This window comes from Actinoplanes sp. NPDC049598 (genome assembly GCF_040675435.1).
Lineage (GTDB): Bacteria > Actinomycetota > Actinomycetes > Mycobacteriales > Micromonosporaceae > Actinoplanes.
The window spans coordinates 1-57,450 of record NZ_JBFAOX010000011.1 but is presented as its reverse complement, the minus strand read 5'-3'; the positions used below and the strand labels follow the sequence as shown (position 1 = coordinate 57,450).

Below are 57,450 nucleotides of genomic sequence, written 5' to 3'. Positions count from 1 at the left end.
CACCGCGTAGGCGGCGGTGCTGTGCCGGGCCCATTCGCTCAGCGGGTCGTGTGAGTGGTCCTCGATGACGATGACGCCGGGGTGGGCCTCGATCCAGGGTCGCCACGGGGCGCCGGTCTCGCGGCCGAAGAGGTTCTGCGCCACGACGAGGTCGCCGTCGCGGGCCTGCAAGGTGTCCAGGCGCGGGCCCTGATCGTCGGGAAGGTGGCGGTACCACGCGATCGGGATGTCCTCGATCAGGGCGGCGGCGACCCCGGTGCAGAAGTACGAGGGGAAGTGCATCCGGCCGCGCGGGCGCAGGAGCCGGACGACGGCGTGCAGGGCGCCGCACGCCGTCGCGAAGAGCTGGTGGCGGTCGGGAAGCCACGTGTCGTGCTCGGCGCTCAGCCAACGGGGATCCCAGGGGAACTCCGAGCCGATCTCATGCGGCACGGTCGGCCTCGGCCGCGCGGGCGATGTTCAGCTCGTCGACGTGGACGGGCGGCTCGCCGCGGTTGAGCGACGTGAAGGTACGCCACAGGATGCGCACGTCGAGCCAGGGGGAGCGGTGGTCCACGTACCAGCGGTCGAGGACGAAGCGCTGCGGCCAGTCGATGTCGTCGCGGCCGTTGATCTGGGCCCAGCCGGTGATGCCGGGCTTGACCTCGAGCCGGCGCGCGTCCAGGGCCGAGTAGTTCGCCGCCTGGGGCAGCACGTCGGGGCGGGGGCCGACGAGCAGCATGTCGCCCCGGACCACGTTCCACAGCTGGGGCAGCTCGTCGAGGCTGGTGCGGCGCAGGAACCGGCCGCAGCGGGTGATCCGGGGGTCGTCCTCGAGCAACCCGAACGGATCGGCCATGCCGAGGCCGGAGCTCAGCGCCACCGAGTCGTGCACCATCGAGCGGAACTTCAGCATCCGGAACGGCACGCCGCCGCGGCCGGTCCGGTCCTGCACGAACAGCACGCCCGGGCCGTCGGCCAGGCGGATCCAGGCCGAGATGAGCAGGAGGACCGGCGCGAGGAGGAGAAGGGCCAGCGCGGCCACCGCGCGGTTGAGCAGATCCCACATCACAGCGCCTCCACGGTCGGTCCGGTCAGGCAATGGCGGGTGTCCAGGACGTACGCGGCGTGCCGGGCCACCAGATTGAGGTCGAACTCGGAGTGGTCGGCCAGCAGCACGACCGCGTCGGCGGCGGCGATCTGCTCCTCGGTGGCCGTGACCCGCCGGACCCGCCGGTCGATCGTGGCGTCCTCGACCACGTGCGGGTCGGCCGCGTGCACGTCGGCGCCCATCGACAGCAGCAGCGCGGCCACCCGGCGGGCCGGTGACTCGCGGGCGTCGCCGCTGTCGCGCTTGTAGGCCAGGCCCAGCAGCAGGATCCGGGAGCCGTTGACCGGCTTGCGCCGTTCGTTGAGGGCCGCGACGAGACGGCGTACGACGTAGTCGGGCATGTGGTTGTTGATGTCGTTGGCCAGCTCGACGAAGCGGAAGCTCTGGCCGAGCGTGCGCTGCACCCGCCACGACAGGTAGGACGGGTCGATCGGCAGGCAGTGGCCGCCGACACCGGGGCCGGGGGTGAAGCGCATGAAGCCGAACGGCTTGGAGGACGCGGCGTCGATCGCCTCCCACACGTCGATGCCGAGCTCGTGCGCGAAGACCGCCAGCTCGTTGACGAGCGCGATGTTGACGTGCCGGAAGGTGTTCTCGAGGAGCTTGGCCAGCTCGGCCGCCTTGCAGTCGGAGACCGGCACGGTGTGCTCGACGATGGTGCCGTAGAAGGCCTGGATCCGTTGCAAGGACGCCGGATTGATGCCCGAGACGACCTTCGGGGTGACCGCGAGATGCCATTCCCGGTTGCCGGGGTCGATCCGCTCGGGGCTGTAGCCGAGATAGAAGTCCGTGCCGGCGATCAGGCCGGAGCCTTCTTCCAGGATCGGCGCGACCAGGTCCGAGGTGGTGCCGGGATAGGTGGTCGACTCCAGCGCGACCGTGGCGCCCGGCCGCAGGTACCGGGCCAGGGTGCGGGCCGATTCCTCGATGTATCCCAGGTCCGGCGTGCCCTCGCGCAGGGGTGTCGGCACGGCGATGACGGCGACGTCGAAACCCGCGCAGGTCCGCGGATCGTGGGTGGGACGCAGCATCCCCGAGTCGACCAGCGTCCGCAGCTCTTCCGAGGACACGTCGTCGACGTAGGACTCGCCGGCGGCCAGCCGCTTGACGCGTTCCTCGTCGACGTCGTAGCCGACGACCGTGTGCCCGGCCCGCGCCGCGTGCACGGCGAGCGGGAGACCGACGTACCCCTGACCGGCTACTACGACCTTCATGTGGTGCGCTCCTTGACGAAGGCGGGGCTGTCGGCGAGCCAGCGCAGGACGGCGACCAGATCCGGTCGCGGGGCGGCCGCGTCGAGCAGGGACAGCACCGAGCCGTCGAGCGGCGGCACCGGCACCTGGGAGATGAGCGGGTGGTGCGGGCGGTCGTCCGTCTCGCCCGGCCCGAACAGGCTCTCCTCGAGCTTCTCGCCCGGGCGCAGTCCGGTGTAGACGATGGCGATGTGCTGCTCGGCCGCGTCGGCCAGCCGCTTGGCCACGTCGGCGATGCGTACCGGTTCACCCATGTCGAGCACCAGCACCTCGCCGTTGCTCTCGAGCGCGCCGGCCTGCACCACGAGGCGTACAGCCTCCTGGACGGTCATGAAGTAACGGGTGACATCGGGGTCGGTGACCGTGATCGGGCCGCCCGCCTCGATCTGGGCCGCGAAGGCGGTCAGCACCGAGCCGCGGCTGCCGAGCACGTTGCCGAAGCGCACGGACGAGAAGCCGGCGGCCGCGGTGAGCCGCTCGGTGATGCGTTTGGAGTAGCCGAGCACGCTGACCGGCCCGGCCGCCTTGTCGGTGGAGATGTTGACGAGCCGCTCCACGCCGTGGCGCAGCGCGGTCTGCAGCAGCTGGTAGGTGCCGATGATGTTGGTCTTGAGGGCCTCGGCCGGGTGCATCTCCAGCAGCGGCAGGTGTTTGAGGGCGGCCGCGTGAAAGACGACCTGGGGTCGGTGCTCGGCGAAGACCTCGTCGAGCCGGGGCTGGTCGCGGATGTCGGCCACCACCAGGTTGCGGTCGTCGAGCAGGCCCCGGCCGTCCAGCGACAGCTGCACGGCGTGCAGGCCGGACTCGTCGCGGTCGAGCATCACCAGCCGTTCCGGGCCGAAGCGGGCGAGCTGGCGGCACAGCTCGGAGCCGATCGACCCGCCGGCCCCGGTGACCAGCACCCGGCGCCCCGCGAGGTAGCCGGCCACGGCGGCCAGGTCGATGCCGATCTCGCGGCGGCCGAGCAGATCGGCGTGGCCGACCGGGCGGATGTCCTCGACGCCGACCGGGCGCCCGAACAGCTCCACCACCGGCGGCACGACCTTGAGGTCGACATTGAGCGGGCCGGCCGCCTCGGTGAGCTCGCGGATCAGCTCGGCCCCGGCGCTCGGGATGGCGATGAGCAGCGAGTGGGCGCCGTAGCGGCGTACCACCTCGGCCAGCGCGCGGCGGGGGCCGGCCACCGGCACGCCCATGATCTGCAGGGTGCGCTTGGCCGGGTCGTCGTCGAGCAGGGCGACCGGCACGTACGGACTGGACGGGCTGCGCAGCATCGCCCGCACGGCCTGGGCGCCGCCCTCACCGGCGCCCATCACCACGACCCGGATGCCGTGCTCGGGCGAGGGGCGCAACCTCTGGTCCCGCAGCAGCCGTACGGAATACCGCACACCGGCCGCCAGCACGAGCGCGATCAGGCCGCCCCCGATGATGGCCGAGCGCGGCACGAGCCGGCCCAGCAGCGTGTCCAGCACGAACAGAACCGGCGTGGTGACCGCGAGGGTCTTGGCCAGCGCCGCGATCTCCTCGAAGCAGCCGTACTGCCACCGGCCCGTGTAGAGGCCCCACCAGGCGCCGGTGATCGTCTGCACGACCGCCGCGACCATGGCCAGCACGATCAGGCCGGTCGCGTCGACCTCGGCGAAGTCGCCGTCGTGGCGCAGCAGGGTGGCGATCAGCAGGGCGGCCGCCAGGGCGAGGGCGTCGGTGCCGGCCCGGGCGGCGCGGCCGGGCAGCACCCCGGCCGCCCATCGGGTCTCGGACACCTCGTGTTCGGCACTGGCCACCACCATGGATTCCTCCCCGGGAAATCCGCGCCGGAAGCGCCTTTGCATCAGCGCTTCCAAAGGCTCGCAGCAGGTGCCGAAGGAATACAGTAGCAATTGTCATGAGCGACGCGAACATCTCTCATGTTAGGCATGACATGACCCTGAGCTGCTGTTATGTCGCTCGTAGAACATGAGAAGCCCTCTTGTTCGGCATGACATTTGCAACTGTCATTGTCCGGAACGGTCTGCGACGGTCCATTGACATCAATGGTCGCGGAATGGGGTCGTCATGCGGATCCTGCACGTGATCGGGGCTCGGCCCGGCAGCGGCGCCGAGCATCAGCTGCGGCTGCTTCTGGGGCGGCTGCCGTACGAGGGTGAGGTGGTCACGCTCGGCCCGGTTCCACCCGCGGTGCGGGCGGCCGGGGTCACCGTGCGCGAGTTTCCGTCGACCCGTGACCGGGACCTCGGCGCGATCCGCCGCCTGCGCCGGCTGATCCGTGGCGGGCACTTCGACGTCGTCCACACGCACCTGTTCCGCGCGTGCGTGCAGGGCCGGGTGGCGGCCCGCCTGGCCCGGCTGCCACATGTGATCGCCACCGAGTACCACGCCGACGAGGGCGAGCAGACCGCCGCCGGGGTGCGCGCGCTCTACCGGGCCGGCGAGCGGCACGGCGGCGGCACGATCGCGGCCGCGCCCGCGGTGGCCGACCGGCTCCGGCGGTGGGGCGTGCCGCTCGACCGGGTCACCTCGATCCCCAAGGCGCTCGACGCGGCCGAGTTCGCCTACGACCCGCGGCTGCGCTCGGCCGCCCGCTCCCGGCTGCGGATCCCGCCCGGCACACCGGTCATCGGCGCGGTGGGCCGGCTCGAACCGCGCCGCGGCTTCGACACCCTGATCCAGGCCGTGACCGAGGTCCCGGAGGCGATACTGCTGCTGGTCGGCGACGGGCCGGCCCGCGACGCGCTCGAACGGCTGGCCGCCATCGAGGGGGTGAGCGGCCGGGTGCTGTTCGCCGGGCCGGTCGAGCACGCGCGGGAGATGCTGTGCGCGATGGACATCTTCGCCTCGCCCGGCCGCGAGACGTTCGGGCTGGCCGTGCTCGAGGCGATCGCGGCCGGGCTGCCCGCCCTCTACGCGGCCTGCGCGCCGCTGGAGGAGCTGGCCGCCGCCCGCACGCCGGTGGACGACGCGCGGCGGCTCACCCCGCACGACCCGGAGTCGCTGCCGCGGGCGCTGCGGGCCGAGGTGCTCTGTCACTTCGAGCGGTACGGGGCCCGGCTGCCGGCCCGGACATTGCCCGGCCGCTACGGCGCCGACCGGATGGCCGACGAGGTGGGCGCCCTCTACGAACGGGTGATGGCCGGCTGAGGCCGGACGATCTCGGTGCGCCGGGCGAGATTCCGTACCACCGGAAAGCGCAGCAAGCGCTCGAGAGCCACGAAGCCCAGCCACGCGCCCAGCGTGTTGGAGATCAGGTCGTTGACGTCGAACCAGCGGGTGCCGTGCAGGGTGATCAGCAGCACCAGCTGGGTGAGCTCGATGGTGAGGCTGATCAGGAAGCCGGTCCGCACCACGCGGAGCTCCCGGGTGACCCCGAGGACCGTGCGCAGGAACCAGGCCAGCGGCAGCATCATCGCGGTGTTCAGCAGGAAGTCACCCGGGCGCATCTCGAGGATGGGCACCAGGACGATCCGGTACCAGTCGGGCGATCCCGGACCCCAGCCGATGTGGAGCGGCAGCATGGTGGCGCCGAGGACGGCCACCGCGTACCAGCCGGCCAGCCACGCGTTGACCAGCTGGGCCTTGTCCCGCAGGCGGTTGGCGGCGACGGCCATCAGCGCGACCCCGAGGACGAGCATCACCGGGATCGCGGGGATCACCAATCGCTGCACCGTTCCCACAGTACGTGGCGGTTCAGCGGAGCCAGCCGTCCTTACGGGCGATACGAATGGCGTCGAGGCGGTTGCGGGCGCCGGTCTTGGCGATGATGGCCGACAGGTAGTTACGGACCGTCCCGCCCGAGAGATAGAGGCGGCCCGCTATCTCCTTGACCGAGTCACCCTCGGCGGCCAGCCCAAGCACCTCGAGCTCGCGCGTGGTCAGGCCGCGCTCGGTGTTCAGCGAGGCCGCCTGCAGCATCGGCGACACCACCCGTTCGCCCAGCGCGAGACGGCGTACGGAATCGGCGAGAAGATGGGCACTCGCCGTTTTCAGCAGGAAGTTGAGACAGCCGGTGCGATGCCGGGGCGGCAGCATGCCGCGCTTGGCCGGGTCGCAGAGCAGCAGCAGGGCGCAGGCCGGCGCGGCCGAGTGCATCTCGGTGGCCACCGGCAGCACCTGGCTGACCATCCGGTCGGTGTCGATCACGATGACCCGCGGCCACGACTCCGCGGCCAGCCGGGGCAGGGCGTTGCCGAACGGCATCGTGCCCACGAACTGCATGTCGGGATGGGTCTCGAGCAGGGCTCGGACCGGAACGCCGAAATATCCCTCTTCCCTGGCCACCGCGACCCGGATCACCAGCATCACCTTCCCGATGGACGCTCTGTTGTCCATTCGGAGACACTGGGCCGGTGGATTGATCGTGACGTGGCTCCATGGCCACTGCCCGTGGTCCCGACGCCTTCTCACGGTAACTTGCCTGTCACGCAGGGGGTACCGGCATAGCCGATCAACCGATGCCAATGCACCGGATCTCCTGAGTGGACGATCCGCGTTTGTGGCGGTCGTCACGTTGCTTCAAGTGCGGGTCCGGGCGGCCGATCGGGAGGCTTACCCCTGGTCACCTCGAGCAGCAGGACGGGCCGTTGACTCGTACGCTTATCCCCCGAAGTGTGGCAGCCGGCCTTCTCGCCGTCCTGCTGGCTGGTTGTAGCAGCCTCACTGACCTCACCAGTAGCAGCAAGCCGCTGCTGGGCGGCGTCTCCTCGCCATCCCCATCGCCGTCGTCGAGTGCGTCGCCGTCCGTCTCCCCCTCGGCTGCCCCCACGCGGGCCAGCGGACCCCTGGACACCGGTTCGGTGACGCACCGGATCGACCAGGGCGGCTTCTCGGTGCAGCTCACCTACTGGACCTCCGACAACGCCAAGCTCTACACGGCGGCGTCGGCCAAGACCATCAACGTCGCCGCCCACATCGAGGACGCCGACAGCACCCACCGCGTCACCGTCACCACGTTCCAGGTGACCCAGGACGACAGCGCGAAACGGGCCGTGGTCACCACCGACAGCGGCAAGTTCGACGTCACCCCGCCGTACCCCTACAACACGGTGGTGACCCTCCCGGCAGCCACGGCGGGAGCAGCGAAGCTCACGCTGACGATCCGGCTCGACCTCCTCGTGGAGACCGCCCCGGAATCGAACAGCTACTACCGCTCGACCGCTCTCGACACCCTGACCCTGCCGCTGCTCACGAACGGTGCCGCCCGATGACCGAGTCCAGTCCCGGCCTGCGCCGGGCCACCGACCGCCAGATCCTGCTGCCGCGCAGCGCCAAGGCCGGCCCGCTCGCCCTGCCGCCGGCCCAGCCCCAGCTGGCCGACCTGGAGAACGTGGAGGTGGTCTCCGGCGAGATCGCCGCCTTCGCCTCCAGCGCCACCCCGCGCAACGCCACGATCAGCTGCATCATCCCCTGCTACAACGAGCAGGACACGATCGCCGACGTGCTCAAGAGCCTGCTCGGCCAGACCCGGCTGCCCGACGTCATCCACGTCATCATCAACAACACCGACGACGACACCCCGGAGATCGCGCGGGCCTTCGAGGGCCGGCACACCCGCACGGTCAAGGGCGAAGAGTTCGTCACGGTGGTCCACGTGCACGACATGGGCGCCAACCCCGACAAGAAGGTCGGCGCCCTCAACTACGGCTACTTCCTGTCCCGCGGCTTCGACTACATCCTCGGCGTCGACGGCGACACCACCCTGGCCCGCGACGCGGTCGAACGGCTCGAGCTGGAGATGACCGACGACCCGCGCATCGGCGGGCTCAGCGCCATCTACAGCATCGACAAGAACCGCTACAAGGGCCTGATGGCGCGCTTCCTGATCGCCGGCCAGCGGGCCCAGTTCGCCGCCTTCAACATGGACAACCTGCTCCGCGGCCGCAACATGGCCGTGCTCGGCGGCCAGTGCAGCCTGTTCAGCATCCGCGCCCTGGAAACGGTGATGGTCCGCCACCACCAGCAGGCCCCCTGGGTGCGCGACAGCGAGGTCGAGGACAGCAAGCTCTCCCTGCAGATCAAGGACGCCGGCTACAGCACGAAGATCAGCGCCACCGCCCGCGCCTTCGTCGGCCCGATGACCAATCTGCGCGCCCTGCACGGCCAGCAGGTCAAATGGAACTTCGGCGCCATCGACCTGTTCTGGCCCGGCACCCGCGGCGACAACCAGGGCCAGCCGCTGCACCCGAACCTGCGGCTGAGGTGGTACGAGAACATCTCGATGGCGTTCAACATCGCCTCCCGCCTCGGCTTCCTCCTGCTGCTGGTGGCCGCGCTCTCCATCCACGCCTTCGTCTTCAACCCGATCTGGCTGATCCCCCCGGCCGTGGCGGCGCTGCTCAACCTGCGCCTGGCGCTGTCGATGAAGGACAAGAGCGCCTCGGACATCCTGTACGCGGCTCTGGCGTTGCCCGCCGAGCTCTACATGTGGATCCGGATGGGCCACTTCGTGTCGGCCTGGACCCAGTTCCTGGCCAAGACGGACAAGGACAACTGGGCCGCCCAGGCCAACGCGGAGAAGGGCAAGGGCTCCGCCTACGTCATGCCCCTGGTCGTCCTGGCCGCCATCCTGGGCGGCGCCACCTACGCGTGGAGCCAGCAGAGCGTCGCGGTCCAGTCCGCGATCCTCTCGCTGGGCTGGCCCATCCTCTACATCGCCACCATCGCCCAGACCGTCTTCATGATGCGCAAGCTCTTCCGCCGCCACCGCAGCTTCGCCGTCTGACCTTCCCCTGAAACGCACCCCGGCCCGGCCAATCGCCAACGATCGGCCGGGCCGCGCTCGTGAATAAGGGGATCTATTCGATTACACCGGATCGTTCGGCCGTAACTCTTACGGCCCAGGTTCGTTTACGAACCGCTCATTGCTACGAAGGGGAAATAGCGTCACTCTGGCGAGTGAATCCGGCTGTCGGGCGCCGGCCCGCGTTCGGGCATTCGCATGTTGATGGGACGGCGGCGACGCCTGGTGTTCTGAGTGATCAAGATTGCCGTCAAACCCGCAATGACCAGCATGCCCACGACTGTGACGGCTACCGTCCAGGCCACAATCGAAGCGGGGTGAGCGGCCCCGCCCAGCGCCATTGGTACCAATAGTGCGCAAAGCGTTCTTACTGACCTTTGTACCGGATCGAGGAGTTTGGCCACATCGGTAGCCGCCCTCCCACCGTTAGGTTGATTGTCTTGGTCAGCGCTGCGAGTAGTGTTCCCAAGCATGCGGCGACCTCCTTTTCTGGGTTGCTGAAGAGACGGCAGGCCTTGCGAGGTGGGTCATCGCAGTGAGAGCGATGCGTGAAAGCGCGTTGGTCTCGAGGCGGGGGCGGCGCGGTGCAACGTGCCGTCCCCGTCCTAAACGAAGCGCTGCAGCGAAGAATGCTGAGTGTCCGTTGTCTAAGGCGCCACCTTCTCATCGGTGGAAGTCGACTGGACGTACTTAGAGTCCAGCAACTCCAATAACGACGAGATTTGAGAGGCGTTGTGGCCGCCCAATCAAGATTTTTCGCGAGGACATCGCGATAGGTGGTCAGTCTTACATGGCACTTCTGTCTGATGTTTCAGGGGAATTCAGGCGTGGGGCGCTGCTCCAGCCATCGCTTCGCGCCGCCTCGACATGGATGCTGGCAGCTCCGCAGGATTTGCAAGAAGTTTCAGGCGGCCGGAGTGTCGGCGGGGACGGGGCGGCGGGACGGGGCGATCGCCGTCGAGTCGCGGGCGACCAGCTCGGGACGGAACAGGTATTCCGAATGCGGAGCCCCATGGCCGTTGATCTCGTCCATCAGGGAGCGGACGGCGGCGACGGCCATGGCCGGGACGGGCTGGCGGAGGGTGGTCAGGGGTGGGTCGGTGAAGGCGATGAGGGGGGAGTCGTCGAAGCCGATGACCGAGACGTCGTGGGGGACTGAGAGGCCGCGGCGGCGGGCGGCGCGGATGGCGCCCAGGGCCATCAGATCCGAGCCGCAGACCAGGCCGGTGACGCCCATGGCCAGGAGGCGGTCGGCGGCCACCTCGCCGCCCTCGACGCCGAACAGGGTCAGGGAGACGAAATCGTCGGCCGACGCGTCGGGGACCTTCAGCTCGCGCTGCAGGGCCTGGCGGTAGCCGGCCAGCTTGCGCTGGGTGGAGATGAAGCGGTGCGGGCCGGAGATCATGCCGATCCGGCGGTGGCCGAGCGCGACCAGGTGGGTGACGGCCAGGTCGCCGGCGAGCCGGTCGTCGCAGGAGACGAACGGGGCCTCGATGCCCTCGGCGTAGCCGTTGACCAGCACGATGGGTAGCGGGCGGTCGAGCAGCCGCTGGTAGCGGGCGTGGTCGGCGGTGGTGTCGGCGGACAGGCCGGAGACGAAGACGATGCCCGATACCTGCCGGTCGAGCAGCATCTCCACGTACTCGTCCTCGGTGACGCCGCCGGGGGACTGGGTGCAGAGCACCGGCGTGTAGCCCTGCTGGGCCAGGGTCGACTCGATCACCTGGGCGAAGGCCGGGAAGATCGGGTTGTCGAGCTCGGGCACGACCAGGCCGACCAGGCCGGCGCTGCGTTTGCGCAGCCGCTCGGGCCGCTCGTAGCCCAGGACGTCGAGGGCGGTGAGCACCGCCTGCCGGGTCTCGTGGGAGACCCCGGGGCGATCGTTGATGACACGCGAGACCGTCGCCTCACTGACCTGGGCCTGACGGGCGATGTCGGCCATCCGTGCACGCATGGCGACAACTCTAGTGCCGCCGTGTTGCCGGCGAGTTCCTGCAAGCTCTTCCATTCACTGCAAGCTCTTGCTAACTTCTCCGCAACGCCAGTGACACAGGCCGATGTGCCGCCCGACCGGGCTGAGCTGTGCCTATTCGTAGCTAACGATGAATCTGCCTGCAAGCGCTTGCGATTTCGGCTTGCAGTTGACGCAAGATCCTTCAAAGGGGAGACCACCATGCGCCTTCGTGCAGTGGGTGTAGCCGCCGCGATGACCTGCGCCTTCCTGGTCACAGGGTGCGGCGGGTCGGACAAGACGGACGTGAAAGGCGAGCCGGCGGCCGCATCAGAGCTGGTCATCTGGGCCGACGACAAACGCTCGGACGCCCTCAAGCCGTTCGCCGACAAGTTCGGCGCCGAGAACGGCGTGACGGTCAAGGTCCAGGCCATCTCCAAGGACCAGCAGACCACCTTCGTCACCGCCTCCCAGCAGGGCAGCGGCCCGGACGTGATGGTCGGCGCGCACGACTGGATCGGCAATCTCGTGCAGAACGGTGCCATCGACCCCGTACAGCTCAGCGCCGATCAGACCGGCGGCCTCGCCGCCAACGCGCTCAAGGCGGTCACCTTCAACGGCCAGACGTACGGAGTTCCGTACGCCCTGGAGAATCTCGCCCTCATCCGCAACACCGACCTGGCCCCGAAGGCCCCGTCCACCATCGAGGAGGCCAGGAAGCTCTGCGTGCAGGTCGGCCAGAACGGCGACGCCTACCACCTGTACCCGCTGTACTCGAGCGCCGGCGGCTATCTGTTCGGCACCACGGCCGACGGCGACTACGACCCCAAGGACCTGGGCGTCGGCAAGCCGGAGTCGGTGGCGGCGTTCAAGAAGATCGCCACGCTCGGTGAGAAGGGCAGCGGGGCGCTGAAGCGCTCGATCACCCTCGAGAACTCGATCGCCACCTTCACCTCGAAGAAGTGCGCCTACCTGATCTCCGGCCCGTGGGCCATCACCGACGTCAAGAAGGCCGGCATCAAGTACGACATCAGCCCCGTCCCCGGCTTCGCGGGCGGCAAGCCGGCCCAGCCGTTCCTCGGCGTGCAGACGTTCTACGTCGCCTCGAAGGGCAAGAACAAGGCGCTCGCCCAGGAGTTCGTCACCAACTACGTGACCACCCCCGAGCTGGCCGTCGCGCTCTACCAGGCCGAGCCCCGGCCGCCGGCCCTGACCGCCGCGTTCGACCAGGTCAAGGGGGCCGACCCGGACCTGCAGAAGTTCATCGACGCGGGGAAGAACGGCATCCCGCTGCCGGCGATCCCGGAGATGGCCGCCATCTGGGACCCGTTCGGCAAGGCCGAGGCGGCGGTGGTCGGTGGCGCCGACCCGGCCAAGACGATCGAGAGCGCCGGCAAGACGATCCAGGCAGCGATCAAGTAGATGGTCATGCAGCTCGACGGGCCTGCCACCGAACGGCAGGTCCGCCCCGCCGCCGAGGCTGAGCGGACGTTCCCGCTCATCAAGATCATTCTGCTCGGCCTGACCACGGCGATCGCGATCTGGGCCGCCTTCCCGCTGATCGGCCACAAGGCCTGGACCGGCCTGGCGATCCTGGCGGCGACGACGGCCGGCCTGCTCTACCTCTACCTGACCCCGCGCCACATCCCCGCCAAATACCTGGCCCCCGGCACGATCCTGCTGATCGCGTTCCAGATCTTCCCGGTCCTCTACACCGCGAGCACCGCCTTCACCAACTTCGGCGACGGCCACCGCGGTTCCAAGACCGAGGCCGTCGTGGCCATTCAGACCGCGTCGGTCACCCAGGTGCCTGGTTCCAGGCAGTACGCGCTGACGGTCGCGACAAAAGCCGACGCGGCCACCGGGCCTCTGGTCTTCCTCATCACCGACCCGGCCACTCGCCAGGTCAGAGCGGGTGACGCCAACGGGCTCACCGGCATCGAGGCGACGGTCACCAGCGCGGGCCGGGTCACCGCGGCCGAGGGTTACACGATCCTCACCGCGGGCCAGGCCGGTCTTCGCAGCCAGGAGATCACCGCCCTCGCCGTGCCCACCGACGGTGGCGCCATCCGCTCGTCCGGACTGTCCCGGGCGTACGAGGGCAAGGCCGGCCGCGCCTACGACGAGTCGTGCGACTGCATCCGGGACACCACCACCGGCCGGACATGGCAAGCGGACGAGAGCATCGGCGCGTTCGTGGCGGCCGACGGCGAGCGCCTGGCCCAGGGCTGGAAGGTCACGGTCGGACTCGGCAACTTCTCCCGCGTGCTCACCGATCCGGCCGTCTCCGGGCCGTTTCTCCGTACGCTCGCCTGGAACTTCGCCTTTGCCCTGGGATCGACCGGCGGGACCTTCGTGCTCGGGCTGCTCTGCGCGATTGCGCTGCACTCGAAGCGGGTCCGGGGCCGCACGCTCTACCGGGTGCTGCTGATCCTGCCGTACGCCATGCCGTCGTTCGCGATGCTGCTGGTCTGGCGGGACATGTTCAACACCGACTTCGGCCTGATCAACAACCTGTTCGGTACGGACGTGGACTGGTTCGGCGGGTCGGCCTCGGCCCGGTTCGCGGTGATCCTCGTGCAGTTGTGGCTGGGCTATCCGTACATGTTCCTCGTGGCCACCGGCGCCCTGCAGGCGATTCCGGGCGAGCTGACCGAGGCGTCGCGGATCGACGGGGCGGGGGCCTGGGCGGCGTTCCGGAGGATCACGCTGCCGCTGCTGATGGTGGCGCTGACCCCGCTGCTGATCTCGTCGTTCGCGTTCAACTTCAACAACTTCAACGCGATCTACCTGACCACCGAGGGGGCGCCGTTCCCGGCCGACAACCCGGCCAACGGCGCCACCGACCTGCTGATCACCTACACGTACCGGCTGGCGTTCGGCGGCGCGGGCGCACAGTATGGCTTTGCGGCCGCCATATCGATTTTCATCTTCCTCATCGTCGCGGTCGTGTCGGCGATCAGCTTCCGGCGCACCCGCCGCCAGGAGGAGGTCTACTCATGAAGTGGGTCAAGCAGGTCGGGTGGCGGCACGTAGTCGCGATTCTGATGCTGATCTTCGCGATGGTGCCGATCGTCTTCGTCGTCTCGGCCGCGTTCAATCCGCTCGGCACGCTGTCGTCGTCGCAGTTGATCCCGGCCGGAGCCTCTTTCGGGAACTTCTCCCGGCTGCTCGGCGACACCGCGTTCGGCAGCTGGTTCCTCAACTCGGTGGTCATCGCGGCGACGGCCTCGGCCGCCTCGGTGCTCCTGAGCGCCCTGGCCGCGTACGCCTTCAGCCGCCGCCGTTTCCGCGGCCGCCGGGTCGGTCTGCTGTCGCTGCTGCTGATCCAGATGTTCCCGCAGTTCCTGGCCATCGTCGCCATCTTCCTGATGTTCTCCACGGTCACCGGCCTGTGGCCGGCGATCGGCTTCAACACCTGGTGGGGTCTGATCCTGCTCTACCTGGGCGGGGCGCTGGGCGTGAACACGTGGCTGATGAAGGGTTTCTTCGACACCGTGCCGCGCGAGCTCGACGAGTCGGCCACCATCGACGGGGCCAGCCACCCTCGGGTGTTCTTCAAGATCCTGCTGCCGCTGGTGGCGCCGATCCTGGCGGTGACCGGGCTGCTGGCCTTCATCGGCACGATCAATGAGTTCCTCATCGCCAACGTCTTCCTGACCGACACCGGGGCCAAGACCCTCTCCATCGGCCTGTGGGGACTGGTCGCCGGCGAGCGGGACGCCAACTTCGGCATGTTCTGCGCCGGAACTTTGCTCACCGCGATCCCGACGGTGCTCGTTTTCCAGCTGTTGCAGCGCTACATCACCGACGGCCTGACCGCGGGCGCGGTGAAGGGGTGAGCGGGGAGCGCGCGGCGTTCCGGCGGCGGTGCGGCGGCGGGCGCGCGGCATTCGGCCGGCGGGGCGGCGGCCGGCGCGGTGACGGGGTGAGCCGGGAGTGCGCGGTATGAGGCCGCACCACGACGGCAGTGAGCTCTATGTGAGCGACCCGGCGCCGGAGCTCGGTGACACGGTGAGCGTGTTCGTGCGGGTGCCGCGGGGCACGGGCGTGTCCCGGGTGCACATGAGGTGGGTCCGCGACGGTGAGCCGGTCTTCACGTCGGCGGTCGTCGACCGGCGCGACCCGGCCGGGGACACGTGGTGGCGGGCCGACCTGCCCGTGCACAACCCGGTCACCTACTACCGTTTCCTGCTCGGCACCACGCGCGGCATGCGATGGCTGACCGGGATGGGCCTGACCACGCACGACGTGCCCGACGCGACCGACTTCCGGCTGGTCGCCTACCCGGCGCCACCGTCCTGGGCGGCCGACGCCGTGGTGTACCAGATCTTCCCGGACCGTTTCGCCCGGTCACCCGCGGCCGACCACCGCGAGCTGCCCGACTGGGCCGTCCGCGCCGCCTGGAACGATCCAAGCGCCCGCAGGGCGTCCGGAGCCGGCTGGAACGATCCAAGCCCTACCAGCGCGTCTCAATCCGGCTGGAACGATCCAGGGAGGGGGAGCGGGAGCGGGGGCGGGAGCGGGAGCGGGAGCGGGAGCGGCTCGGTAGGGGTGCGGCCGGAGGCGCTACGGACGGTCTACGGCGGCGATCTGGACGGGATCGCCCGGCGACTTGAGCACGTCGCCGGGCTGGGAGCGAACACGATCTATCTGACGCCGTTCTTTCCCGCGCATTCCAACCACCGGTACGACGCGACCGCGTTCGACCGGGTCGATCCGCTGCTCGGCGGGGACCGGGCGCTCGAGCGGCTGTCGGCCGCGGCCCACGAGCGTGGGCTGCGGCTGCTCGGCGACCTGACCACCAACCACACGGGGGCCGGCCACGACTGGTTCCCGGCCGAGCGCGACCTCTACTACTTCCACGACGACGGCACGTACGAGTCCTGGCTGGGCGTGGCCGATCTGCCCAAGCTCAACTGGGGCAGCGCCGAGCTGAGGCGCCGGTTCCGCGGGATCGTCCAGCAGTGGCTTTCCGAGCCGTACGCGCTGGACGGCTGGCGGATCGACGTCGCCAACATGACCGCCCGGCACGGCGCGGACGACTGGACGCACGAGGTCGCCGCGTTGTTGCGGCAGGCGGTTCTCGACGTCCGCCCGGACGGGCTGCTGATCGCCGAGCACGCGCACGACGCCGGCGGTGACCTGGACCGTGACGGCTGGCACGGCACGATGAACTACTCGGGCTTCACCCGGCCCGTGTGGAGCTGGCTGCGCGCCGACGACCTGACGTTCGACGACTTCCTCGGCGTGCCCGAGCAGACGCCCCGGGCCGACGCGGCCTCGGTCGCCGCGACCATGTCGGCCTTCGCGGCCCAGATGTCCTGGCGGTCGTGGACGACCTCGTGGCAGCTGCTCGGCTCGCACGACACGGCCCGCATCCGTACGGTCGTCGGCTCCCGGGCCCGGCAGCACGTCGCCGCCGGTTTGTTGTTCACGCTGCCCGGCACGCCGATGGTCTTTGCGGGCGACGAGATCGGGCTGACCGGCGCCGACAACGAGCAGGCGCGCGGCCCGATGCCGTGGGACCGGCCGGACCGCTGGGACACCGCGACGCTCGCCTGCTACCGCGACCTGATCGCGTTGCGCCGGTCGTCGCCGGCGCTGCGCCGGGGCGGCCTGCGCTGGGCGCACGCTGACGGGGACAGCCTGATGTTCCTGCGCGAGAGCGCCGCCCAGAGCGTGCTCGTGCTGGCCCGCCGGGCGCCCGGGCCGCCGCTGCGGCTGACCGGTCTGCCGGCCGGCGCCACCTCCGAGAACCTTTACGGCGGCGCGGAGCCGCTGTACACCGAATCCGATGGTTCCACCGCTATCGATGGCTATGGCCCGACTGTCCAGGTCTGGTCCATCCGCAACTGAAGGGGACACAGTGGTCGCAAAGCGTCGGGGGCTGCTCGCCGCCGTACTCACGCTTCTGGCTCCGTTTCTGACAGCCACACCGGCGACAGCCGCTCCGGCCGACTCCTTGATCGCCCAGTGGGGCACCGACACGGTGAACCCGGGCGAGCAGTACTACTTCGTGCTGCCCGACCGTTTCGCCAACGGCTCCACCGCCAACGACAAGGGCGGGCTGACCGGCGACCGGCTCACCACCGGCCTCGACGTGACCGACAAGGGCTTCTACCACGGCGGCGACCTGGCCGGCGTGATCAGCAAACTCGACTACATCCAGGGGCTCGGCACCACCGCGATCTGGCTGGCCCCGGTCTTCAAGAACCGGCCCGTGCAGGGCAGCGGCGCCGACATCTCGGCCGGCTACCACGGTTACTGGATCACCGACTTCACCCAGGTCGACCCGCACTTCGGGACCAACGAGGAGCTGCGGAAGCTGGTCCGCCTGGCCCACCAGCGCGGCCTCAAGGTCTACCTGGACATCATCACCAACCACACGGCGGACGTGATCAAGTACGCCGAGGGAAACCCTCCAACCGCCCCGCCCGCCGCCCCAGATACGACTGAAGACAATCCCACTTACATAGACAAGGCCACTTCGCCGTACGAGGACTCGCAGGGCCGCCTCTTCGAGGACCGCAACTACGCCGACAGCCGGAACGGCTTCCCGCGCGTCTCGGCCGAGTCGTTCCCGTACACGCCGGTCATCGCCGCGAAAGATCGCAACGCCAAGGTCCCGGCCTGGCTGAACGACCCGACGATGTATCACAACCGCGGCAACTCGACGTTCGCCGGCGAGAACAGCGAGTACGGCGACTTCTACGGCCTGGACGACCTGTGGACCGAGCGGCCCGACGTGGTCCGCGGCCTCACCGACATCTACGCCTACTGGATCGGCTACGCGGGCATCGACGGCTACCGCCTCGACACGGTCAAGCACGTCAACCTGGATTTCTGGCCTCAGTTCAGCGCCGGAATCAAGAAGGCGGCGGGCAAGAAGGACTTCTTCATGTTCGGCGAGGTCTACAGCGCCGACCAGGAGATCGAGTCGGCCTATGTCCGCCAGGGCGGTCTGCCGGCCACGCTGGACTTCTCGTTCCAGGCCGCGGCCCAGGGCTTCGTCACCGGCCACGGCTCGGCCGAGGCGCTGTCCGACCTGTACGCCAAGGACGACCTCTACACCGCTCGCGACACCTCGGCCGCGGCCCTGCCGACGTTCCTCGGCAATCACGACATGGGCCGGATCGGCTCGTTCATCGCCGCGGCCGGCGGGGACGACGCCGGACAGTTGCGGCGTGACCAGCTCGCGCACGAGCTGATGTTCCTGACCCGGGGCCAGCCGGTGGTCTACTCGGGTGACGAGCAGGGCTTCACCGGCCCGGGCGGCGACAAGGACGCGCGGCAGGACCTGTTCGCCTCGAAGACCGCCGACTACCTGGACGACGACTTGATCGGCACCGATCGCACGCACGCGGTCGACAACTACAACACGGCCCACCCGCTCTACCGGACCATCGCTACGCTGGGGGCCCTGCGCAAGGCGCATCCCGCCCTCCGCGACGGCATTCAGGTCACCCGCTACGCGGCGGACGGCCCGGGCGTCTTCGCGGCGTCCCGAATCGATCAAACGCGACGCAATGAATACGTCATTGCCTCGAACAGTCAGACGGTTCCGCAGACGGTCACCTTCGACACGTGGTCGGCCGGCAAAACGTTCCGCGGTATCTACGGCACGAACGCGGTCACGAAGGCCGCGTCCGACGGCAAGCTCACGATCACCGTGCCGGCGCTGTCATCGGTGGCGCTGCGCGCGGACACCCCGATCGCGGTGCCGGCGGCCGCGCCGACCGTGAAGATCAGCGCGCCGGCGGCCGGCGCCCTGGTGCCGACCCGGACGGAGCTCACGGCCGAGACGACTGGCGACCCGCTGGCCACCGTCACATTCGCCGCGCAGGTGGGGGACGGGCCGTGGAAGCTGGTCGGTACGGCGACGCGGGCGCCCTACACCGTGCAGCACGACCTCACCGGGCTGGCCGGGGGCACGCCGGTGAAGTACAAGGCGGTGGTGCGCGACGGCAAGGGGCGGCTCGCCTCGGCGGCGAGCAGCATCAAGGTGGGCACGCCGGTCGTGGCGACCAGCCCGGACTACGCGATCGTGCACTACCAGCGGCCGGCCGGGGGCTATGACGACCAGGGGCTGTACGTGTTCGGGGACGTCGACCCGTCGATGACGACGACGTGGCCGGCCGGGCAACCGTTCGCGGGCGAGGACTCGTACGGCCACTTCGCCTTCGTGAAGTTGACTCCCAACGCCAAGAGCGTCGGTTTCATCGTGGTCGGCCAGGACGGGGTGAAGGACGTCGACGGGGACCGGTTCCTCGATCCGTCGGCGACGCCCGAGGTGTGGCTGAAGCAGGGCGACGCGACGATCTATCCGACGCGGCAGGCGGCGACCGGGCAGCCCGATCCGGTCCAGGACCCGAACACGGCGATCATCCACTACCGCCGGGCCGACGGGAACTACGACGGCTGGGGGCTGCACGTCTGGGACGGCGCGGCGAATCCGACCGACTGGGCGGCGCCGCTGCAGCCGGCCGGGACGGACGCGTTCGGGGTGTACTACCGCGTGCCGCTGGCGGCGGGAGGGACCGCGCTCAACTACCTCATCCACAACGGCGACACCAAGGACCTGCCGGACGATCAGCGGCTGACCTTCGCCGACGGTGGCCGCGAGATCTGGCTGCTCGGTGGCGTCTCGCCGCGGCTGCTGCCGGTTGTGAAGAAGGCGGGGGCCGGGGGAGTGATCGACCTGACCAAGTCGTCGGCGGTGTGGATCGACCGCTCGACGATCGCCTGGCGGCCGGGCGGCGACACCGACGGCAAGGTGTACGACCTGGTGTACGCGGCCGACGGCGTCGACCTGGCGTCATCGCCGTCCGTGCGGCTCTCGGCGCGGCGCGACGGGCTCACCGAGGCGCAGCGGACGAAGTTCCCGCACCTGTGGCAGTACGACGCGTTCCGGCTCCCGGCCGGGGTCGACGCCAAGGCGATCCTGCGGGGCCAGGTCGTGATCACCGAGCGGGACGCGGCCGGCAAGCTGCTCGCGGCGACGGGCGTGCAGACGGCCGGGGTGCTCGACGACGTCTATGCCGCCGCCACCACGGCGTCTCTCGGGCCGGTGGGCACCACGCTCTCGGTGTGGGCGCCGACCGCGCAGCAGGTCGCACTTCAGCTGTACGACACGGCGAACGCCGCGCCCAAAGCCGTGGCGATGACGCGCGACGACCGTACGGGCGTGTGGTCGGTTCGCGGTCCGGCGTCCTGGAAGGGCAAGTACTACAAGTACGCGGTGACGGCCTGGCAGCCCGCCGCTCAGAAAGTGGTAACGGCCGCGGTCACCGATCCGTACAGCCTGGGTCTCTCGACCGACTCCAAGCTCAGCCGGATCGTGGACCTTTCCCAGGACGCGCCGCCGGGCTGGTCCTCGCTGCGCAAGCCGGCCGCTGTGCCCTCGGCCAAGATCCAGATCGCCGAGCTGTCGGTGCGGGACTTCTCGATGGCCGATGCAACGGTGCCCCCGGCAGCGCGGGGGACATATCGGGCGTTCACCGATCCGTCGACCGCTGGCATGAAGCAGCTCTCATCGCTCGCGGCCAGTGGCGTCACGCACCTGCATCTGCTGCCGGTCTTCGATTTCGCGACCATTCCGGAGAACCGGGCCGACCAGAAGCAGCCGGCCTGCGATCTGGCCGCGCTGCCGCCGGACTCGCCGCAACAACAGGAATGCGTTGCGGCCGTGGCGGCGACCGACGGCTACAACTGGGGTTACGACCCGCTGCACTACACCGTGCCCGAGGGCGGCTATGCGGTCGACCCGGCGCAGCGGACGCGCGAGTTCAGGGAAATGGTCGGCGGCATCAACAAAGCCGGGCTGCGCGTGGTGATGGACGTCGTCTACAACCACACCTCGGCCGCCGGCACCGACCCGCATTCGGTGCTCGACCAGATCGTGCCCGGCTATTACCAGCGGCTGCTCGCCGACGGGACGGTGGCCAACTCGACCTGTTGCGCCAACACCGCGCCGGAGAACGCGATGATGGGCAAGCTCGTCGTCGATTCCGTCGTCACGTGGGCCAAGGCCTACAAGGTGGATGGTTTCCGGTTCGACCTGATGGGCCATCACCCGAAAGCGAACATCCTGGCCGTGCGGGCCGCCCTCGACAAGCTGACGCCCGCCAAGGACGGCGTCGACGGCAAGAAGATCTACGTGTACGGCGAGGGCTGGGACTTCGGCGAGGTCGCCGGGGACGCGCGCTTCGAGCAGGCGACCCAGGCCAACATGGCGGGTACGGGGATCGGGACGTTCAACGACCGGCTCCGTGACGCCGTCCGCGGTGGCGGGCCGTTCGACGCAAATCCGCGCGTGCAGGGTTTCGGCTCGGGGCTGTTGTCGGCGCCGAACGGGGACGCGGTCAATGCCGACGCGGCCACCCGCCTGCCGCATTATCAGGACCTGATCAAGGTGGGATTGAGCGGCAACCTCGCGTCGTACCGGTTCACCTCGTCGGCCGGGAAGACCGTCACCGGTGCACAGATCGACTACAACGGGTCGCCCGCGGGCTATACGGCGGCGCCGGGCGAGGCGATCACCTATGTCGACGCCCACGACAACGAGATTCTGTACGACGCGCTCGCCTACAAACTGCCGCAGAACACGTCGGCGCTCGACCGGGCCCGGCTGCAATCAGTGGCGCTTTCCACCACCGCTCTCGGGCAGGGTGTCGGCTTCTTCGCGCTCGGCAGCGAACGGCTGCGGTCGAAGTCGCTGGACCGGAACTCGTTCAACTCGGGCGACTGGTTCAACCAGATCATCTGGGATTGCTCGCAGGGCAACGGTTTCGGCCGCGGTCTGCCGCCGGCGGCCGACAACGAAGACAAGTGGCCGTACGCGAAGCCGCTGCTGGCCGACAAGGCGCTCGTGCCCGGGTGTGACGCCGTCAACCTGGCCGACGCGCGCTACAAGGAACTGCTGAAGATCAGGGGCTCGTCGCCCGTCTTCGGCCTGCCGACCGCCGCCGAGGTGCAGAAGCGACTGTCGTTCCCGCTTTCCGGCGCGGCCGAGACCCCGGGGGTCATCACGATGACTCTGGACGGACGGGGTCTCGACCGCCGATGGAAGTCGGTGACCGTCGTCTTCAACGGCACCTCGGCGGCTGCCACCCAGACCGTCCCGGCCCTGGCCGGTCAGGCGGTCTCGCTGCACCCCGTGCACCGCGGGTCGGCCGATCCACTGGTCCGTACCGCCGCCTTCACGAAGTCGACCGGGACCTTCACCGTCCCGGCGCGGACGACTGCGGTGTTCGTACAGAACTGAGGAACTGATCGGCCGGCGCCGGTACGCCCAGGTAGTAGCCCTGGGCGTACCGGCACTGCATCGCGGTGAGCAGCTCCAGCTGCTCGGCGGTCTCCACCCCCTCGGCCACCACGCGCAGGCCGAGGGTGTGCCCGAGCTGCAGGATCGCGCTGACCAGCTCCTGCTGGCGGGCGTTGCCGACCAGGCCGGTGATGAAGGAGCGGTCCATCTTGAGCACGTCGACCGGGATGTCACGCAGGTAGCCCAGCGACGAGTAGCCCGTGCCGAAGTCGTCGATCGCGATGCGCACGCCCAGCTCGCGCAACTCCTCGAGCCGGCCCACGGTGGCCGCGACGTTGCGCATCAGCACGGTCTCGGTCAGCTCCAGGATCAGGTTTCCCGGTGGCAGGCCGGTGCTGCTCAGGGCGTACGCCACCCGGTCGGTCAGATCCGCCACCTCGAGGTCGGCCGCCGACAGGTTGACGCTGACCCAGGCCGGCGCCGCGTCCGGGTCGTCGTCCTGCCATCGTTTGACCACGCGGCAGGCCTCGCCCAGCATCCACCGGTCGATCTCGGTGACCATGCCGGTCTCCTCGGCCATCGGGATGAACGATCCCGGCGGCTGCAGCCCGCGCTCGGGGTCGTTCCAGCGCACCAGCGCCTCCACGCCGCTGAGTCGGCGCCCGGGCAGCTCCACGACCGGCTGCAGATCGACCCGCAGCTCCCCGCGATGGACAGCGTCCCGCAGGCGCGCCTCGCTGTCGATGCGGTCGAGCAACTGCTCGTGCATGCGTGTCTCGAAGACCCGGTAGCAGGCCTTGCCCTCGGCCTTGGCCGCGTACATGGCCACGTCGGCGTTGCGCAGCACCTCGTCGGCGCCGCGGTAGCGGGCCGCGCCCGGGACGACGCCCACGCTCACACTGACGGTCGCCTCGCGGCCGTGCAGCAGCAGCGGGTTGCCCAGGGTCTCGATGCACGCCGTCGCGAGGCGCTCGGCCGTCCGCTGATCGGTGTTCTCCAGCAGGACGGCGAACTCGTCGCCGCCGAGCCGGGCCACGGTGTCGGCCGGGCGCAGAACGGCGGTCAGGCGCTCCGTCGCCGTCCGCAGAAGCAGGTCGCCCGCGTTGTGGCCGAGGCTGTCGTTGACCCGCTTGAAGCCGTCGAGGTCGAGATAGAGGACGGCGAGCTCGCCGTCGCGCGTCATCGCGTGCTCCAGCCGGTCCTGGAACAGCTTGCGGTTGGGCAGGCCGGTCAGCGCGTCGTGCAGGGCCTGGTGGCGCAGGTCGCGCTCGAGGCTGCGCTGCCGGCTGACGTCACGCAGCACGATCACCGAGCCGCCACCCTTGTTGATCGAGCTGATCGTGTAGGCGACCCGGACCGACGTGCCGTCCGGGCGCTGCAGGGTGGTCTCGCCGTCGGTGATCGGCAACAGCGCGTACGCGTCCTGATGCAACAGCCCCTCGACGCCGAGCCCGGTGATCCGGCCGGCCGCCTCGTTGGCGAAGGTGATCCGGTTGTACGAGTCCAGGCCGCAGATGCCCTCGCCCGCGTTGGCCAGGATGCTGTCGGTGTACTCCTTGGCCAGGATCTCGCGGGCCGAGCGTTCCAGGCGTACGGCCAGGTCGTTGAAGGCGCCGCCGAGCCGGGCGATCTCGTCCCGCCCGGTGTCGGCCACCCGCTGCACGTAATCGCCGTCCCGGATGCGCTCGACGGCCCGGGTCAGCCGCCCGATCCGGCGGGTGATCGACTCCCCGGTGAGCAGGCCGAGCACGAGGATCAGCCCGATCACGACCGCGCCCGCCATCATGATCAGCTGCTCGGTGTAGGCGGTGGCGGCGGTCATCTGCTCGTAGAGCGGCGTGTACTCCAGCACGACCGCGCCCAGGATGACGTCCTCGTCGCTGATGATCGGCACCACGACCTGCCGGATGCCGTCGGCCTCGGCGAACACCCGGGCCCGGTGGTCGGCGATGGTCCGCGCGATCTCGTCGCCCGGGTCGCCGGTGTAGGCCCGGCCCACGTTGGCCGGCTCGGCGTCGGCCAGGATCCTCCGGTCCCGGTCGACGACGGCGATGTCCCGGTCCTGGAGCTGGTGCAGCCGCGCGACGTAGGCGGCCAGCATCGCCGGCTGGTCGTAGAGCGGCGCCATCTCGGCCGTCAGCCCGAAGGAGATGTCCATGGCCACGCCCCGGGCCACCTGCTCGGCCTCGGCCACGGCGGCCTTACGGGTCGACTCGGCGCCCGCGTGCAGCACGAAGCCCACCATGGCGGCAACCAGCGCGGCCACCGCAAGGAAGCACCCTTGCAGCTTCTGCCGAACGTTCATCGCCCTTCTGTTCGGCGATGATCGTCCCGAAGTGAGCGGTTTCCCGCGCCCGGTGATTACCCGGCCGGAGCCCGGGTAACGGGGGCGGCATGAAGGAGCTCCAGTGGCTCGCCGTGGTCCGGCACGGCCAGAGCACCGGCAACGTCACCGCGCAGGCGGCCGAGGAGGGCGGCGCAGAGGTCATCGAGATCCCGGAACGCGACGCCGACGTGCCCCTGTCCGACCTCGGCCGCGAGCAGGCGCAGGCGGTCGGCGAGCATCTGAGCGCCGATCCGCCGGACGTCGCGGTCGTGTCCCCGTACCTCCGGACCCGGCAGACCGCCGAGCTGGCCCTGGGCGACCGGGGTGTGCCGTTGATCGTGGACGAGCGGCTGCGCGACCGCGAGCTGGGTGTGCTCGACCTGCTGACCGGGCGGGGCGTGCAGGCGCGGTTGCCGGACGAGGCGAAGCGGCGCAGCCGGCTGGGCAAGTTCTACTACCGGCCACCGGGCGGCGAGTCGTGGGCCGACGTGCTGCTGCGGCTGCGGTCGCTGCTGCGTGAGCTGCGGGAGGACTACCCGGACGGCCGGGTCGTGCTCTTCGCCCACGAGGCGACCGTGCTGCTGGTCCGCTATCTGGCCGAGCGGCTCGACGAGCCCGAGCTGATGGCGATCGCGCACCGCACGGCGATCGCGAACTGCTCGATCAGCAGCTGGCGGCGTGACGGCGACCTGTTCGTGCCCGAGGCGTTCAACGCCGTCGACCACCTGCACCGCCAGGGGACGACGCCGACCAAGCAGGAGGACGTGAATGCCTCAGCAAGTGATCACCCCTAAGCTGCTGCGCGAGTGGGCCCTGCCCGACCCGCAGGGCGGCAAGGAGTCCCGCGGCACCGTGCTGGTCGTCGGCGGCTCCAAGTTCACCCCCGGCGCGGTGCTGCTGGCCGGGGTGGCCGCGCTGCGCGCCGGGGCCGGCCGGCTGCAGCTGGCGGTGGCCGAGGAGACGACCATCGCCCTGAGCATCGCGGTGCCCGAGGCCAAGGTGGTCGGCCTGCCCGGCACCGACCTGGCCCCGGACGCGGACGTGATCGCGCTCGGTCCCGGTCTCGACGACATCGACGAGACGACGAAGCTGATGCGCGAGGTGCTGGGGGCGGCCGGTCCGGAGGCCGGGGTGGTGCTCGACGCGTACGCCCTCGGCGCCCTCAGCAAGGACGCCGGGCTGTTGCCCGCGCCCGAACGGGCGGTCCTGACGCCGAACATGGTCGAGGCCGAGCATCTGCTGGGCCGTTCGCCGGGCGACGACCCGGCAGCCGCGGCGGTCGAGCTCGCCTCGACCTACGGCGCCGTCGTCTCGCTCTACGGCCACATCGCGGCCCCGGACGGCCGGACCTGGGTGGAGGAGAGCGGCGACGTCGGCCTCGGCACCTCGGGCAGCGGCGACGCCCGGGCCGGGATCGTGGCCGGCCTGCTGGCCCGGGGCGCGGAGCCGGCTCAGGCGGCGTGCTGGGCCGCGTACGTCCACTCGGTGAGCGGGCAGCGGCTGGGCCCGCGCTACGGCCGGACCGGCTTCCTGGCCCGCGAGCTCGTCGACGAGGTGGCCGCGACGATTGGGACGGTCTGAGGCGGGTACGCCTGTTCCCAACCGAATGGGAGGAACCCCCATGACCACCGCACGCGACATCATGACCCCCGACGTGACCTGTGTGGGTGAGAAGGAGACGCTGGCCGACGCGGCCAAGAAGATGGCCGACCTGGGTGTCGGCTCGCTGCCCATCTGCGGCGAGGACAACCGCCTCAAGGGCGTGGTGACCGACCGCGACATCGTCGTGAAGGCCGTGGCCAAGGGCCGCAACCCGGCCGAGGTCACGGCCGGTGAGCTCGGCGAGGGCAAGCCGGTCACGATCGGCGCCGACGACGACGCGGCCGACATCCTGCGCACGATGGCCCAGCACAAGGTCCGCCGGCTGCCCGTCATCGACGGCCACCAGCTGATCGGCATCGTGGCCGTGGCCGATGTGGCCCGCGCCCTGCCCGACCGTCCGGTCGGCGACCTGATCGACGCCATCAGCGAGTAGCCCCGCTTCTCCCGAAGCGCCCCGTCATCCGGCGGGGCGCTTCTTTGTGCGCACTGATGTGCCCAGCACTTTGGTGTAGTGGGTTGCCATAGTGTGTGAGGCACAGTATTGTTTTCGACATGACAACGGACGCGACGCTAGCCACTCACCTGCAGGAGCTGCGCAGGGGAACGGTCGTCGTCGCCAGCCTCATGGTTCTTCGCGCGCCGGGGTACGGCTACTCGCTGCTCGAGACGCTGAGTGAGGCCGGCTTCGACGTCGAGGCCAACACGCTCTACCCGCTGCTGCGCCGGCTCGAGTCCCAGGGCCTGCTGGTCAGCGAGTGGAACACCGACGAGGCCCGGCCCCGCAAGTTCTACCGGACCACCGAACTCGGCGACACCGTCGCCAACACCCTGCGCGGCGAGTGGAAGCGACTCGACGGCGCCATCACCGACCTCTCCTTCACCCACCCCGGGAGCGACAAATGACCAGCCTCGTCGACCGCTACGTCTACACCGCCCTGCGCCGCATCCCCGAGCAGCAGCGCTCCGACATCGACCGCGAGCTGCGCGCCTCCATCGACGACGCGGTCGACGCCCGCGTCGAGTCCGGCGAGCCCCTCGACACCGCCGTCGAGAACGCGCTGCTCGAGCTGGGCGACCCCGACAAGCTCGCCGACAGTTACGCCGACAGACCCAACTTCCTGATAGGCCCGGAGCTGTACGGGGTGTGGCGCCGCTTCATGCTGATGCTGTTCACCACGGTCCTGCCGATCGTGGTCGTGGCCACCAGCATCGGCGGCTTCTTCGCCGACGACGTCAACATCGGCGCCATCATCGGCAACGCGATCGGCACGGCCCTGACCGTCGGCGTCCACCTGGCGTTCTGGACCACCGCCACCTTCGCCGTCATCGAACGCACCGGCCTCGGCCGCGACGAGCTCCGCGGCGGCCCCTGGACCCCGAAGGACCTGCCGAAGTACGAGCCCCGCGCGGTCTCGCTGGGCCAGGTGGTGACGTACGTGGTGTGGCCGGTCATCCTGATCGCCGCCATCATCCTGCAGCGCTTCACCTTCACCGACGTCCCGGTCCTCGACCCCGGCGGCTGGTCCTTCTGGTGGCCGCTGGTCATCGCCCTGATCGCCCTGAAAGCTCTGTGGGCGGTCTGGCTCTACCGCACCGGCTGGACCCGGCCGGTCCTGATCGTCAACGCGCTCATCGCCGTCGCCGTCGGCGCCGTCACCACCTACCTGCTGGCCTCCGACAACTTCTTCAACCCCGCCTTCGACTGGATCACCGACAACAACACCGACCTCCTCGACTGGATCACCCCCGCCGTCATCGTCGCCACGATCGCCGGCACCCTCTGGGACATCCTGGAGACGACGATCCGGGGCGAGCGGGCCCGCCGAGGCCTCCCCACGAAGGTCCCCGGCTCCGGCAACACCTACAAGTTCGGCTGACCTCTTCCTCAACACGACGCGCCCCACGGCTTCCCGCCGCGGGGCGCCGTCGCGTCTACCGGACGCCCGCCGCGGGGCGCCGTCGCGTCTACCGGACGCCCGCCCGGTCGCGCCGCCGGCCCAGCACCGCCGCCCGCGGAGCCGGCCGCCAATGCGGCGGCACCGACCAGGCCGCCAACCGCTCCACCTCCGCCGGGCGCACGAGGCGGAGTGGCGGCTTCCGCGGGTAGCATACGGGTGCGTGGACAAGCTTGATCGGATCGCCCGGGATGTGCTGGGGATCAGTTTGCGGCCGGCGCAGCGGCGGGCGCTCGAGGCGCTGACCGGGCGCGGGGACACGCTGGCCGTGTTGCCGACCGGCAGTGGGAAGAGTGCGATCTACCAGGTGGGCGGGCTCGCCCTGGGTGGGCTGACGGTGGTGGTGTCGCCGCTCATCGCGCTGCAGCGGGATCAGCTCAGGTCGATGACAGAGCGGGAGGCCGTACGGGCCGTGATGCTCAACTCCTCGCAGCATCACGCCGATCGGGGCCACGCGCTCAGCGAGCTGGCCGGTGGGCGGGTCGACTTCGTGATGCTGGGGCCGGAGCAGCTGGCCAACGCGGAGACGATGGCGGCGATCTCGGGCAGCCCGCGGCCGGTCACGCTGGTCGCGGTGGACGAGGCGCACCTGGTCAGCGAGTGGGGGCACGACTTCCGGCCGGAGTACCTGCGGCTGGCCGACGTGGTCGAGGCGGCCGGGAAGCCGCCGGTGCTGGCGCTCACGGCCACCGCGGCCCCGCCGGTGCAGGCCGACATCACGCGCCAGCTGCGGATGCGCGACCCGCAGGTGATCGTCGCCGACTTCGACCGGCCGAACATCTCGCTGGCCGTGCGGCGGGCCCGGCACGATCTGCCGGAGGCCCAGGCGATCGACGACCGTACGGTCGAAGTGGTCCTCGCCCATGAAGGACCGGCGCTGGTCTACGCGCTCAGCCACGCCCGCTGCGAGAGCCTGGCCGAACGGTTGCGCCTCGACGCGTACAAGGCCGAGCCCTATCACGCCGGCCTGCCGGCGGCCCGCCGCAGCGAGATCCAGGACGCGTTCTTCGCCGGCCGCCTCGACGTGGTGGTGGCGACCAGCGCTTTCGGCATGGGCATCGACAAACCGGATGTACGCACGGTGGTCCACGCCGGCGTTCCCGGCAGCCTCGACGAGTACTACCAGGAGATCGGGCGGGCCGGCCGGGACGGCCGGCCGGCGAGCGCGGTGCTGGTGTACGACCCCCGGACCATCCGGATCCCACGCCTGCTGGCCGCCCGCTCCCGCATGGGCGGCGCCACAGTGCATGCGGTGATCGACGCGATCGAGTCGGCCACCCGCCGGGTCACCGTCAAGGAGCTGGCCGAGACGGCGCAGGTCGGCCACGCCGCCGCCGAACGCGTGGTCGACGAACTCCTGGAGCTGGGCCTGCTCCACCCCGACGGCAACGACGCCGTCCTCGCGGCCCCGATGGGCGACGCTCTCAAACAGGTCACCGCCGCCGGCAACCGCCGCCAGGCCATCCTGCGCTCCCGCATCGAAGCGGCCCGCGGCTACGCCGAGACGACCCACTGCCGCCGCGCCGAGCTGCTCGGCTACTTCGGCGAGCACTACGACCCACCCTGCCACGCCTGCGACAACGACACCCACACCGCCCGCGCCGCCGCCGACACGTCCGCCGTCCGCGCCGCCGCCGACACGTCCGCCGCCGACACGTCCGCCGCCCGCGCCGCCGCCGACACGTCCGCCGCCCGCGCCGCCGCCGCCGTCGACACCCACACCGACCGCGCCGCCGTCAGCGGGCGCGCCGGCTATGGCGCGGTCGGCGGGCGCGCCGGCCGGGGCGCCGTCGGCGAGCAAACCGCGCCGGCGGAGCAGGCCGGGGGACAGCGCGTCCGGCACCGCCTGTGGGGACCCGGCACCCTGCTGAACCGGGACGATCACGAACTGGTCATCGCGTTCGACTCCGTCGGCTACCGGCACCTGACCGCCGCCGCCCTGACCAACGGCCTCCTGACCGCGGAGTAGCCCAAGCCCACACCCGGCGCGGGGAGGGCGCGGTTACCAGCGAGGAGACATCTCAGGCCGTGGAGGGCCAGGTTTGGCGCGGATGAGCCGCGGGAAATTTCGGGCTGTCGACGGGCCGGCTTTGCGCGGGTGAGGCCACTGCGACATATCGGGCTGTGGATGGGCTGGCTCAGCGCGGCTAAGGTCGCCGGAACATTTCGGACTGAGGATGGGACCGGCTTGGGCTGGTGAGGTCGGCGGAACATTTCGGGCTGAGGACGGCCCCGGCTTGGCGCCGGCAGAGCCATCAGGACATTTCGGCTGCGGGTGGGCTGACCTTGCGCGAGTGAAGTCGCCAGGACATTCCGGCTGCGGATGCGCTGGACTTGCGCGGGCGAAGTCGCCGGGACATTTCGGGCGGTGGCGGGAGCGGTTCGCGCGCGTGCGAAGCCATCGGGACATTTTGTGCTGTGGATGGGCCGGTTCGCGCGGGGTTAGCTACCAGGACACTTCGAGCTGTGGATGGAGTGACCTTGCGCGGGTGAGGCCGCCGGAAATATCGGGCTGTGGAAGGGCGGGGCCGGGCCTCATCGAAGCCGGGGATCCCGGCTTCGATGGGGCACTTGCGGCGAGCGGAGATGTCCGGCTGGGCGCCTGTGGCGGTGGTCGCGGGTTGACGGGACATTTCGGGCTGGGCCGCTTGTGGGCGAGCGGAGATGTCCGGCTGGGGGTACTTGCGGCGGTGGTTGCGGGCTGGCGGGACATTTCGGGCTGTGGAGGGTGACTGGGCGATCCGGTTCCGGAAGGTGGATTCCCGAAGGACGGCCGGGGCGGGAAAGGTGCGGCCGTCGGGCGCGGCGCGGGGAGGCGGCGCGCCCGACGGCGGGCAGTGAAGCGGGGAGGGGTGGCGTCAGACCATGGCCGGGGTGCCGGGGGTGGAGGCGACCTCGTCCCGGCCCGCTCGGATCAGGGTGAAGGCGATGACGGCGGCCAGGGCGATCAGGCCGGCGCTCCACCAGAAGGCGACCGTGTAGCTGTGGACGGTCGCGGTGGCGGTGAGGGACGCGGCGTTGGTGGCTGAGGCCTGGTGGTCGGCGATGTAGGCGGCCACGGCCGAGGTGAAGATGGTGTTCAGCAGGGCGGTGCCCAGCGAGCCGCCGATCTGCTGGGTGGTGTTGATCAGGGCGCTGGCCACGCCGGCGTCGTGGTCGGCCACGCCGACCAGGGCGGTGTTGGACATCGGGCCGAAGGTGATGCCCAGGCCCAGGCTGAGGACCAGCTCGGCCGGGAAGACGTGGGTCCAGAAGCTCGTGTCGACGCCGATCTGGGTCAGCAGGACCATGCCGATCGTGGCCAGGATCAGGCCGGCCACCATCAGCACGCGCGGGCCGAGCCGGGTCTGCACCTGGGCCGAGATGCCAGCGCCGACGATGATGCCGACGGTGAACGGCAGGAACGCCACACCGGACATGAGGGCCGAGTAGCCGAGCGTGATCTGCAGGTAGAACGTCAGGAACAGGAACATGCCGAACAGGCCGGCGCCGATCAGCAGGGCCGTCAGGAACGATCCGCCGCGGTTGCGGTCGAGGATCACGCGCATCGGCAGCAGCGGGTGCGACGAGCGGAGCTCGATGAGGACGAACGCGACGAGCAGCACCACGGCGGCGACGAGGAAGCCGATCGTGGTCGCCGAGTCCCAGCCGTCCTCGGCCGCCTTGGTGAAGCCGTAGACCAGGGCGACCAGGCCGGCGGTGGAGGTGAGGGCGCCGGGCAGGTCGTAGCGGGTGTTGCCCTCGGCTCGGCTCTCGCCGACGAAGCGGACCGCGGCCACGGCGGCGATGATGGCGATCGGGGTGCTGACGAGCAGCGTCCAGCGCCAGGAGGCGTACTCCGTCAGCAGACCACCCAGGAGCAAGCCGACCGCTCCGCCGCCACCCGCGATGGCCCCGTAGACGCCGAAGGCGCGAGCCCGCTCCTTCGGCTCGGTGAAGGTGACTGTGAGCAGCGACAGCGCTGCCGGGGCCATCAGCGCGCCGAACGCACCCTGCAGGGCGCGGGCCGAGAACAGCATGAAGGCGTTGGTGGCGAGGCCGCCGAGCGCGGAGGCGGCGGCGAAGCCGAGCAGACCGATGATGAAGGCCCGCTTGCGGCCGGTGAAGTCGGCGATGCGGCCGCCCAGCAGGAGCAGGCCGCCGAAGGCCAGGGTGTACGCGGTGATCATCCACTGCCGGTCGGCGTCGCTGATGTCCAGCGCCTTCTGGGCCGTCGGGAGGGCGATGTTCACGATCGTGGCGTCGAGCACGATGAGCAGCTGCGAGACCGCGATGACGGCCAGCGCCAGCCATCGGGATCGTGATTTAGGCGATATATCCGGCGAGCGGTGAGTGTCGGAGGTCGTGATGGACATGAGAGTCCCCTTTCAGGGCACGCGGAGATCCGCCCAGGCGGTGAGTGCGAGGGCGCTGAGAGGTGAAGTCGATGCGGCGACAGCGGGCCGAGGGCTCAAAGGCCGAGGGTCAGCAGCGCGGCTCCCGGGTGAGCAGGGGCAGGACGATGTCGTCGACGAGGTGGTCGATGAAGGCCTGGTCGAGCGGCTCGCCGAGGGCGAACCCGCGCATGAAGACCATGGCCGGCACGATCTCCTCGATCAGCCGGGGGTCGTAGCCGGGGCGCAGCTCGCCTCGGGTGACGGCCCGCTCGCAGATGGCTTCCGCGAGCGGCAGTTTGGACTCCTGCATCTGGCGCAGCTGCGTCGCGAGCTCGGGCTCGGTGTGCAGGGCCATGAACAGGCCGGCCAGGACGGGTCCCTGATCGCTGCTGATCATGGTGGCCATGTCGCAGAACCAGGCCTCGAGGTCGCCGCGCAGCGTCCCGGTGTCGGGAAGCGGCTTGTCGACGGCCTTGCAGACCCGTACGGCGTCGCTCACCAGCTCGGCCTTGGTCGGCCAGTGCCGGTAGAGGGTGGCCTTGCTGGCCTGGGCCCGGGCGGCCACCGCGTCCACCCGAAGCCCTTGGTAGCCCGTCTCACCGAGCAACTCGTAGGTGGCACGCAGGATCGCCTGCTCCCGCTCCTGGTCGAGTTTGCGGGACCGCGCAGCCTGTTCAGCCATGCCGACCCCCTCTGCGAAACGAAACTGTTTCGTACACTACGCCTCCCGCTCACCGATCGCGATCTCCAGTAGCGATTGTGACGCAGCCGACCCGCTCGTACCGATCGAAGGTGGTCTCCACAACGCCCTCACCGTGCGTGAGACCGGGGATGGCCTGCTCCAGCGCCCGTACCCGCGCGGCCGGCACGAACCCCTCGATCAGCGAGGCGGTCGACCTCTCAGGGATCGCGCCGTACCGCCCCAGCGCCGCCAGCACCGCACTCAGCGTGGCCGGCGGCACGTCGAGCCGGAAGCGGGAGATCGGCTCGCACACCACGGTGCCGGCCTGCGCGAGGGCCTCGCCCAGCACGATCGGGACCAGCTTGCGGAAGTCGGCCGCCCGCGTCGCCGGTGACACGAAGCCGGTGCGGGTGGCCGTCACGTGCACGTCGGTCACCCGCCACCCGGAGGGACCGCGCGCCAGCGCGTCCGCCACGTAGGAGGCGAGCGACTCGCGGAACAGCTCGACCGCCTTGAACACGTGGATCGGCACCTGCTCGACCGGCACGTCCAGGTCGAACGTCACCCCCGTCCCCGGCTCGACCCGCAGGTCCAGCGTCGCGAGCGTCGGGTTACCGTCCTTCCCGAGCGTCCGCCCCGCGCGGCCCACCCCCGCCGGCCGCTCTATGTGGATGGTCCGGGTCACGTCAAAGGCCACTGCGATGCCGTACGCCTCCGTGAGGGTCGCGCCGATGACCTCCTTCTGCACCTCGCCGTACAGAGACACGGAGAGCTCACGCCCGTCCTGCCGCAGGTTGATCAGCGGATCCTGCCCCGCCAGCTCGGTCAGCGCCGCATGCAGTCGCCGCCCGTCCGCCGGATCGAGCGGCGTCACCACGGACTCCAGCGTCGGCGGCGCGAACAGCTGCCCACCCGCCGGCCCGACCCCGACCGCATCCCCGATCCGCGCCTCGCGCAGCCCGTGCAGCTTCCCGATCTGCCCGGCCACCAGCGCCTTCCGCCGAACCCCCGAGCCGCCCTCGATCGCCTCGATCCCCGTGATGACAGCGTGCTTCCCGGCCGCCGGTGTGGTTCTGTCCGGCTGCGTGGTGGGCGCGCTACCGCCCGCTCGCACGGTGGGGTCGGGTGAGCGCGGCTCAAAGGTGTCGGAAGGCGAGGTGCCGGCGGGGGCGGGGGCGCCGACGGGGATGTGGTCGCGGAGGTGGAGGGTGCCGGAGAAGAGGCGGACGTAGGCGAGGCGGCGGCCGGTGGGGTCGCGGTCGACCTTGAAGATGGTGCCGCTCAGCGGGCCGTCGGGGGTGCCGGGGGTGGTGGGCAGGAGACTCGGCAGGGCGGCCATCAGCTCCGGGATGCCGGCGCCGGTCACGGCCGAGCCGAAGAAGACCGGGTGCAGCAGGCCGGCTCGGGTTCGGGTCGTGAGCACGTCGGTCAGGCGGGAGGCCGGGATCGCCTCCTCGTCGCGTACCCACTCGGCCAGCAAGCCGGCGTCGCCGGACAGATCCACCAGACGGGCCGTGTCGGCGAGCGGGCGGACCGAGGCGCCCGGCGTGCCCGCGCCGATCACCGTGCCCACCGGGACGATCGCCGGCGTCAGCCGGTCGGCCAGCTCGCGCAGCAGCGACGCCTCGCGGGCCCCGGACCGGTCGATCTTGTTGACGAAGATCAGGGTGGGGACGCGGAGGCGGCGCAGGGTGCGCATCAGCACGCGGGTCTGGGCCTGCACGCCCTCGACGGCCGAGACGACGAGCACGGCGCCGTCGAGGATGCGCAGGGCCCGTTCCACCTCGGCGATGAAGTCCGGGTGGCCGGGCGTGTCGATCAGGTTGACCGTGACGTCACCGACCGGGAACGACGCCACCGCGGTCTTGATGGTGATGCCGCGGCGGCGTTCCAGCTCGAGCGAGTCGGTCTGGGTGTCGCCGGCGTCGACCCGGCCGACATGGTCGATGACCCCGCCCGCGTGCAGCAGGCGTTCGGTCAGGCTGGTCTTACCGGCGTCGACATGGGCGACGACGCCGAGGTTGAGAAAGGGCACGGGAGTCCTTCGAGGAGGCGACGGTTTCCATCGGGTGGGACGGGAAACCGCGCATTGCTCCTCCTAAGAAAGACCTGAACAAGCACGCTAGCGTGCGGCCGCGGCGGGCGCCTCCGAATTAACCGGACGGGGGAGCAGGGCGGCCAGCGCGACCATCACGATCGCGACCAGGACCATACCGATGAAGATCCGGTGCACGGCCTCGGTGAGCTTGGCCGGGTCGACCACGTCGCCCGAGCCGATCACCGCGTTGGCCAGGGCCCCGAAGACCGCCGCGCCGAGGGCGCTGCCCAGCGACCGCAGGAAGATGTTGTTGGCCGTGACCATGCCGCGCTCGGACCAGCCGACCGACGACTGGGCCGCGATCAGCGTCGGGGCCGCGGTCAGGCCCATGCCGAGACCGATGATCAGGCAGTAGGCGCCGACCGCCCAGATGGACGAGGTCTCGTCCAGCAGCAGCAACAGCGCCGACCCGACGAGCACCAGCGACGTGCCGATCAGCGCGCAGATCCGGAACCCGAAGCGCAGATACACCTTTCCGGCCTGACTGGCCGAGATGGGCCAGCCGAGGGTGAGGGCGGCCAGCGCGAACCCGGCCACCAGGGGCCCGGTGCCGAGCACGTCCTGGGCATAGGTCGGGACGTACGACGACAGGCCGAGCAGGATCGCCCCGACGCCCACCGCCAGTTGACCGCTGGTCACCAGCAACCGGCGGCGGAAGACCCACAGCGGCAGGACGGGCGAGGGCGCCGTCCGCTCGGCGAAGCCGAAGGCGATCAGCAGGACCAGCCCGATCCCGAGCACCGCGAAGCTGGTCGTGGAGTCCCACGCCCAGGCCTGCCCGCCCTCCAGGACGCCGAGGACGAGCAGGGTGAGACCCACCGTGAGCAGGCCCGCCCCGCGGTAGTCGATCACCGGGTGGCCGCGCTCGACCTTCTCGTGGAAGCGCCGGAAGATCATCGCGCCGGCGGCCAGGCAGAGCGGGATGTTGACCCAGAAGATCCAGCGCCAGTCGGCCCACTCGCTGAACACGCCGCCCAGGGTCGGGCCGACCACCGAGGCGACGCCCCACACGCTGGCCACGTACCCCTGGACCTTGGCCCTTTCCTCCACCGAGTAGAGGTCGCCCACGATCGTGATGGTGGTCGGCGCGATCGCCCCGGCCCCGAGGCCCTGCACCACCCGGAAGATGATCAGCGGCAGCATGCCCCAGGCCAGCGCGCACAACACCGAGCCGAGCAGGAACAGGCTGATCCCCCAGAGGATCACCGGCTTGCGGCCGAACAGATCGTTGAGCTTGCCGTAGATGGGCACCGAGACGGCCTGGGCCAGCAGGTAGACCGTGAACAGCCAGGGGAACTCGGTGAAGCCGCCGATGTCGTCGACGATCGAGGGCACCGCGGTGGCCAGGATCGTCGAGTCGATCGCGATCAGCGCGGTGGAGAGCATGACGGCGGCGAGAACGGGCCCGCGTTCGGACCGCAGCCCAACGTTGTTTGACACCCTGATCGTCTACCCCCTGACGTGGCCCGGCGCACACTCGGGTGGGGGAGAAGAGTGGAGTATCACCGCATTATCAGCCCGGGCCTGCCTAGCGTGGTCACTTGTGGCGCTTGTGGTGGTGGCCGAAGACAATCTTGATCATCAGCGGGTGATCGCGCAGGTCATCCGCCGGTTGGGTCACGAGGTGGTGGTGGCCGACGACGGCCGGGCCGGCCTGCGGGCGGTGGCCGAGCACCGGCCGGCCCTGCTGGTGGCCGACGTCGACATGCCGGAGATGGACGGGCTCGAGCTGTGCCGCGCGCTGCGCCGTGATCCGGAGCTGGCGTCGACGCCGGTCGTGCTGATCACCGCGTACCTCCTGCCGGGTGATCAGCGCCTGGAGGGGGTGGGCGCGCTCGAGGTGATCGGCAAGCCGTTCGGCGTGCCCCAACTGACGGAGAAACTCGGTTCGGTTCTCAGCAGCCTGGGCAAAGCGGAGGACGTGACGGTCCGGGCGCTGCTCGACACGCTCGACGCGGGCGTGGCGATCTGTGACGCGCAGGGGCGGATCACCCACAGCAACACGGCGCTGCCCGAAGCGTACGGCCAGGCCTTGGAACGTGCCCTGGGCGGGGAACGGCTCCGGGACGTCGAGGTGATCGTTCAAGACCGGTGGTACGCGGTGAACGCCGCCCCGATCGTCGCGGCCGACGGCACGATCACCGGCGCCGTGGCCGCGTTCCACGACCGGACGTACGAGCACCGCTCCCGGCAGTACCAGCAGTGCGAGACCGAGGTCCTGCGCGTGCTGGCCGACCACACCCACGCGGCCGACGCCACCGACCGGATCCTGCACGCGATCGGCTCCACCCTCGGCTGGCCGTACGTGCGACTGTGGCTGGTCGACGAGGTCACCGACGTGCTGCGCCCGGCCGGTAACTACACCGCGGCCCGGGAGCGGCCGCTGCCCACGCCGGCCAGCATGTCCCGCGGCTCCGGGCTGGCCGGGTCGTGCTGGGCCAAGGCCGACTCGATCTGGGTGCCGGACATCCACGCCGACGACTCGCCGGTCCTGCCCTACATCGCCGCCGAGAGCGCGTTCCGGACCGGCGGCGCCGTCCCGGTCCGCAGCGGCGACCGGGTGATCGGCGTGCTCACCTTCTTCACGTACGCCCTGCAGGAGCCCGACCCGGCGCTGACCGTGCTGCTGACCGGCGTGACCGGGCTGATCGGGGCCTTCCTGGAGCAGCGCCGGGCCGAGGTGCTGGCCCTGCACCTGGCCGCGGCCACCGACGAGTACATCGCCCTGGTCGGGCACGAGCTGCGCACCCCGCTGACCTCGATCGGCGCCTACGTCGACCTGATCGCCGAGTCGCCCGACGAGACCCCGATGGGCGAGGTCCGCGAGATGCTCGACGTGGTCCAGCGCAACAACGTACGCCTGCGCGACCTGGTCGAGAAGCTGCTCGACCTGGCCGCCCTGGAATCCGGCCACGCCCAGCTCACCATCGGCCCGGTCGACCTGGTCGAGGTGGTGACCGACGCGATCGTGGCCATCTCGCCGAGCGCGGCCGAGCGGCGGATCGCCTTCGAGAGCACGCTGCCGGCCGAGCTGACCCTGCCCGGCGACCGCGTCCGCCTGCGCCAGGTGGTCGACGCCCTGCTCGGCAACGCGGTCAAGTTCAGCGGCACCGACTCCACGGTCCGGGTCGTCCTGACCGACGAACACGGCGACGCAGCCGTGCTGACCGTGGCCGACGAGGGCGTCGGGGTCGCCCCGAGCGAACAGGCCCGGCTGTTCCGCCGCCTCTACCGCGGTGGCAACGCCCGGCACACCGGCATCCCCGGCGCCGGGCTGGGCCTGGCCCTGTGCCGGGTCGTCGTCGAACGCCACCACGGCTCGATCACCCTGGCCTCCCAGGAGGCGGCCGGCACCAAGGTCACCGTGCGCCTTCCGAGCCACCCGGCGTAGAAGCGGCCGCGCGGAAGAACTTGCCCGCTCCCATTTACCAACATCACTGCCGCCCCTTACGGTGGCGGCGTGAGCGATGTGGCGATCAAGCTGAGCGGGCTGCGGAAGTCGTTCGGCGCGGTGGAGGCGGTGGCCGGCATCGACCTGGAGATCGCCGACGGCGAGTTCTTCTCGATGTTGGGGCCGTCCGGGTCGGGGAAGACGACCGTGCTGCGGATGATCGCCGGCTTCGAACTGCCGAGCGCGGGCACGGTCGAGCTCAGCGGCCGTGATGTCACCCGGCTGGCGCCGTTCGAGCGGGACGTCAACACCGTCTTCCAGGACTACGCGCTGTTCCCGCACCTGAGCGTGATCGAGAACGTCGAGTACGGCCTGAAGATGCGCAAAGTGCCCCGGAAACAGCGCCGGGAGCGGGCCGAGCAGGCGCTGGCCTCGGTACGGCTCGAGGGGTTCGGGCGGCGCCGGCCGAGCGAGATGTCGGGCGGGCAGCGGCAACGGGTGGCGCTGGCCCGGGCGCTGGTCAACCGGCCCAAGGTGCTGCTGCTGGACGAGCCGCTGGGCGCGCTCGACCGCAAGCTGCGCGAGCAGATGCAGGTGGAGCTCAAGCAGATCCAGCGCGACGTCGGGATCACCTTCGTCTTCGTCACCCACGACCAGGACGAGGCGCTCACCATGAGCGACCGGGTCGCCGTGTTCGACGACGGGCGGATCGCTCAGGTCGGCCCGCCCGAGGAGGTCTACGAGCGGCCCGGAACGCCGTTTGTGGCGGGCTTCGTCGGAACGTCCAATCTGCTCACCGGCGAGGCGGCGCGCGCCGTCTTCGGCCGGGCCGGTGCTTACGCCGTACGGCCGGAGAAGTTGACCTTGGAAGTCGACGGCGAAGCCGGCGCGGCCGGAACCGTGGCCGAGGTGATCTACGCCGGGCCGGTGACCAGGTTCGTCGTGGATCTGGAGGCGGGCGCGCGGATGACCGTGGTGGAGCAGAACCGGCGCACCCGGACGGCCGCGCGGGACGACATGCGGGGGAAGAGGGTTCGGCTGACCTGGCACGAAGAGCATGTCATCTCTGTGGAGGAGCACGCTGATGAGGCATAAAGGTTCATTCCTGGCTGTGGGCGTGATGGCGCTGGCGCTCGCCGGTTGTGGTAGCTCGGACGACGGCGGCTCGGGCGATGGGCCGGGCGGGCTGAGCGTTCCCAAGGTCGACAAGCTGGCCGCGGTCGGCGCCGGTGAGGGCGCGGTCAACGTGATCGCCTGGGCCGGCTACGTCGAGGACGGCTCGACCGACCCCAAGGTCGACTGGGTGACCGGCTTCGAGAAGGAGACCGGCTGCCAGGTCAACACCAAGGTCGCGGGGACCTCGGACGAGATGGTCGCGCTGATGAAGACCGGCGAGTACGACGTCGTGTCGGCCTCCGGGGACGCCTCGCTGCGCCTGATCTACGGCGGCGACGTGGCCCCGGTCAACACCGACCTGATCGCTAATTACAAGGACGTCTTCGAGGGCCTCAAGAACAAGCAGTGGAACTCGGTCGACGGGCAGCCCTACGGCGTCCCGCACGGCCGCGGCGCCAACCTGCTCATGTACCGCACCGACACGGTCAAGCCGGCCCCGACCTCGTGGAGCGCCGTCTTCGACGCCAACTCCCCGTACAAGGGCAAGATCACGGCGTACGACTCGCCGATCTACATCGCCGACGCCGCCCTTTACCTGATGAAGACCAAACCGGACCTGGGGATCAAGAATCCGTACGCGCTCGACGATACCCAGTTCAAGGCGGCCACCGACCTGCTCACCGAGCAGAACAAGCTGATCGGCGAGTACTGGTCGGATTACACCAAGGAAGTACAGGCGTTCAAGAGCGGCGACTCCGTGCTCGGCACGACCTGGCAGGTCATCGCCAACCTGGCCACGGCCGACAAGGCCCCGGTCGAGGCGATCCTGCCCAGCGAGGGCGCCACCGGCTGGTCCGACACCTGGATGATCTCGGCCAAGGCCAAGCACCCGAACTGCGGCTACCTGTGGATGAACCACATCATCTCGCCCAAGGCCAACGCCGGGGTGGCCGAGTGGTTCGGCGAGGCGCCGGCCAACAAGCTGTCCTGCGCGCAGACCGCCGACAAGAACCACTGCGCGACCTTCCACGCCGAGGACGAGGCGTACTTCGGGAAGGTCTGGTACTGGACCACGCCGCTCGCACAGTGCGTCGACGGCCGTACGGACGTGACCTGCAAGGACTACGCGGCCTGGACCCAGGCCTGGACGACGATCAAGGGATAGCGTGGCCTTTCTGCATCGGCACCCGCGCCTGCGCCTGGCCGGGCTGCTCTCGGCGCCCCTGTTGTGGCTGGTCGTCGCGTACCTCGGCGCGCTCGCCGTGCTGCTGGTGTCGGCGTTCTGGACCGTCAACGGGTTCACCGGCGAGGTGGTCCGGGAGTTCACCCTCACGAACTTCCGGACCATCGTCACCGAGGAGGTCTACCGCAACGTCACGCTGCGCAGCCTCGGGGTGGCCGCCTCGGTGACCGTGATCTGCGTGGTGCTGGGGCTGCCGATGGCCTTCTACATGGCCAAGGTGGCCCGGCCCCGCTCGCGGCGCTGGCTGGTGATCGCGATCCTGACCCCGCTGTGGGCCTCGTATCTCGTCAAGGCCTATGCCTGGCGGGTGCTGCTGGCCAACGGCGGCCCGGTGGACTGGCTCTTCGGCGGGAACGGGCCGGGGTACGGGCTGTTCGCCACGATCATCGTGCTGTCGTACCTGTGGCTGCCGTACATGATCCTGCCGCTGTATGCCGGACTCGAGCGACTGCCGTCATCCCTGCTGGAGGCCTCGGGTGACCTGGGGGCGCGTCCGTTTCGGACATTTCGGGCCGTGGTCGTGCCGTTGCTGATTCCGTCGGTGATCGCCGGCTCGATCTTCACGTTCTCGCTGTCGCTGGGCGACTACATCACCGTCCAGATCGTCGGCGGCAAGACCCAGCTTCTGGGCAACCTGGTCTACGCCAACATCGGCGCCGCCAACAACCTGCCCTTCGCCGCCGCGATCGCCACCATCCCCGTCCTCGTCATGGTCATCTACCTGGTGGCCGTCCGCCGCTCCGGCGCCCTGGAGGAGTTGTGACGCTCTCGGTCTGGTCGCGCTGGGCGCTGCGGGCCTTCATGGCTGTCGGCCTGACCTTCATCTACGTGCCGCTGCTGCTGGTTCTGGTCAACAGCTTCAACGGCGACCGTACGTTCGCCTGGCCCCCACACGACTGGACCACCCGCTGGTGGTCGGCCGCGTGGAGCAACGCCGGCGCCCGCGACGCCCTGTCCACCTCGATCAAGGCCGGCCTCGGGGCGACGGCCATCGCCCTGGTGCTGGGCACGATGGTCGCCTTCGCCGTGCACCGCTTCAAGTTCTTCGGCCGCGACACCGTCTCGCTGCTCATCGTGCTGCCGATCGCCCTGCCCGGCATCGTCACCGGCATCGCCCTGGACAGCGCCTGGCGCTCGGTGATCGCCCCGCTCGGCCTGGGCAAGGGGTTGTTCTCGGTCATCGTCGGCCACGCCACCTTCTGCGTGGTCACCGTCTACAACAACGTCCTGGCCCGCCTGCGCCGCAGCGGCGTCTCCTTCGAGGAGGCCTCCTCGGACCTGGGCGCTTCTCCGTTTCAGACCTTCCGCTACATCACGTTCCCGCTGATGCGCTCCGCCCTGCTGGCCGGCGGCCTGCTGGCCTTCGCCCTCTCCTTCGACGAAATCATCGTCACCACTTTCACGGCGGGCCCCGGCATCCAGACCCTCCCCATCTGGATCTTCAACAACCTGTTCCGCCCCAACCAGGCCCCGGTCGTCAACGTGGTCGCCGCCGCGCTGATCGTCCTCTCTGTGCTCCCCGTCTGGCTGGCCCAGCGCCTCGCCGGCCCCGAAGCAGGCGCCAGCCGCACCTGATACCCCTGCACGCCCGGCACCCGGACTCTCGTCCGCACGCCCCCGGGCTCTGGCCTCCGCGCACCACCCTCTTGCCGGGCCGCGTCTTCCTGGGCGCCGCCGCCTTCCTGCGGCCCCCCTTCCCTGGCCGCCTGCCCGCGCGCCGTTCCTGCCCGCGTGATCCTTTCCCCCGTGTGCGTCCCTGCTCGTGCGCCGCTCCCTCCCGCTCTGTCCCCGTCCGCCGCCCCTCCCGCGCCGTCCTTTCCCACGCCGTTCTCTCCTGCGCCGCCCCTCTCGCGCGCGCCCTCTTCCCGGGCGGGGCGCGCCGGTTTGACCTTCGCGCTGGCCCTCTCACCCCGCGCCGCCCTCTTCCCGGGCGGGGCGCGCCGGTTTGACCCTCGCGCTGGCCCTCTCACCCCGCGCCGCCCTCTTCCCGGGCGGGGCGCGGCCGATTTAACCCTCGCGCTAGTCCTTTCATCCTGCGCCGCCCAGTTGATATGCAGCATTGCTGTAGGTTTAGGCGATGAGCGAAGCGGAGCTGGCGGAGGCGCTGCGGGTGGCGATCGGGGACTTCGTCCGGCGGGCGCGGGCCGGCGACCGGATGCCGCCGGGGCAGGCTGCCGTTCTCGGGCGTCTTGATCGGGACGGGGCGCTTTCGATCGCTGACCTGGCCCGGCGGGAGCGGGTGCGGCATCAGTCGATGACCCGGACCGTTCATCTGCTGGAGGGGCAGGGCTTCGTGGCGCGGAGGCCGCACGAGGCCGACCGGCGCCAGGTGGTCGTGGAGCTCTCCGATCAGGGGCGGGCGGCGTTGACGGAAGAACGGCGTCACCGCGCCACGGGCATCGCCGAGGCCATCCGCGTCGACCTGGACGAGGAGGAACGCGAGATCGTGCGGCGAATCCCCGGAGTTCTGCGCAAGCTGCAGCCGTAGGAGGCCCGCGGCGGCCGGTGTGACTGTGCGGATGGCGGCCAGGGGAGGGCGGCATGCGCGGGTGGATCGTGCATGGGTTGCCGGTGGGATGGGGTCAGGCCTCGAGGCTCTCGCCCGGGGACAGGCGGTGCAGGGGGAGGCCGGTCAGGCCGTTCTCGCCGAGGAGCATGGCGGCGGAGTTCTGGCCCAGGTCGCTGAGCATGAGCTCGTGGATCTGGAGGATCCGTTCGGGGCGGACGGCCCGGACGAAGTCGGCGGCCTCGCCGAACTTGGTCCACGGGCCGCTGGTGGGCAGCAGCAGCGTCGGGATCGGGGCGTCGGGGGCGACGTAGGCGTCGCCGGGGTGGTAGACGGCGCCGTCGACCAGGTAGCCGACGTTGTCGATCTGCGGGATGTCGCGGTGGATCAGGGCGTGCCGGCCGCCGTGGGCGGTGATCGCGAAGCCGGCGACCTCCAGGCTGTCGCCGGGCTGCACGGTGGTCAGCCGGTCGGCCAGCCCGCCGGGGGAGTCGGGGGCCTCTTCGGCGAGCTTGCCGGTGACCTCGGCCGGGCCGTAGACCCGCAGGGAGGGCCGCTCCCACATGGCCGCCCGCACGAGGGCGTCGTCGAAGTGGTCGAAGTGCTCGTGGGTGATGAGCACGGCGTCGGCCTCACCGATCACCCGTTTGGCGTCCGGGGTGAAGGTGCCCGGGTCGATCAGCAGCGTCCGGCCGTCCTTGGTGAGGGTGACACACGCGTGGTCGTACTTCGTGAGCTTCATCAGCGACCTCCTCAGGTTCCGCAAAACTGTACAGCTTTGCTGTACATCTCGGCCAGGAGAAGGTGCGGGCCGCCACATGGGGGTGATCCGCGACGACTGAGGCCGCGGGGGCGGGCGCTGAGGGGCACTGCGAGGTGTGAGCGCCGTATGGAGGCACGCTGCAGGTGAAGTGACGGCAGGCTGAGGGCGGGCGCTGTGGTCAGGCGAGGGGCTGGCCGGCGGACTGGGTCTCCGTGGGCTGCGGGGCGGCGTGGTGGGTCAGGACGGCGCCGGTCATGAAGGTGCCGCCGACGGCCAGGGCGCCGAGGATGCCCAGCGAGATCTGCTGTTCCAGGTCGTGCTGGCGTTCGTAGTCGGATTCGGTGACCACGGTCAGGCGGCCGTTGTCGTTCAGGACGTATTGGCCGTCGCGGAGCTCGGTGTTGCCGTCGAGACCGGTGAAGGCGACCACCACGGCCAGCCAGAACGCGAAGAACATGACCCCGGCCAGCATGCTCGCCCAGTGCGGCACGTGCGGCGGCACCCAAGCGGTCAGGCTCCAGGCGCGGCGGGGGCGGGTGGTGCGGTAGTACCAGCGGTTGCCGATCACCCCGGCGATAACGCCGGGGATGGCCAGGACGGCGGCCACGCCGACCGCGGCGGTGGCCGGCAGCAGGCGTACGCCGGCCACCAGCGCGCCGATGAGCACGGCCGACCAGAGCAGGCCGGCGGAGCACATCGCGCTGCACACGATCAACCATCGCTGGGGAATCATCAGTCCGGACGCTAGCGGCCGCCGCCCGGGCGCGGGGCGGTTTCCGCCGGAACGTCCGCGGCGACCGGAACGGTCGTATGATCTCCCGGGAGATGAGCGATTTCTACGCCTGCGTGATCCCGACCGACCCGACGTGGCAGCCCGAGGGTGAAGCCGCCGAGCGGGCCGAGGACTACCTGGCGAGCGTCTTCCCCGATCCGGACGGCGCCGCCCAGGAGATCACGGTCGAGTTCTACGACCGGATCACCGTGGTCGACGCCGGCGAGAACCTCGAGCGGATCACGTGCCCGGCCTGCGGCGCCGCCATCCCGCTGGAGTGGTACGCGGAGCTGATCGAGGAGTCCGAGGGCGAGTTCGACGACCTCGGGGTGGTCGTGCCCTGCTGCAATTCCCAGCTCCAGCTCGACTCCCTCACCTTCGACTGGCCCTGCGGCTTCGCCCGGTTCGAGATCGCCATCCTGAACCCGGCCCGCGAGGATCCCGAGTTCACCGAGGACGAGCTGGCCGAGCTGGCGATCCTGCTAGGCCACCCGGTCCGCCAGATCCGCATCCACGTGTAGCACCTCGTACCGCAGGCCGAGGGTGCCGTCGGCGGCGGCATGGGTGGCGAGCAGGCGCAGTGAGGTCGGCATCTCACCGAGCGCCAGCGGCGATCCGTCGAAGATCGAGGGCGTGCCGGCCCCGCCGATCAGCGCCGGATAGACGACCAGTTGTAGCTCGTCGACCAGCCCGGCCCGCAGCAGCGCCCCGTTCACTCCGCCACCCGCGTTCGACACGACGCAAGTGACACCGAGCCGGGACCGCATGGCCACCAATGCCGCGCCCAGATCAACTTGCGACGTGCCGGCGACCAGGTACGAGATCCCCTCGTCACGCAGATACGCCAGGTAGGCGGCCGGAGTCGCCCGCGAGACGAGAACGAGCAGGTGATACCCGTCGTTCTCCTTCATCGTCCACCGGACCCGCCCCCGCCCGTCCACAACGGTGAACCACTTCGAGGCCGGAAGAATGAAGTCAGAGTAAAAGTCCGATATGTCAGCGGGCTGTGGCAGGTCGGCGATGGGTCCCGCGGAAGAAGAGACCAGCGACCCGCTGCCCTCCAGCACGGCCGTCGGCTGATGAAGCGAGGCCATCAAAGCCGCCACCCCATCAGCGCTGGGTGGCCGCATCGACGCCCATATCTCCGGCGACGTCATCAAAAGATGATCACGGCGCAGGGTGATGCGCCCGTCGACCGACATCTGCGCGGAGACCACGACCCGGGGCCGGGGAGGGGAATTCATGCGAAAGGTCTACCGGCCCCCTACGACATTTTTCCGGGCGCGCGGGGTGTGCCGCCGATACGCGCTGACCGACGGATCGTCCGAGATCCAGAACCGCCAGGCCACATCCAGCGCCGAGGTCACCCCGACCCGGGGCCCGGCCGAGATCGCCCCCACCGGCCCGTCGGGCGGCGACACCGTCAACGGCCCGCTCCCGTCGATCACCGAGGTCCCGTTGGCCGACCGGCCCAGCGCCAGCACCTGCATCAACTTCGCCGGCCCGGCCGCCAGGTCGGAGTCGCGCCGTGACGCCGCCCGGCGGGAGCGCGCGAGCTCGAGACCCGAGACCACCGCACCGGCCCGCAGCAGCACGGCCGACGCCTTGCCCTCCTCGCCGCAGACGATGTTGGCGCAGAAGTGCATCCCGTAGATCTGGTACACGTACAGGAAGCCGGCCGGCCCGAACATCACCTCGTTGCGGGCCGTCATCCCCCGGTGGGCGTGGCTGGCCGGGTCCTCACCGAGCCCGCTGTACGCCTCGACCTCGGTGAGCCGCAAGGTCACCCCGTTGGCGGTGAGCTGCCACCCGAGCAGCTGCCGGGCCGCTTCGTCAACCGCCGAAGCCGGCAGCGTGAGCCAGTTGGAGGACACCGCCCAAGGTTACTTCCGGCCTACCGCTCCGAAGATGGAGGCCTCGACCGGCGTCGGGTGCTCGTCGGCGTCCGGATCCGGCCGCCAGTCGGCCACCGGCGTGATCCCCGGCGACACGAGCGACAGACCCGAGAAGTACGCCGCGAACTCGTCCCGCGTCCGCGGATAGACGTCTGATCTGCCGGTCCGCAGCGATTCGTCCCAATTTGCGCGCAACGAGGGCGTCAGCAGATCGGTGGTGGCCATCGTTGCGATCAGATGGCTCCCGGGCGCGAGCGCGTCCAGCAAACTCTCCACGATCGAAAGCGACTCGTCCTGCGACGGCAGGAAGTGCACCACCGCGACCAGGATCAACCCCACCGGCTGCGAGAAGTCGAGCACCGACGACGCCGACGAGAGGATCTTCGCCGGATGACGCAGGTCTTCCTCGAGATACCGCGTCTCCCCGGACGGAGTGCTCGTCAGCAGAGCCCGAGCATGCGCCATCACCATCGGATCGTTGTCGACATAAACGATCTTGGATGATGGTGCGACTCGCTGCGCCACCTCGTGCGTGTTGTCGGCCGTCGGCAAGCCCGTACCGATGTCGAGGAACTGCCGCACCCCCGCTTCCGAGGCGACGTATCGCACGGCCCGCCCGAGGAAGGCCCGGTTGGCCCGGGCCGCGATCCGCGCCGCCGGGTACGACTGGGCGAGCAGGTCGCCGGACTCGCGATCGGCGGCGAAGTTGTCCTTACCGCCCAGCCAGTAGTTGTACCGGCGGGCCGGGTGCGCGACCCCGGTATCGAACTTGTCCGTCACGGTCCTTATTGGATCATGCGAGGCCCATCCAAGGAACCTCTCGAACAGGTCACCTTCCACGCAGTCGTCGATGGCCGCCAGCATGCAGGACCCGAGAAAGACGACCAGAGCCGGCTGTTGCCCCCGATGCTCCGCGGTCAGCTCGGCCTTGGCCGGCGCGCACGGCCAGGCCCGCCCGCAGACAGCACAGTCCCATCCCGGCCGCCGGCCGACATGTTCCGTCACGCTACCCCCTGCAATCGATCACTTACAGAGAGAAGCCTCAATGCCTTAGGCTGAATGCTCAACGGTTCGTGGCGAGATTCCCGCAAATGGATTCTCGCTGTCTCGCTCGAGACGGTTCGACTGTCTCGAACGGAACACCGAAAGGCAGAGATCGATGACCGAGACCGGTTCGACCGTTCCGCGACGCCAGGTCGGCCGCCTGCTCAAACAGCTCCGGGAGCAAGCCGGGGTCTCCCTGATGGGCGCCGCCGAGGAGCTCGAGTTCTCCCGGGCCCGCATGTACCGCATCGAGAAGGGCGAGGTCGCCGTCCGCAAACACGACGTCATCGCCATGTGCAGCGTCTACCGGGCCACCTCGCGGATGACCGAGGTCCTGATCGGACTGGCCCATGAATCGAAGGCGAAGGGCTGGTGGCACGCGTACGGCGATGTCGTGCCCGCCTGGTTCGAGCTTTATGTCGGTATGGAGCAGGCTGCGGCCCGCCTGCGATCCTTCGCACCCAGCGTGATTCCGGGCCTGCTGCAGACCGCCGAGTACGCCGACTGGATCTTCCGGAAATGGATCGGCGACGACGAGCCGGCCGTACAGAACGCCGTCGCCATGCGCCTGGAGCGCCAGTCCCTGCTGACCCGGACCCACCCCGGCGCGCCCCAGCTCGAGGTTTTCATCGACGAGGGCGTGCTGCGCCGCACCATCCCCGACACCCTCGGTATGCAGCGGCAACTCGCGCATCTGGTCAACGTCTCGACCCGCTCGAACGTCGGCGTGCGGGTGATCCCGTTCGCCGCCGGCCCGCACAAGGCGGCCAGCTCCGGGCAGTTCACGATCCTCGAGTTCCCGGCCGTCGGCACCGCGTCCCCGGAGCCGACAACGATCTATTGCGAGAATCTCACCGGCGCGCTCTATCTCGATAAGCTCGCTGAAGTGGAGACATATGAATCGATCTGGGGGGAACTGGAGGCGGTTGCCCTGAGCCAGGCCGATTCCGACGATCTCATCGCGACGATCATCAAGGAGAGCGATGACTGACCTGACCGGTGCCGTCTGGCACAAGAGCACTCGCAGCGGGGGCAACGGTGGCGACTGCGTCGAGGTCGCGGTCAACCTGCCGGGGATCGTCGCCGTCCGCGACACCAAGGACCGCGAGGGGGCGGCTCTGATCTTCACGCACGCCGAGTGGGTGGCTTTCCTCTCGGGCGTACGCGACGGGGAGTTCGATCTTTAGTTCTCCGTGTGCCGTTCCTTAAGCGCTGATTAGCCGACGAGACGATCGATGGTGATGCCCACATAGTGGGGTGGCCGTCCCCCACGATCTTGAAGGTGCTCCGATGAATGCTGCTGCCCGCGTCCGCTACACGCTGGTGGCCGGTGTCACCGCGGTCGTGATCGGCTCCGGCTTCACGTTCGTCGGCCTCACCAAGGACGTCGCCGCCGACACCACGGTCCCCAGCGCCGCCGAGGAGCCGCTCGTGCCGCCCACCACCGCGAGCACCGAGGCGACCACGGCGCCGCCGGCCACGACCCCGGCGACCACCTCACCGACCCCGTCGGCCACGCCCTCGAAGTCGCCGAGCGCCACCCCGAAGCCGAGCCCCACCGAGTCGAAGAAGAAGGCGCAGTCGACCACGAAACCGACCCGGACCAAGAGCAAGACCGCCGCGCCGACGGCCACCACCGTGCCCGACACCAGCGGCTCGGTCGTCGAGCAGGTCCTCGCGCACATCAACGCCGCCCGTCAGGCCGAGGGGCTGGGCGCGCTCACGATCGACGAGAACCTCTCCAAGGCGGCCGCCCTGCACACCCAGCTGATGATCGACGGCTGTGGCCTGTCCCACCAGTGTTCGGGCGAGGCCGGCCTGGGCGACCGCTTCAGCGCGCAGGGCGTCAAGTGGTCGTCGGCCGGCGAGAACATCGGCTTCGGCTCGAGCGGCGCCAGCGACTCGGCCAAGGTCAACGCGGCCAACGGCCTGACCGACAGCATGCTGGCCGAGACCCCGCCCAACGACGGCCACCGCAAGAACCTGCTCAACTCGAGCTTCAAGCGCATCGGCCTGAGCGTCGTCCGCGACAGCAAGGGCATCACCTGGATGACCCAGGACTTCGTCGGTTAGGAACGCCAGGCGTGGCCCGGGTGCACGAGGTCGAGGGCCCGGTCGAGCCAGTCGCGCTCGGCTGAGGTCAGGTGCGGGGCCATGGCCTCGTAGTCGGCGATGTCCTTCTCGCGGGTGTGCTTGGCCTTGAAGAACAAGGCCACGTCGGGGCTGAGGTAGGGGATGCCGTCCGGGGTCCGGCGGATGATCTGGCGGTACGGGCGGCGCAGGCTCTCGTCCCGTCGGGAGATCCAGGTGTCTCCGTCGTGCGGCTCGCGGAACACGTCGAGCACCCACTTCTCGGCGACCGGGTCCATCGCCCACGTCTGATGGTGCTCGGCCAGCGCCTCGGGCGTGGCCGGCACGAGCACGCCCTGGCCCGCCGGGGCGAAGAACGCCAACTCCGGGAAGCGCCCGGCGATCTCGGCGAAACGGCTTTCCGGGACCGCGATCTCGGTGTCCTCGTGCTCGCGCAGTTCGCCGCCGAGATGTAGGTCGATCGCCCAGCCCCCGGCCACGTACCAGGGGACATCCAGACCGGCGAGCCGGGACGCGACCAGGGACGGGTGCCAGGACTGCCAGGCGTCGATGTCGGGTGTCATACCGGCAGCCTAGAGTTCTGCCGTGGCCAAGATTCTCAAGACCCTCCTGCGCAAGGTGACCGGCAAGACCGCTCCGGCCGTGCCGCCGGGCAACCAGCAGCCGGTGCGGCACGTCCCGACCCACGAGCGCGGCCGCGCCGTGGAGTACAGCCCCAACCTCGACGGCGACGCCGATCCGGGTGAGGTCGTGTGGACGTGGGTGCCCTACGAGGACGATCCGTCCCAGGGCAAAGATCGCCCCGTGCTGGTGGTCGGGCGCTCCGGGCGTACCGTCCTGGGCCTGATGTTGTCCTCCCAGAGCGACCGGGACGGCCAGCGCAACTGGATGGGCCTGGGCGAGGGCGCCTGGGACAGGGAGCAGCGGCCGAGCTGGATCCGCCTCGATCGGGTGATCGAGGTCGACCACGACGGCATCCGCCGCGAGGGCGCCGTGCTCGACCGGGCCCGTTTCGACCGCGTCGCGGCCAAGCTGCGCCAGGACTACGGCTGGCGCTGAGCCGGGCCGGATAGCGTTGACCCCATGCAGAAGGACGTAATGGTCGGTTTCGGGGGCAAGCAGGCGTGGCTGGCCGTCCGGAGCGAGCCGGGGGCCGACCGCGACCCGGGCCGGGTCATCGAGGCGCTGGGCCTGCGCGACCTGGGCTCGGTGCCGTGGCGCGACGGCATCGACCTGGCCCACCTGACCGACGACCGGGTCGCGGTGACGCCGCCGCTGCCGGGCGCCCGCGACACGGCCTGGGTGCTCGCCGCCGGCCGCTGGCTGATCCGGCCGGGCACCCCGGTCGACGTCGTCGCCCTCTCGGCCGAGCTCGGCACCGAGGTGCAGTTCTTCGCCACCCACCGGGTGACCGAGCTGCATCGCTGGCAGCGGGCGGTGGAGGGTGAGTTGATCCGTGCTTTCGGGTATGTGGGTCAGACCGGCGAGGTCACGTCCTGGCACGGCGAGCCCGACCCGGCCGAGCGTGACGCCGGCCTGCCCGGCGAGCTCACCGACGACACGACCGTCCTGGTGGGGGAGAAGGACGTGCTCTCGGTGGCGAATGCCTGGAGCATTGACCCCACGACGCTCACCGGCCGAGCCGCGCCGGGCCCGTTGCGAATCGGCGCCGCCGACTGAGGGGAAGTGCCATGCGCAAGTACGTGATCATGGGAGTGCAGGGCAGCGGCAAGGGCACCCAGTCCCAGCTGCTCTGCGACGACCTGGACCTCGTGCACATCGCGGTCGGTGACATCTTCCGCTGGCACGTGAAGAACCACACCAAGATCGGCGCCCAGGTGCGCCGCACGATGAACGCCGGTGACCTGGTCGGCGACGACCTGGTCGAGAAGATCGTGCGCGAGCGCCTGGACGACCACGACTGGAACTACGGCTTCGTCATCGACGGCTTCCCGCGCAACGGCCGGCAGGCCGAGTTCTTCATGGAGAGCTACGACATCGACGGCGTCATCCACCTCGAGCTGCCCGAGGACGAGGTCCGCCGCCGCGTGCTCAGCCGCCGGCTGTGCCCCAACTGCGGCATGGACTACAACCTCATCGCCGACCGGCCGCAGGTCGAGGGCCGCTGCGACATCTGCGGCCACGAGCTGATCACCCGGGCCGACGACACCCCCGAGGCGCTCGACGCCCGCCTGCGCGACTACAACGAGAAGACCCGCCCGGTCCTGGAGCTCTTCCGCCGCAAGGAGTTCGTCCACGACATCGACGCCCGCCCCTCGGCCGAGGAGGTGCAGCAGCTCATCCGCGAAGCGCTGCGTCTGCCGGATTACAAACCGGCGAGCTGAGCTTCCCGCGGCTCGGCGGCCGGCGCGCGCCACATGACCACGACGATCACCGCGACGACGGCCAGACCGCCGGCCAGCAGGCGATAGCCGAAGTGCATACCGGCGGTGAAGTCGGCGGTCGAGCGCAGCGCATGATGCGAGTTGAGCACCGTGCCGATGATCGCGACGCCGAGCGCGGCACCGATCTCACGGACCGACGAGTTGAGGCCGGCGCCCAGCCCCGCCCGCGCCTGGGGTAGCCCGGTCATGATGCCGTGGGTGAGCACGGGCGTGCACAATCCCATGCCGGCCGCCATCACCAGCAGGTAGAGCGCGTAGATCGCGTAGGGCGTCGTGGCCGTGGCCGTGGAGAGCGCGGCGAGTCCGATAGCGATCATGCCGAGCCCGGTCCCGACGACCGGCCGGGGACCGAACCGATCGGTCAGCGGCACCGCCCGCCGGGTCACCAGGCCCATGCCGATCGCCAGCGGCGCGATCGCCAACCCGGTGACCAGGACCGAGTAACCCTTCACGTCCTGCAGGAACTGCGCGTTGACGAAGAAGAGGCCGAAGAGGACCAGGAAGCCGAAGCCGACGCCGAGGGCGCCCGCGCGGACCGTGGGGGTCCGGAACACTCGCGGGTCGAGCACCGGGTGACGGGCCCTCCAGGCGTACAGCGTGAAGGTGGTCAGCAGGAGCACCCCGAGGCCGAAGCCGCCGAGCACGGCCGCGTCGCCCCACCCGCGCCCGGGACCCTCGATGATCCCGAAGAGCAGGGCGAACACCCCGCCGGTGAGCAGCGCCGTTCCGATCGGGTCGAGCGTCGCGGGGTGTCGCGGCGCCTTCGGCACGAATGCCGCGACCCCGGCCGCGAGCAGCAGCGCCACCGGCACGAAGAAGGCGAACAGCCACGGCCAGCCGGCCCAGCGCAGCACCACGCCGGCGATCAGGTTGCCGGCCATGCCGCCCATCCCCATGGCCGCGGTCCAGAGGGCGATCGCCTGCGGCCGGCGCTCCGGCTCGGTCGCGTTGACCAGCAGCGCGAGCGTGGCCGGCTGGGCCAGCGCCGCCGCCACCCCGGCCAGGGCCCGGCCCGTCTCCAGCACCGCCACGTTCGGGGCGAGCGCGCAGACCAGATTGGCCCCGGCGAACAGGACGAGGCCCGCGATGAGCAGGCCCTTACGGCCGAAGCGGTCGCCCAGCGCCCCGGCCGGGATCAGCAGCGCGGCGAAGACGATGACGTAGGTGTCGACGATCCAGACGAGCTGGCCGCCGGTGGGGTGCAGGTCGCTGGTGGCGAGCTTGGGCAGGGCCAGGTTGATCCCGGCCACCAGCGCCTGCAGCGCCACCGCGGCGGCGCACATGAGCAGCAAAGTCTTGTTCTTGACCATGTGTTCGACGGTAGGAATCGGTTAATCTAACGTCAAATGCAAGCTTCACAAGAGAGAGTTGCGTCTGATGCAGTTGGATCTGAACCTGCTGGTCGCGCTGGACGCACTGCTCGAGGAGGGCAGCGTCGGCGGGGCCGCGCGCCGGCTCCATCTCTCCGAGCCGGCCACCAGCCGGGCGCTGGGCCGCATCAGGGCCGCCACCGGCGACCCGATCCTGGTCCGATCGGGCCGGTCGATGGTGCCGACGCCCCGGGCTCAGGCCATTCGCACGGAGGTGCACGCGCTGGTCGAGCGGGCCCAGGCCGTGTTCACCCCGCCCGGAGCGCCCGACCTGGCCGGGCTGGAGCGGGCCTTCACCCTGCTCGCCTCGGACGTGGCCATCTCGATCGGGTCGGCGCTGCTGGAACGGGTGCGGTCGGAGGCGCCGCGGGTGGTCCTGCGCTTCCTCGGGGAGGGCTCGGCGACCGAGGGCCGGGAGCTGCGGGACGGGCTGGCCGACCTCGACATCGGGGTGGCCGGGCGCACGCTGCCCGAGATCCGGGTCGAGCCCCTGCTCACCGATCACGTCGTGGCGGTCGTACGCCACGGCCACCCACTCGCGTCCGGTCGGCTCACCCGGGACCGTTTCGCCGCGGCCGAGCACGTCAGCGCCTCACGCCGCGGCCACCTCACCGGCCCGATCGACGACGACCTGGCCGTGCACGGGCTCGAGCGCACGGTGGCGATGGCCGTGCCGACGTTCTCGGCCGCCATGTTCGTCGTGGCCCGCACCGACCTGGTCGGCCTCATGCCATGGCGGCTCGGCCGGCCCGCCATCGAGGCGCTGGGCCTGGTCGCGCTCGACCCGCCGATGGAGCTGCCGTCGATCGAGATCAGCATGTCGTGGCACCAGCGCTACGACGCCGACGGGGCCCACGGGTGGCTCCGTGATTGCGTACGGCAAGCTCTGTCGGCTTTTGATCAGAAGTTGTGACCGCGCTTGGTGAGCTCGGCCTCGATGGCGTCGCAGACCGTCTCGACCACGGCGAAGCGGGCGTAGTGCTTGTCGTCGCCCTGGATGACGTGCCACGGAGCCCAGGTCGGGTCGCAGCGCTCCAGCATCTCGGCCACCGCGGCCTCGTACGCGGGTCGCTTCTCCCGGTTGCGCCAGTCCTCGTCGGTCAGCTTCCACTGGCGCAGCGGGTCCTTCGCCCGGTCCTCGAAGCGACGGGCCTGCTCGTCGGCCGAGACGTGCATCCAGAACTTGACCATGATCATGCCCTCGGCGGTCAGGGTCCGCTCGAACTCGACGATCTCGTTGTACGCCCGCTGCCACTGCTCCTTGGTGGCGAACCCCTCGACCCGCTCGACCAGCACCCGGCCGTACCAGGACCGGTCGAAGACCGCCATGCCGCCCCAGCCGGGCAGCTTCGGCCAGAACCGCCAGAGGAAGTGATGCCGCTTCTCGTCGTAGGTGGGGGCGGCGAACTGGGACACCCGCACGAACCGGGGGTCGAGCGGCGCCACCAGCCGCTTGATCGCCCCACCCTTGCCGGACGCGTCCCAGCCCTCGAAGACGCAGGTCAGCGGCGGGCCGATCTTCTTCTCGCCGATCTGGCCGCCCAGGATGAGGCGCAACCGCAGCAGACGTCGCTGCGCCTCCTCGAGCCGGGCCACAGCCTTCTTCTTGGAGATCTCGATCGGCGGCTCACCGCTACCCAGGCGACTCATCTCTTTTGTTTACCCGGGCCGCTTCGCCGAGGAAACCCAGTGTGATCGCTCCCGCCCGGTGGGGGAGAATGCCGAGGTGACTCTCGTAGACGACCTGACGTGGCGTGGACTGATCCAGGACTCGACCGACCCGGCCGCCCTGGCCGAAGCCCTGACCGGTGGGTCCATCACGTTCTATGTGGGCTTCGACCCCACCGCCGCGTCCCTGCACGTCGGTCACCTCATGCAGGTCATGACCGCGCGCCGGCTCCAGCAGGCCGGGCACAAGCCGCTGCTGCTGGTCGGCGGGGCCACCGGCCAGATCGGCGACCCGCGCGAGTCGAGCGAGCGCTCGCTCAACCCGCCCGAGGTGGTGCAGGGCTGGGTCGAGCGCATCCGGGCCCAGCTTTCCCCCTTCGTGACGTACGAGGGGTCGAACGCCGCCACGCTCGTCAACAACCTGGACTGGACCGGCCCGACCTCGGTGATCGAGTTCCTGCGGGACGTGGGCAAGCACTTCCCGATCAACAAGATGCTCGCCCGCGACGTGGTGAGGAACAGGCTCGAGAGCGGCATCAGCTTCACCGAGTTCGCGTACCAGCTGCTCCAGTCGAACGACTTCTACCAATTGCACGTGCGGCATGACTGTGCGCTGCAATTCGGTGGTTCGGATCAGTGGGGCAACATCACGGCCGGAGTTGATTTCGTCCGCCGGCGCGGGGCCGGCCCGGTTCACGCGTTCGTGACGCCGCTGGTCCTCAAGGCCGACGGCACCAAGTTCGGCAAGACCGAGGGCGGCGCGGTCTGGCTCGACCCGGAGATGACCTCGCCGTACGCGTTCTACCAGTTCTGGATCAACTCGGACGACCGCGACGTCAACAACTACCTGCGCTACTTCAGCTTCAAGTCCCGCGAGGAGCTGGAGGAGCTGGAGAAGGCGACGGCGGAGCGGCCGCAGGCCCGGCTGGCCCAGCGGGCCCTGGCGCATGAGATCACCGCGCTCGTGCACGGTGAAGAGGAGGCGGCTCAGGCCATCGCGGCTTCGCAGGCGCTCTTCGGGCGGGGCTCCCTGGCGGAGTTGTCGGCGTCGACGCTGCAGGCGGCCCTGTCGGAAGCCGGGCTGCTGACTCTCCGCGGCGATCTTCCCAACGTGACCACTCTGCTCAAGGAGTCCGGTCTGGTGGCGTCGGCCAACGAGGCCCGGCGGACGATCAACGAGGGCGGGGCCTACCTGAACAACGAGCGGATCACCGACGGCGAGGCCGTGCCGGCTGTCTCCTCGCTGTTGCACGGGCGCTTCCTCGTCCTGCGCCGGGGCAAGAAGTCCTTCGCGGGGGTCTCGTACGAGGCCTGACCTGAGGTTTTCCCTGATCGGCCCCCTGTGACGTGGTTCGCAGGGGGCCGATTTGGCATCCGTGTTCAGACGCCTGTAATGTTCTCCAAGCCGCCAGGGAGACGGGCGAGCGAGCGGGACCCGCGCGGGGCCCGGAGCGGCCGTCCTGGAGGAACCCTCGAAATTCGCTCGGCGAATAGCCGTGCTAATTTTGCGGGGCTCGAGCAATTCGGTTGGTCGATTACCGGGGAATTTCCGGGAGTTGACGAAGCGGTAAAGCGAGAGTAAAGTCGAGCGAGTGCCCCGGGGTGATTGACCGGGTTGCGGTTGTTCTTTGAGAACTCAACAGGGTGCTTGATAAGCCAGTGCCAATTAAGTAATACCCCGGCCGGCTGTCTCGTTAAGAGATTGTCTGGTGGGAGATTCCTTTGGCAACATTTGATTGTTGCCGGGACGCTTTACAACAAGTTTTTGTTGGAGAGTTTGATCCTGGCTCAGGACGAACGCTGGCGGCGTGCTTAACACATGCAAGTCGAGCGGAAAGGCCCTTCGGGGTACTC

General features: G+C 70.0%; 49 protein-coding genes and 1 rRNA gene (1 of these 50 only partly in view). 30 read left to right on the top strand and 20 right to left on the bottom strand.

Features of this window, described 5'->3' with window-relative positions; translation table 11 throughout:
- The 4 genes in view from AB0J66_RS24845 to AB0J66_RS24830 are tightly spaced (each overlapping or abutting the next) and all read right to left on the bottom strand, a layout consistent with a single transcriptional unit that may run on beyond the window.
- On the bottom strand, positions 1-432 hold the 5' end (the start) of the coding sequence (locus AB0J66_RS24845) for a hypothetical protein (RefSeq protein ID WP_364664900.1). It extends 588 nt beyond the left edge of the window; 432 of the gene's 1,020 nt are visible here — the first part of the coding sequence; the start codon lies at positions 430-432; the stop codon falls past the left edge of the window.
- The gene (locus AB0J66_RS24840) at positions 422-1,048 is read right to left on the bottom strand and encodes a sugar transferase (RefSeq protein WP_364665574.1); all 627 of its coding nucleotides are present in this window, start codon (positions 1,046-1,048) and stop codon (positions 422-424) included. The genes AB0J66_RS24845 and AB0J66_RS24840 overlap by 11 nt, the downstream gene beginning before the upstream one ends.
- Positions 1,048-2,304 (bottom strand): nucleotide sugar dehydrogenase, encoded by a 1,257-nt coding sequence (locus AB0J66_RS24835; RefSeq protein WP_364664897.1) that lies wholly within the window; start codon positions 2,302-2,304, stop codon positions 1,048-1,050. Before AB0J66_RS24835 ends, AB0J66_RS24840 begins: the two co-directional genes overlap by 1 nt.
- On the bottom strand, positions 2,301-4,133 hold the full coding sequence (locus tag AB0J66_RS24830) for a nucleoside-diphosphate sugar epimerase/dehydratase (protein ID WP_364664894.1): 1,833 nt from the start codon (positions 4,131-4,133) through the stop codon (positions 2,301-2,303). Before AB0J66_RS24830 ends, AB0J66_RS24835 begins: the two co-directional genes overlap by 4 nt.
- 265 nt (positions 4,134-4,398) lie before the next feature.
- Between AB0J66_RS24830 and AB0J66_RS24825 the strand changes: the two genes are divergently transcribed.
- On the top strand, positions 4,399-5,481 hold the full coding sequence (locus tag AB0J66_RS24825; protein WP_364664892.1) for a glycosyltransferase: 1,083 nt from the start codon (positions 4,399-4,401) through the stop codon (positions 5,479-5,481).
- Here the strand turns inward: AB0J66_RS24825 and AB0J66_RS24820 are convergent.
- Positions 5,457-6,005, bottom strand: a complete 549-nt coding sequence (locus tag AB0J66_RS24820) for a VanZ family protein (protein ID WP_364664889.1) — start codon at positions 6,003-6,005, stop codon at positions 5,457-5,459. The two genes, AB0J66_RS24825 and AB0J66_RS24820, sit on opposite strands and share 25 nt — an antisense overlap.
- A gap of 22 nt (positions 6,006-6,027) precedes the next feature.
- Positions 6,028-6,669 carry a response regulator transcription factor gene (locus AB0J66_RS24815; RefSeq protein WP_364664886.1) on the bottom strand — a complete coding sequence of 214 codons (642 nt, stop codon included), beginning with the start codon at positions 6,667-6,669 and terminating at the stop codon, positions 6,028-6,030.
- A 464-nt stretch (positions 6,670-7,133) separates the two neighbouring features.
- Between AB0J66_RS24815 and AB0J66_RS24810 the strand changes: the two genes are divergently transcribed.
- Together AB0J66_RS24810 and AB0J66_RS24805 are read left to right on the top strand one after the other, a co-directional pair.
- Positions 7,134-7,544 carry a hypothetical protein gene (locus AB0J66_RS24810; protein ID WP_364664883.1) on the top strand — a complete coding sequence of 137 codons (411 nt, stop codon included), beginning with the start codon at positions 7,134-7,136 and terminating at the stop codon, positions 7,542-7,544.
- Positions 7,541-9,058: a glycosyltransferase family 2 protein gene (locus AB0J66_RS24805; RefSeq protein WP_364664880.1), complete on the top strand. Its 1,518-nt coding sequence runs from the start codon at positions 7,541-7,543 to the stop codon at positions 9,056-9,058. Before AB0J66_RS24810 ends, AB0J66_RS24805 begins: the two co-directional genes overlap by 4 nt.
- A 922-nt stretch (positions 9,059-9,980) precedes the next feature.
- On the opposite strand, the gene AB0J66_RS24800 is transcribed toward AB0J66_RS24805, so the two are convergent.
- Positions 9,981-11,030: a LacI family DNA-binding transcriptional regulator gene (locus tag AB0J66_RS24800; protein ID WP_364664877.1), complete on the bottom strand. Its 1,050-nt coding sequence runs from the start codon at positions 11,028-11,030 to the stop codon at positions 9,981-9,983.
- 219 nt (positions 11,031-11,249) lie between these two features.
- Between AB0J66_RS24800 and AB0J66_RS24795 the strand changes: the two genes are divergently transcribed.
- The 5 genes from AB0J66_RS24795 to pulA all read left to right on the top strand — a co-directional run bounded on the left by AB0J66_RS24795 (position 11,250) and on the right by pulA (position 22,293).
- Positions 11,250-12,449: a maltose ABC transporter substrate-binding protein gene (locus AB0J66_RS24795; protein WP_364664875.1), complete on the top strand. Its 1,200-nt coding sequence runs from the start codon at positions 11,250-11,252 to the stop codon at positions 12,447-12,449.
- Positions 12,450-14,030 (top strand): ABC transporter permease subunit, encoded by a 1,581-nt coding sequence (locus AB0J66_RS24790; RefSeq protein ID WP_364664872.1) that lies wholly within the window; start codon positions 12,450-12,452, stop codon positions 14,028-14,030.
- Positions 14,027-14,869, top strand: coding sequence for an ABC transporter permease subunit (locus AB0J66_RS24785; RefSeq protein ID WP_364664869.1), 843 nt, complete (start codon positions 14,027-14,029; stop codon positions 14,867-14,869). The genes AB0J66_RS24790 and AB0J66_RS24785 overlap by 4 nt, the downstream gene beginning before the upstream one ends.
- Positions 14,870-14,975: 106 nt before the next feature.
- Complete coding sequence (locus AB0J66_RS24780) at positions 14,976-16,886, top strand: glycoside hydrolase family 13 protein (RefSeq protein WP_364664866.1); 1,911 nt, start codon at positions 14,976-14,978, stop codon at positions 16,884-16,886.
- A 10-nt stretch (positions 16,887-16,896) separates the two neighbouring features.
- Positions 16,897-22,293: a pullulanase-type alpha-1,6-glucosidase gene (pulA, locus tag AB0J66_RS24775; RefSeq protein WP_364664864.1), complete on the top strand. Its 5,397-nt coding sequence runs from the start codon at positions 16,897-16,899 to the stop codon at positions 22,291-22,293.
- Here the strand turns inward: pulA and AB0J66_RS24770 are convergent.
- On the bottom strand, positions 22,250-24,598 hold the full coding sequence (locus AB0J66_RS24770) for an EAL domain-containing protein (protein ID WP_364664861.1): 2,349 nt from the start codon (positions 24,596-24,598) through the stop codon (positions 22,250-22,252). The two genes, pulA and AB0J66_RS24770, sit on opposite strands and share 44 nt — an antisense overlap.
- Positions 24,599-24,687: 89 nt before the next feature.
- On the opposite strand from AB0J66_RS24770, the gene AB0J66_RS24765 reads away from it, so the two are divergent.
- The 6 genes from AB0J66_RS24765 (at position 24,688) to AB0J66_RS24740 (ending at position 30,145) form a co-directional block, all read left to right on the top strand.
- Positions 24,688-25,413, top strand: coding sequence for a histidine phosphatase family protein (locus AB0J66_RS24765; protein WP_364664860.1), 726 nt, complete (start codon positions 24,688-24,690; stop codon positions 25,411-25,413).
- Complete coding sequence (locus AB0J66_RS24760; RefSeq protein ID WP_364664858.1) at positions 25,388-26,200, top strand: NAD(P)H-hydrate dehydratase; 813 nt, start codon at positions 25,388-25,390, stop codon at positions 26,198-26,200. The genes AB0J66_RS24765 and AB0J66_RS24760 overlap by 26 nt, the downstream gene beginning before the upstream one ends.
- 40 nt (positions 26,201-26,240) lie before the next feature.
- Entirely contained in the window at positions 26,241-26,654 is a 414-nt protein-coding gene (locus AB0J66_RS24755; protein ID WP_364664855.1) for a CBS domain-containing protein, read from the top strand.
- A gap of 119 nt (positions 26,655-26,773) precedes the next feature.
- Complete coding sequence (locus AB0J66_RS24750; protein WP_364664852.1) at positions 26,774-27,124, top strand: PadR family transcriptional regulator; 351 nt, start codon at positions 26,774-26,776, stop codon at positions 27,122-27,124.
- Positions 27,121-28,098 carry a permease prefix domain 1-containing protein gene (locus tag AB0J66_RS24745; RefSeq protein WP_364664849.1) on the top strand — a complete coding sequence of 326 codons (978 nt, stop codon included), beginning with the start codon at positions 27,121-27,123 and terminating at the stop codon, positions 28,096-28,098. The genes AB0J66_RS24750 and AB0J66_RS24745 overlap by 4 nt, the downstream gene beginning before the upstream one ends.
- A 241-nt stretch (positions 28,099-28,339) precedes the next feature.
- Entirely contained in the window at positions 28,340-30,145 is a 1,806-nt protein-coding gene (locus AB0J66_RS24740) for a RecQ family ATP-dependent DNA helicase (protein ID WP_364664846.1), read from the top strand.
- 889 nt (positions 30,146-31,034) lie between these two features.
- Here AB0J66_RS24740 and AB0J66_RS24735 read toward each other — a convergent pair.
- The 4 genes from AB0J66_RS24735 to AB0J66_RS24720 form a co-directional block, all read right to left on the bottom strand.
- On the bottom strand, positions 31,035-32,531 hold the full coding sequence (locus tag AB0J66_RS24735; RefSeq protein WP_364664844.1) for an MFS transporter: 1,497 nt from the start codon (positions 32,529-32,531) through the stop codon (positions 31,035-31,037).
- Between the two features lie 109 nt (positions 32,532-32,640).
- On the bottom strand, positions 32,641-33,234 hold the full coding sequence (locus tag AB0J66_RS24730) for a TetR/AcrR family transcriptional regulator (protein WP_364664841.1): 594 nt from the start codon (positions 33,232-33,234) through the stop codon (positions 32,641-32,643).
- Positions 33,235-33,283: 49 nt separating this feature from the next.
- Complete coding sequence (locus tag AB0J66_RS24725; protein WP_364664839.1) at positions 33,284-35,269, bottom strand: GTP-binding protein; 1,986 nt, start codon at positions 35,267-35,269, stop codon at positions 33,284-33,286.
- An 87-nt stretch (positions 35,270-35,356) separates the two neighbouring features.
- Positions 35,357-36,772, bottom strand: coding sequence for an MFS transporter (locus AB0J66_RS24720; protein ID WP_364664836.1), 1,416 nt, complete (start codon positions 36,770-36,772; stop codon positions 35,357-35,359).
- A gap of 103 nt (positions 36,773-36,875) precedes the next feature.
- Between AB0J66_RS24720 and AB0J66_RS24715 the strand changes: the two genes are divergently transcribed.
- From AB0J66_RS24715 to AB0J66_RS24690, 6 genes are all read left to right on the top strand, one after another.
- Positions 36,876-38,723, top strand: a complete 1,848-nt coding sequence (locus AB0J66_RS24715) for an ATP-binding protein (RefSeq protein WP_364664833.1) — start codon at positions 36,876-36,878, stop codon at positions 38,721-38,723.
- Positions 38,724-38,792: 69 nt separating this feature from the next.
- Positions 38,793-39,818 (top strand): ABC transporter ATP-binding protein, encoded by a 1,026-nt coding sequence (locus AB0J66_RS24710; protein WP_364664830.1) that lies wholly within the window; start codon positions 38,793-38,795, stop codon positions 39,816-39,818.
- Positions 39,808-41,004: an ABC transporter substrate-binding protein gene (locus AB0J66_RS24705; protein ID WP_364664828.1), complete on the top strand. Its 1,197-nt coding sequence runs from the start codon at positions 39,808-39,810 to the stop codon at positions 41,002-41,004. The genes AB0J66_RS24710 and AB0J66_RS24705 overlap by 11 nt, the downstream gene beginning before the upstream one ends.
- Before the next feature lies 1 nt (position 41,005).
- Positions 41,006-41,845 carry an ABC transporter permease gene (locus AB0J66_RS24700; protein ID WP_364664825.1) on the top strand — a complete coding sequence of 280 codons (840 nt, stop codon included), beginning with the start codon at positions 41,006-41,008 and terminating at the stop codon, positions 41,843-41,845.
- The gene (locus tag AB0J66_RS24695; protein WP_364664822.1) at positions 41,842-42,657 is read left to right on the top strand and encodes an ABC transporter permease; all 816 of its coding nucleotides are present in this window, start codon (positions 41,842-41,844) and stop codon (positions 42,655-42,657) included. The genes AB0J66_RS24700 and AB0J66_RS24695 overlap by 4 nt, the downstream gene beginning before the upstream one ends.
- A gap of 502 nt (positions 42,658-43,159) precedes the next feature.
- The gene (locus tag AB0J66_RS24690; protein ID WP_364664819.1) at positions 43,160-43,570 is read left to right on the top strand and encodes a MarR family transcriptional regulator; all 411 of its coding nucleotides are present in this window, start codon (positions 43,160-43,162) and stop codon (positions 43,568-43,570) included.
- Between the two features lie 94 nt (positions 43,571-43,664).
- On the opposite strand, the gene AB0J66_RS24685 is transcribed toward AB0J66_RS24690, so the two are convergent.
- A complete protein-coding gene (locus AB0J66_RS24685) occupies positions 43,665-44,330 on the bottom strand; it encodes an MBL fold metallo-hydrolase (protein ID WP_364664816.1) in 666 nt (221 codons plus the stop codon).
- Between the two features lie 199 nt (positions 44,331-44,529).
- Entirely contained in the window at positions 44,530-45,084 is a 555-nt protein-coding gene (locus AB0J66_RS24680; RefSeq protein WP_364664814.1) for a hypothetical protein, read from the bottom strand.
- Positions 45,085-45,176: 92 nt separating this feature from the next.
- On the opposite strand from AB0J66_RS24680, the gene AB0J66_RS24675 reads away from it, so the two are divergent.
- Positions 45,177-45,644, top strand: coding sequence for a hypothetical protein (locus tag AB0J66_RS24675; protein ID WP_364664812.1), 468 nt, complete (start codon positions 45,177-45,179; stop codon positions 45,642-45,644).
- Here AB0J66_RS24675 and AB0J66_RS24670 read toward each other — a convergent pair.
- The 3 genes from AB0J66_RS24670 to AB0J66_RS24660 are packed head-to-tail and all read right to left on the bottom strand — an operon-like array spanning position 45,606 to position 48,023.
- Positions 45,606-46,367 (bottom strand): dihydrofolate reductase family protein, encoded by a 762-nt coding sequence (locus AB0J66_RS24670; RefSeq protein WP_364664809.1) that lies wholly within the window; start codon positions 46,365-46,367, stop codon positions 45,606-45,608. The two genes, AB0J66_RS24675 and AB0J66_RS24670, sit on opposite strands and share 39 nt — an antisense overlap.
- A 9-nt stretch (positions 46,368-46,376) precedes the next feature.
- The gene (locus AB0J66_RS24665) at positions 46,377-46,997 is read right to left on the bottom strand and encodes a DNA-3-methyladenine glycosylase (protein ID WP_364664806.1); all 621 of its coding nucleotides are present in this window, start codon (positions 46,995-46,997) and stop codon (positions 46,377-46,379) included.
- A 9-nt stretch (positions 46,998-47,006) separates the two neighbouring features.
- Positions 47,007-48,023, bottom strand: coding sequence for an SAM-dependent methyltransferase (locus AB0J66_RS24660; RefSeq protein ID WP_364664804.1), 1,017 nt, complete (start codon positions 48,021-48,023; stop codon positions 47,007-47,009).
- A 154-nt stretch (positions 48,024-48,177) separates the two neighbouring features.
- Between AB0J66_RS24660 and AB0J66_RS24655 the strand changes: the two genes are divergently transcribed.
- The 3 genes from AB0J66_RS24655 (at position 48,178) to AB0J66_RS24645 (ending at position 50,135) form a co-directional block, all read left to right on the top strand.
- Complete coding sequence (locus tag AB0J66_RS24655; protein WP_364664802.1) at positions 48,178-49,053, top strand: helix-turn-helix transcriptional regulator; 876 nt, start codon at positions 48,178-48,180, stop codon at positions 49,051-49,053.
- Positions 49,046-49,249, top strand: coding sequence for a DUF397 domain-containing protein (locus tag AB0J66_RS24650; protein ID WP_364664800.1), 204 nt, complete (start codon positions 49,046-49,048; stop codon positions 49,247-49,249). Before AB0J66_RS24655 ends, AB0J66_RS24650 begins: the two co-directional genes overlap by 8 nt.
- A 103-nt stretch (positions 49,250-49,352) precedes the next feature.
- Entirely contained in the window at positions 49,353-50,135 is a 783-nt protein-coding gene (locus AB0J66_RS24645) for a CAP domain-containing protein (protein ID WP_364664797.1), read from the top strand.
- On the opposite strand, the gene AB0J66_RS24640 is transcribed toward AB0J66_RS24645, so the two are convergent.
- On the bottom strand, positions 50,132-50,716 hold the full coding sequence (locus AB0J66_RS24640) for a hypothetical protein (RefSeq protein WP_364664794.1): 585 nt from the start codon (positions 50,714-50,716) through the stop codon (positions 50,132-50,134). The genes AB0J66_RS24645 and AB0J66_RS24640 overlap by 4 nt on opposite strands.
- Positions 50,717-50,795: 79 nt before the next feature.
- On the opposite strand from AB0J66_RS24640, the gene AB0J66_RS24635 reads away from it, so the two are divergent.
- The 3 genes from AB0J66_RS24635 to AB0J66_RS24625 are packed head-to-tail and all read left to right on the top strand — an operon-like array spanning position 50,796 to position 52,498.
- A complete protein-coding gene (locus AB0J66_RS24635) occupies positions 50,796-51,212 on the top strand; it encodes a type II toxin-antitoxin system PemK/MazF family toxin (protein ID WP_364665572.1) in 417 nt (138 codons plus the stop codon).
- A gap of 24 nt (positions 51,213-51,236) precedes the next feature.
- A complete protein-coding gene (locus AB0J66_RS24630) occupies positions 51,237-51,833 on the top strand; it encodes a hypothetical protein (protein WP_364664792.1) in 597 nt (198 codons plus the stop codon).
- 11 nt (positions 51,834-51,844) lie between these two features.
- On the top strand, positions 51,845-52,498 hold the full coding sequence (locus AB0J66_RS24625) for a nucleoside monophosphate kinase (protein WP_364664790.1): 654 nt from the start codon (positions 51,845-51,847) through the stop codon (positions 52,496-52,498).
- Here the strand turns inward: AB0J66_RS24625 and AB0J66_RS24620 are convergent.
- Positions 52,480-53,868 carry an MFS transporter gene (locus AB0J66_RS24620; protein ID WP_364664788.1) on the bottom strand — a complete coding sequence of 463 codons (1,389 nt, stop codon included), beginning with the start codon at positions 53,866-53,868 and terminating at the stop codon, positions 52,480-52,482. The two genes, AB0J66_RS24625 and AB0J66_RS24620, sit on opposite strands and share 19 nt — an antisense overlap.
- A gap of 67 nt (positions 53,869-53,935) precedes the next feature.
- Here AB0J66_RS24620 and AB0J66_RS24615 point away from each other — a divergent pair, with 67 nt between their 5' ends.
- A complete protein-coding gene (locus AB0J66_RS24615; protein WP_364664785.1) occupies positions 53,936-54,841 on the top strand; it encodes a LysR family transcriptional regulator in 906 nt (301 codons plus the stop codon).
- Here the strand turns inward: AB0J66_RS24615 and AB0J66_RS24610 are convergent.
- Positions 54,829-55,578, bottom strand: a complete 750-nt coding sequence (locus AB0J66_RS24610; RefSeq protein WP_364664782.1) for a UDP-galactose-lipid carrier transferase — start codon at positions 55,576-55,578, stop codon at positions 54,829-54,831. The two genes, AB0J66_RS24615 and AB0J66_RS24610, sit on opposite strands and share 13 nt — an antisense overlap.
- Positions 55,579-55,654: 76 nt before the next feature.
- Between AB0J66_RS24610 and tyrS the strand changes: the two genes are divergently transcribed.
- Both tyrS and AB0J66_RS24600 read left to right on the top strand, forming a co-directional pair.
- Complete coding sequence (tyrS, locus tag AB0J66_RS24605; protein ID WP_364664779.1) at positions 55,655-56,911, top strand: tyrosine--tRNA ligase; 1,257 nt, start codon at positions 55,655-55,657, stop codon at positions 56,909-56,911.
- A 450-nt stretch (positions 56,912-57,361) separates the two neighbouring features.
- Positions 57,362-57,450 (top strand): 16S ribosomal RNA (locus AB0J66_RS24600); the annotation flags it as partial.

Bases quoted from the DNA above. Each gene is read 5' to 3' on its own strand.
- AB0J66_RS24745 (WP_364664849.1), top strand. From the start codon at position 27,121: ATGACCAGCCTCGTCGACCGCTACGTCTACACCGCCCTGCGCCGCATC.
- AB0J66_RS24680 (WP_364664814.1), bottom strand. From the start codon at position 45,084: ATGATTCCCCAGCGATGGTTGATCGTGTGCAGCGCGATGTGCTCCGCC.
- AB0J66_RS24760 (WP_364664858.1), top strand. From the start codon at position 25,388: ATGCCTCAGCAAGTGATCACCCCTAAGCTGCTGCGCGAGTGGGCCCTG.
- AB0J66_RS24690 (WP_364664819.1), top strand. From the start codon at position 43,160: ATGAGCGAAGCGGAGCTGGCGGAGGCGCTGCGGGTGGCGATCGGGGAC.
- AB0J66_RS24625 (WP_364664790.1), top strand. From the start codon at position 51,845: ATGCGCAAGTACGTGATCATGGGAGTGCAGGGCAGCGGCAAGGGCACC.
- AB0J66_RS24800 (WP_364664877.1), bottom strand. From the start codon at position 11,030: ATGCGTGCACGGATGGCCGACATCGCCCGTCAGGCCCAGGTCAGTGAG.
- AB0J66_RS24830 (WP_364664894.1), bottom strand. From the start codon at position 4,133: ATGGTGGTGGCCAGTGCCGAACACGAGGTGTCCGAGACCCGATGGGCG.
- AB0J66_RS24795 (WP_364664875.1), top strand. From the start codon at position 11,250: ATGCGCCTTCGTGCAGTGGGTGTAGCCGCCGCGATGACCTGCGCCTTC.
- AB0J66_RS24840 (WP_364665574.1), bottom strand. From the start codon at position 1,048: ATGTGGGATCTGCTCAACCGCGCGGTGGCCGCGCTGGCCCTTCTCCTC.
- AB0J66_RS24610 (WP_364664782.1), bottom strand. From the start codon at position 55,578: ATGAGTCGCCTGGGTAGCGGTGAGCCGCCGATCGAGATCTCCAAGAAG.
- AB0J66_RS24645 (WP_364664797.1), top strand. From the start codon at position 49,353: ATGAATGCTGCTGCCCGCGTCCGCTACACGCTGGTGGCCGGTGTCACC.
- AB0J66_RS24730 (WP_364664841.1), bottom strand. From the start codon at position 33,234: ATGGCTGAACAGGCTGCGCGGTCCCGCAAACTCGACCAGGAGCGGGAG.
- AB0J66_RS24765 (WP_364664860.1), top strand. From the start codon at position 24,688: ATGAAGGAGCTCCAGTGGCTCGCCGTGGTCCGGCACGGCCAGAGCACC.
- AB0J66_RS24615 (WP_364664785.1), top strand. From the start codon at position 53,936: ATGCAGTTGGATCTGAACCTGCTGGTCGCGCTGGACGCACTGCTCGAG.
- AB0J66_RS24640 (WP_364664794.1), bottom strand. From the start codon at position 50,716: ATGACACCCGACATCGACGCCTGGCAGTCCTGGCACCCGTCCCTGGTC.
- AB0J66_RS24790 (WP_364664872.1), top strand. From the start codon at position 12,450: ATGGTCATGCAGCTCGACGGGCCTGCCACCGAACGGCAGGTCCGCCCC.
- AB0J66_RS24630 (WP_364664792.1), top strand. From the start codon at position 51,237: ATGCAGAAGGACGTAATGGTCGGTTTCGGGGGCAAGCAGGCGTGGCTG.
- AB0J66_RS24655 (WP_364664802.1), top strand. From the start codon at position 48,178: ATGACCGAGACCGGTTCGACCGTTCCGCGACGCCAGGTCGGCCGCCTG.
- AB0J66_RS24750 (WP_364664852.1), top strand. From the start codon at position 26,774: ATGACAACGGACGCGACGCTAGCCACTCACCTGCAGGAGCTGCGCAGG.
- AB0J66_RS24780 (WP_364664866.1), top strand. From the start codon at position 14,976: ATGAGGCCGCACCACGACGGCAGTGAGCTCTATGTGAGCGACCCGGCG.
- AB0J66_RS24825 (WP_364664892.1), top strand. From the start codon at position 4,399: ATGCGGATCCTGCACGTGATCGGGGCTCGGCCCGGCAGCGGCGCCGAG.
- AB0J66_RS24835 (WP_364664897.1), bottom strand. From the start codon at position 2,304: ATGAAGGTCGTAGTAGCCGGTCAGGGGTACGTCGGTCTCCCGCTCGCC.
- AB0J66_RS24785 (WP_364664869.1), top strand. From the start codon at position 14,027: ATGAAGTGGGTCAAGCAGGTCGGGTGGCGGCACGTAGTCGCGATTCTG.
- AB0J66_RS24670 (WP_364664809.1), bottom strand. From the start codon at position 46,367: ATGAATTCCCCTCCCCGGCCCCGGGTCGTGGTCTCCGCGCAGATGTCG.
- AB0J66_RS24755 (WP_364664855.1), top strand. From the start codon at position 26,241: ATGACCACCGCACGCGACATCATGACCCCCGACGTGACCTGTGTGGGT.
- AB0J66_RS24705 (WP_364664828.1), top strand. From the start codon at position 39,808: ATGAGGCATAAAGGTTCATTCCTGGCTGTGGGCGTGATGGCGCTGGCG.
- AB0J66_RS24770 (WP_364664861.1), bottom strand. From the start codon at position 24,598: ATGAACGTTCGGCAGAAGCTGCAAGGGTGCTTCCTTGCGGTGGCCGCG.
- AB0J66_RS24650 (WP_364664800.1), top strand. From the start codon at position 49,046: ATGACTGACCTGACCGGTGCCGTCTGGCACAAGAGCACTCGCAGCGGG.
- AB0J66_RS24675 (WP_364664812.1), top strand. From the start codon at position 45,177: ATGAGCGATTTCTACGCCTGCGTGATCCCGACCGACCCGACGTGGCAG.
- AB0J66_RS24735 (WP_364664844.1), bottom strand. From the start codon at position 32,531: ATGTCCATCACGACCTCCGACACTCACCGCTCGCCGGATATATCGCCT.
- AB0J66_RS24815 (WP_364664886.1), bottom strand. From the start codon at position 6,669: ATGGACAACAGAGCGTCCATCGGGAAGGTGATGCTGGTGATCCGGGTC.
- AB0J66_RS24805 (WP_364664880.1), top strand. From the start codon at position 7,541: ATGACCGAGTCCAGTCCCGGCCTGCGCCGGGCCACCGACCGCCAGATC.
- AB0J66_RS24620 (WP_364664788.1), bottom strand. From the start codon at position 53,868: ATGGTCAAGAACAAGACTTTGCTGCTCATGTGCGCCGCCGCGGTGGCG.
- AB0J66_RS24685 (WP_364664816.1), bottom strand. From the start codon at position 44,330: ATGAAGCTCACGAAGTACGACCACGCGTGTGTCACCCTCACCAAGGAC.